Source organism: Acrocarpospora sp. B8E8 (assembly GCF_039871605.1).
GTDB classification, from domain to species: Bacteria; Actinomycetota; Actinomycetes; order Streptosporangiales; family Streptosporangiaceae; genus Acrocarpospora; species Acrocarpospora macrocephala.
The window spans coordinates 168,497-223,982 of sequence record NZ_JBDPLV010000006.1; the positions used below are offsets into that span (position 1 = coordinate 168,497).

Annotated in this window: 55 protein-coding genes (2 of these 55 cut by a window edge); 9 read left to right on the forward strand and 46 right to left on the reverse strand. The window is 70.5% G+C overall.

The genetic code is table 11. The features are described 5' to 3' along the window. Positions 1–216 carry the 3' end of a condensation domain-containing protein gene (locus tag ABGB08_RS08260; protein WP_347587966.1) on the forward strand. 1,587 nt of this gene lie to the left of the window's left edge, so the window shows 216 of its 1,803 coding nt (coding positions 1,588–1,803); the start codon falls outside the window, past its left edge; the stop codon is at positions 214–216. 171 nt (positions 217–387) lie between these two features. Here the strand turns inward: ABGB08_RS08260 and ABGB08_RS08265 are convergent, their stop codons facing one another. From ABGB08_RS08265 to ABGB08_RS08280, 4 genes are all read right to left on the reverse strand, one after another. Then, the gene (locus ABGB08_RS08265; protein ID WP_347587968.1) at positions 388–1,083 is read right to left on the reverse strand and encodes a CPBP family intramembrane glutamic endopeptidase; all 696 of its coding nucleotides are present in this window, start codon (positions 1,081–1,083) and stop codon (positions 388–390) included. Positions 1,084–1,142: 59 nt separating this feature from the next. After that, entirely contained in the window at positions 1,143–1,502 is a 360-nt protein-coding gene (locus ABGB08_RS08270) for a hypothetical protein (RefSeq protein WP_347587970.1), read from the reverse strand. Between the two features lie 78 nt (positions 1,503–1,580). Further along, positions 1,581–1,757: a hypothetical protein gene (locus tag ABGB08_RS08275; protein ID WP_347587972.1), complete on the reverse strand. Its 177-nt coding sequence runs from the start codon at positions 1,755–1,757 to the stop codon at positions 1,581–1,583. After that, positions 1,754–2,491, reverse strand: coding sequence for a hypothetical protein (locus ABGB08_RS08280; protein ID WP_347587974.1), 738 nt, complete (start codon positions 2,489–2,491; stop codon positions 1,754–1,756). Before ABGB08_RS08280 ends, ABGB08_RS08275 begins: the two co-directional genes overlap by 4 nt. A 54-nt stretch (positions 2,492–2,545) precedes the next feature. Here ABGB08_RS08280 and ABGB08_RS08285 point away from each other — a divergent pair, with 54 nt between their 5' ends. Further along, positions 2,546–3,028 carry a MarR family transcriptional regulator gene (locus tag ABGB08_RS08285; RefSeq protein ID WP_347587976.1) on the forward strand — a complete coding sequence of 161 codons (483 nt, stop codon included), beginning with the start codon at positions 2,546–2,548 and terminating at the stop codon, positions 3,026–3,028. A 116-nt stretch (positions 3,029–3,144) separates the two neighbouring features. Here ABGB08_RS08285 and ABGB08_RS08290 read toward each other — a convergent pair whose 3' ends face one another. The 23 genes from ABGB08_RS08290 to ABGB08_RS08400 all read right to left on the reverse strand — a co-directional run bounded on the left by ABGB08_RS08290 (position 3,145) and on the right by ABGB08_RS08400 (position 22,468). Further along, positions 3,145–3,225 (reverse strand): hypothetical protein, encoded by an 81-nt coding sequence (locus ABGB08_RS08290; RefSeq protein ID WP_347588097.1) that lies wholly within the window; start codon positions 3,223–3,225, stop codon positions 3,145–3,147. Between the two features lie 48 nt (positions 3,226–3,273). Next, the gene (locus ABGB08_RS08295; RefSeq protein WP_347587978.1) at positions 3,274–3,669 is read right to left on the reverse strand and encodes an aldehyde dehydrogenase family protein; all 396 of its coding nucleotides are present in this window, start codon (positions 3,667–3,669) and stop codon (positions 3,274–3,276) included. A gap of 45 nt (positions 3,670–3,714) precedes the next feature. After that, entirely contained in the window at positions 3,715–5,145 is a 1,431-nt protein-coding gene (locus ABGB08_RS08300) for an aldehyde dehydrogenase family protein (protein WP_347587980.1), read from the reverse strand. Beyond that, on the reverse strand, positions 5,142–6,029 hold the full coding sequence (locus ABGB08_RS08305) for an NAD(P)-dependent oxidoreductase (RefSeq protein WP_347587983.1): 888 nt from the start codon (positions 6,027–6,029) through the stop codon (positions 5,142–5,144). Before ABGB08_RS08305 ends, ABGB08_RS08300 begins: the two co-directional genes overlap by 4 nt. After that, positions 6,026–6,409, reverse strand: a complete 384-nt coding sequence (gene pcaC / locus ABGB08_RS08310) for a 4-carboxymuconolactone decarboxylase (protein WP_155342624.1) — start codon at positions 6,407–6,409, stop codon at positions 6,026–6,028. Before pcaC ends, ABGB08_RS08305 begins: the two co-directional genes overlap by 4 nt. A gap of 27 nt (positions 6,410–6,436) precedes the next feature. After that, positions 6,437–7,348, reverse strand: a complete 912-nt coding sequence (locus ABGB08_RS08315) for an MBL fold metallo-hydrolase (protein ID WP_347587986.1) — start codon at positions 7,346–7,348, stop codon at positions 6,437–6,439. Next, positions 7,342–8,502: an NAD(P)/FAD-dependent oxidoreductase gene (locus ABGB08_RS08320; RefSeq protein ID WP_347587988.1), complete on the reverse strand. Its 1,161-nt coding sequence runs from the start codon at positions 8,500–8,502 to the stop codon at positions 7,342–7,344. Before ABGB08_RS08320 ends, ABGB08_RS08315 begins: the two co-directional genes overlap by 7 nt. Before the next feature lie 26 nt (positions 8,503–8,528). Beyond that, on the reverse strand, positions 8,529–9,056 hold the full coding sequence (locus tag ABGB08_RS08325; RefSeq protein WP_347587991.1) for a YbhB/YbcL family Raf kinase inhibitor-like protein: 528 nt from the start codon (positions 9,054–9,056) through the stop codon (positions 8,529–8,531). Further along, entirely contained in the window at positions 9,053–9,799 is a 747-nt protein-coding gene (locus tag ABGB08_RS08330) for a cupin domain-containing protein (RefSeq protein ID WP_347587993.1), read from the reverse strand. Before ABGB08_RS08330 ends, ABGB08_RS08325 begins: the two co-directional genes overlap by 4 nt. Then, positions 9,796–10,695, reverse strand: coding sequence for an amidohydrolase family protein (locus tag ABGB08_RS08335; RefSeq protein ID WP_155352326.1), 900 nt, complete (start codon positions 10,693–10,695; stop codon positions 9,796–9,798). Before ABGB08_RS08335 ends, ABGB08_RS08330 begins: the two co-directional genes overlap by 4 nt. A gap of 5 nt (positions 10,696–10,700) precedes the next feature. Next, positions 10,701–11,801: an ABC transporter permease gene (locus tag ABGB08_RS08340; protein WP_347587996.1), complete on the reverse strand. Its 1,101-nt coding sequence runs from the start codon at positions 11,799–11,801 to the stop codon at positions 10,701–10,703. 1 nt (position 11,802) lies between these two features. Then, positions 11,803–12,897 carry an ABC transporter permease gene (locus ABGB08_RS08345; protein WP_347587998.1) on the reverse strand — a complete coding sequence of 365 codons (1,095 nt, stop codon included), beginning with the start codon at positions 12,895–12,897 and terminating at the stop codon, positions 11,803–11,805. After that, positions 12,894–14,438: an ABC transporter ATP-binding protein gene (locus ABGB08_RS08350; RefSeq protein WP_347588001.1), complete on the reverse strand. Its 1,545-nt coding sequence runs from the start codon at positions 14,436–14,438 to the stop codon at positions 12,894–12,896. Before ABGB08_RS08350 ends, ABGB08_RS08345 begins: the two co-directional genes overlap by 4 nt. Before the next feature lie 10 nt (positions 14,439–14,448). Beyond that, positions 14,449–15,492: a BMP family ABC transporter substrate-binding protein gene (locus tag ABGB08_RS08355; protein ID WP_347588003.1), complete on the reverse strand. Its 1,044-nt coding sequence runs from the start codon at positions 15,490–15,492 to the stop codon at positions 14,449–14,451. 454 nt (positions 15,493–15,946) lie between these two features. Then, positions 15,947–16,591 (reverse strand): GntR family transcriptional regulator, encoded by a 645-nt coding sequence (locus ABGB08_RS08360; RefSeq protein WP_347588005.1) that lies wholly within the window; start codon positions 16,589–16,591, stop codon positions 15,947–15,949. A 356-nt stretch (positions 16,592–16,947) separates the two neighbouring features. After that, complete coding sequence (locus ABGB08_RS08365) at positions 16,948–17,292, reverse strand: Ada metal-binding domain-containing protein (RefSeq protein WP_347588007.1); 345 nt, start codon at positions 17,290–17,292, stop codon at positions 16,948–16,950. After that, complete coding sequence (locus tag ABGB08_RS08370) at positions 17,289–18,023, reverse strand: 2OG-Fe(II) oxygenase (RefSeq protein WP_347588009.1); 735 nt, start codon at positions 18,021–18,023, stop codon at positions 17,289–17,291. The genes ABGB08_RS08365 and ABGB08_RS08370 overlap by 4 nt, the downstream gene beginning before the upstream one ends. Next, positions 18,020–18,637: a methylated-DNA--[protein]-cysteine S-methyltransferase gene (locus ABGB08_RS08375; RefSeq protein WP_347588011.1), complete on the reverse strand. Its 618-nt coding sequence runs from the start codon at positions 18,635–18,637 to the stop codon at positions 18,020–18,022. The genes ABGB08_RS08370 and ABGB08_RS08375 overlap by 4 nt, the downstream gene beginning before the upstream one ends. Continuing rightward, positions 18,634–19,125 carry a sigma-70 family RNA polymerase sigma factor gene (locus tag ABGB08_RS08380; protein ID WP_347588014.1) on the reverse strand — a complete coding sequence of 164 codons (492 nt, stop codon included), beginning with the start codon at positions 19,123–19,125 and terminating at the stop codon, positions 18,634–18,636. Before ABGB08_RS08380 ends, ABGB08_RS08375 begins: the two co-directional genes overlap by 4 nt. Positions 19,126–19,170: 45 nt before the next feature. Beyond that, the gene (locus tag ABGB08_RS08385) at positions 19,171–19,539 is read right to left on the reverse strand and encodes an MGMT family protein (protein WP_347588016.1); all 369 of its coding nucleotides are present in this window, start codon (positions 19,537–19,539) and stop codon (positions 19,171–19,173) included. A gap of 116 nt (positions 19,540–19,655) precedes the next feature. Next, on the reverse strand, positions 19,656–20,441 hold the full coding sequence (locus ABGB08_RS08390) for an integrase (protein ID WP_347588019.1): 786 nt from the start codon (positions 20,439–20,441) through the stop codon (positions 19,656–19,658). A gap of 301 nt (positions 20,442–20,742) precedes the next feature. After that, the gene (locus ABGB08_RS08395) at positions 20,743–21,543 is read right to left on the reverse strand and encodes a TIGR03084 family metal-binding protein (protein ID WP_347588022.1); all 801 of its coding nucleotides are present in this window, start codon (positions 21,541–21,543) and stop codon (positions 20,743–20,745) included. An 88-nt stretch (positions 21,544–21,631) separates the two neighbouring features. Continuing rightward, positions 21,632–22,468: a hypothetical protein gene (locus ABGB08_RS08400; protein WP_347588024.1), complete on the reverse strand. Its 837-nt coding sequence runs from the start codon at positions 22,466–22,468 to the stop codon at positions 21,632–21,634. 69 nt (positions 22,469–22,537) lie between these two features. On the opposite strand from ABGB08_RS08400, the gene ABGB08_RS08405 reads away from it, so the two are divergent. Continuing rightward, entirely contained in the window at positions 22,538–23,185 is a 648-nt protein-coding gene (locus ABGB08_RS08405) for a TetR/AcrR family transcriptional regulator (RefSeq protein WP_155352315.1), read from the forward strand. A gap of 91 nt (positions 23,186–23,276) precedes the next feature. Here ABGB08_RS08405 and ABGB08_RS08410 read toward each other — a convergent pair whose 3' ends face one another. Together ABGB08_RS08410 and ABGB08_RS08415 are read right to left on the reverse strand one after the other, a co-directional pair. Next, positions 23,277–24,815, reverse strand: a complete 1,539-nt coding sequence (locus ABGB08_RS08410) for an acyl-CoA carboxylase subunit beta (RefSeq protein WP_347588099.1) — start codon at positions 24,813–24,815, stop codon at positions 23,277–23,279. A gap of 155 nt (positions 24,816–24,970) precedes the next feature. Continuing rightward, positions 24,971–25,960 carry an NAD-dependent epimerase/dehydratase family protein gene (locus ABGB08_RS08415; protein WP_347588027.1) on the reverse strand — a complete coding sequence of 330 codons (990 nt, stop codon included), beginning with the start codon at positions 25,958–25,960 and terminating at the stop codon, positions 24,971–24,973. Positions 25,961–26,108: 148 nt separating this feature from the next. Between ABGB08_RS08415 and ABGB08_RS08420 the strand changes: the two genes are divergently transcribed. Beyond that, positions 26,109–26,672 (forward strand): hypothetical protein, encoded by a 564-nt coding sequence (locus ABGB08_RS08420; protein WP_347588029.1) that lies wholly within the window; start codon positions 26,109–26,111, stop codon positions 26,670–26,672. Beyond that, complete coding sequence (locus ABGB08_RS08425) at positions 26,669–27,106, forward strand: hypothetical protein (protein WP_347588031.1); 438 nt, start codon at positions 26,669–26,671, stop codon at positions 27,104–27,106. Before ABGB08_RS08420 ends, ABGB08_RS08425 begins: the two co-directional genes overlap by 4 nt. On the opposite strand, the gene ABGB08_RS08430 is transcribed toward ABGB08_RS08425, so the two are convergent. The 6 genes from ABGB08_RS08430 to ABGB08_RS08455 form a co-directional block, all read right to left on the reverse strand. Continuing rightward, positions 27,015–28,211: an MFS transporter gene (locus ABGB08_RS08430; protein ID WP_347588033.1), complete on the reverse strand. Its 1,197-nt coding sequence runs from the start codon at positions 28,209–28,211 to the stop codon at positions 27,015–27,017. The two genes, ABGB08_RS08425 and ABGB08_RS08430, sit on opposite strands and share 92 nt — an antisense overlap. 59 nt (positions 28,212–28,270) lie before the next feature. Next, a complete protein-coding gene (locus tag ABGB08_RS08435; protein WP_347588036.1) occupies positions 28,271–29,188 on the reverse strand; it encodes a carboxymuconolactone decarboxylase family protein in 918 nt (305 codons plus the stop codon). Between the two features lie 4 nt (positions 29,189–29,192). Further along, on the reverse strand, positions 29,193–30,494 hold the full coding sequence (locus ABGB08_RS08440; RefSeq protein WP_347588038.1) for an FAD-dependent oxidoreductase: 1,302 nt from the start codon (positions 30,492–30,494) through the stop codon (positions 29,193–29,195). A gap of 11 nt (positions 30,495–30,505) precedes the next feature. After that, positions 30,506–31,681, reverse strand: a complete 1,176-nt coding sequence (locus tag ABGB08_RS08445; protein WP_347588041.1) for an acyl-CoA dehydrogenase family protein — start codon at positions 31,679–31,681, stop codon at positions 30,506–30,508. A gap of 159 nt (positions 31,682–31,840) precedes the next feature. Beyond that, a complete protein-coding gene (locus tag ABGB08_RS08450) occupies positions 31,841–33,004 on the reverse strand; it encodes an epoxide hydrolase family protein (protein ID WP_347588043.1) in 1,164 nt (387 codons plus the stop codon). Between the two features lie 103 nt (positions 33,005–33,107). Then, positions 33,108–34,082, reverse strand: coding sequence for a sigma-70 family RNA polymerase sigma factor (locus ABGB08_RS08455; protein ID WP_347588045.1), 975 nt, complete (start codon positions 34,080–34,082; stop codon positions 33,108–33,110). A 149-nt stretch (positions 34,083–34,231) separates the two neighbouring features. On the opposite strand from ABGB08_RS08455, the gene ABGB08_RS08460 reads away from it, so the two are divergent. Both ABGB08_RS08460 and ABGB08_RS08465 read left to right on the forward strand, forming a co-directional pair. Further along, the gene (locus ABGB08_RS08460) at positions 34,232–36,082 is read left to right on the forward strand and encodes an ABC transporter ATP-binding protein (protein WP_347588047.1); all 1,851 of its coding nucleotides are present in this window, start codon (positions 34,232–34,234) and stop codon (positions 36,080–36,082) included. Continuing rightward, complete coding sequence (locus tag ABGB08_RS08465; RefSeq protein ID WP_347588049.1) at positions 36,079–37,863, forward strand: ABC transporter ATP-binding protein; 1,785 nt, start codon at positions 36,079–36,081, stop codon at positions 37,861–37,863. The genes ABGB08_RS08460 and ABGB08_RS08465 overlap by 4 nt, the downstream gene beginning before the upstream one ends. Positions 37,864–37,939: 76 nt before the next feature. Here the strand turns inward: ABGB08_RS08465 and ABGB08_RS08470 are convergent, their stop codons facing one another. The 5 genes from ABGB08_RS08470 to ABGB08_RS08490 form a co-directional block, all read right to left on the reverse strand. Beyond that, positions 37,940–39,124: an acyl-CoA dehydrogenase gene (locus ABGB08_RS08470; protein WP_347588051.1), complete on the reverse strand. Its 1,185-nt coding sequence runs from the start codon at positions 39,122–39,124 to the stop codon at positions 37,940–37,942. 26 nt (positions 39,125–39,150) lie between these two features. Continuing rightward, complete coding sequence (locus ABGB08_RS08475) at positions 39,151–40,395, reverse strand: cytochrome P450 (protein WP_347588053.1); 1,245 nt, start codon at positions 40,393–40,395, stop codon at positions 39,151–39,153. A gap of 19 nt (positions 40,396–40,414) precedes the next feature. Continuing rightward, positions 40,415–40,807, reverse strand: a complete 393-nt coding sequence (locus ABGB08_RS08480; RefSeq protein ID WP_155348649.1) for an SgcJ/EcaC family oxidoreductase — start codon at positions 40,805–40,807, stop codon at positions 40,415–40,417. A 95-nt stretch (positions 40,808–40,902) separates the two neighbouring features. Continuing rightward, positions 40,903–42,558 (reverse strand): GMC family oxidoreductase, encoded by a 1,656-nt coding sequence (locus tag ABGB08_RS08485; protein ID WP_347588056.1) that lies wholly within the window; start codon positions 42,556–42,558, stop codon positions 40,903–40,905. Beyond that, positions 42,555–43,085 (reverse strand): DUF5987 family protein, encoded by a 531-nt coding sequence (locus tag ABGB08_RS08490; protein WP_347588058.1) that lies wholly within the window; start codon positions 43,083–43,085, stop codon positions 42,555–42,557. The genes ABGB08_RS08485 and ABGB08_RS08490 overlap by 4 nt, the downstream gene beginning before the upstream one ends. Before the next feature lie 292 nt (positions 43,086–43,377). Here ABGB08_RS08490 and ABGB08_RS08495 point away from each other — a divergent pair, with 292 nt between their 5' ends. Together ABGB08_RS08495 and ABGB08_RS08500 are read left to right on the forward strand one after the other, a co-directional pair. Then, on the forward strand, positions 43,378–44,316 hold the full coding sequence (locus ABGB08_RS08495; protein ID WP_347588060.1) for a ParB/RepB/Spo0J family partition protein: 939 nt from the start codon (positions 43,378–43,380) through the stop codon (positions 44,314–44,316). Positions 44,317–44,730: 414 nt separating this feature from the next. Further along, the gene (locus tag ABGB08_RS08500) at positions 44,731–45,456 is read left to right on the forward strand and encodes a helix-turn-helix transcriptional regulator (RefSeq protein WP_347588062.1); all 726 of its coding nucleotides are present in this window, start codon (positions 44,731–44,733) and stop codon (positions 45,454–45,456) included. Positions 45,457–45,598: 142 nt separating this feature from the next. Here the strand turns inward: ABGB08_RS08500 and ABGB08_RS08505 are convergent, their stop codons facing one another. The 6 genes in view from ABGB08_RS08505 to ABGB08_RS08530 are tightly spaced (at most 17 nt apart) and all read right to left on the reverse strand, a layout consistent with a single transcriptional unit that may run on beyond the window. Beyond that, complete coding sequence (locus tag ABGB08_RS08505) at positions 45,599–46,969, reverse strand: cytochrome P450 (protein ID WP_347588064.1); 1,371 nt, start codon at positions 46,967–46,969, stop codon at positions 45,599–45,601. Between the two features lie 13 nt (positions 46,970–46,982). Beyond that, positions 46,983–47,477 carry a flavin reductase family protein gene (locus ABGB08_RS08510; protein WP_347588066.1) on the reverse strand — a complete coding sequence of 165 codons (495 nt, stop codon included), beginning with the start codon at positions 47,475–47,477 and terminating at the stop codon, positions 46,983–46,985. Positions 47,478–47,494: 17 nt separating this feature from the next. Then, positions 47,495–47,932 carry an acyl-CoA thioesterase gene (locus ABGB08_RS08515; RefSeq protein WP_155352294.1) on the reverse strand — a complete coding sequence of 146 codons (438 nt, stop codon included), beginning with the start codon at positions 47,930–47,932 and terminating at the stop codon, positions 47,495–47,497. Between the two features lie 2 nt (positions 47,933–47,934). Continuing rightward, on the reverse strand, positions 47,935–53,634 hold the full coding sequence (locus tag ABGB08_RS08520; protein ID WP_347588069.1) for a type I polyketide synthase: 5,700 nt from the start codon (positions 53,632–53,634) through the stop codon (positions 47,935–47,937). Continuing rightward, a complete protein-coding gene (locus tag ABGB08_RS08525; RefSeq protein ID WP_347588071.1) occupies positions 53,631–54,626 on the reverse strand; it encodes an enediyne biosynthesis protein in 996 nt (331 codons plus the stop codon). The genes ABGB08_RS08520 and ABGB08_RS08525 overlap by 4 nt, the downstream gene beginning before the upstream one ends. A 5-nt stretch (positions 54,627–54,631) precedes the next feature. After that, positions 54,632–55,486 carry the 3' end of a CRTAC1 family protein gene (locus ABGB08_RS08530; protein ID WP_347588073.1) on the reverse strand. The gene runs 1,083 nt beyond the window's last position, so only the last 855 of its 1,938 coding nucleotides appear in the window; its start codon lies off the right edge, out of view; it ends in the stop codon at positions 54,632–54,634.

A 55,486-nucleotide genomic window follows, 5' to 3' on the forward strand; every position in this document is an offset into this window, starting at 1 on the left:
CTGGTCGCAACCCTGATCGATCCGGATTCGACCGACCTGCAGAAGGTGCACGCCGCCTGCATGGACGCGCTGCCCGGCGTGCGGGTCGCCATGGCTCCCCATCGGTACGTCATTCGCGCCGATACCCACGGTCCTGCCGAGAACGTCCTGGCCGAGGGCACCGGGCGATTCGAAGATGATCCTTTGACCCGAAACTTCAGCCTGTGGGCTCAATAATGGGATTCGATGTCTGACCTGCCGGTTCTTGGTGGTGTCAGCTGGCGATCTGGTACTCGTTGGATCTTGTGGCCGAGGTGGTCAGTTCACCATGAATGCGCCGGTGGCCCCATCTCGGGTTCTCCGCGGCCATGCGCAAAATGAGGGCCTTGACCGCAGCCGCGTGGTCCGTCAGCGGTGGCTGAGCCAGAGGGTGAGGGCGATGGCGAAGAGGAGCCAGTCGGTGAGCCAGTGGAGGATCAATCCGGGGAGGATCGATCCGAGTCGTTCGCGGAGCCAGACGAAGAGGACTCCGAGGACGACGCCGACGGGGATGAGGACGGGGAAGTAGTGGATGCCAGCAAAAAGTGAGGCGGTGATGAGGGCGACGGCCCACCAGGGCAGTCCTCGGCGCAGCCAGCCGAAGAGGATGCCGCGGAACAGCAGTTCCTCGGCAATCCCGGCCAGGATGAGGGCGCGGATCACGATGAGGATCCAGTCACCGGGTCCTGCCTGAGCGAATCGGCTGTAGTCGGTCGAATCGCGAAGCACATCCAGTAACGGGGCAGCCGCGTCGCCGGTGACGAGGCCGAACACGGCGTAGGCGATGGCGAGTGCCGCCATGGTGGTGAGCCAGGCGAGGACGGCGAGGCCGATGGTGCGCCACGATGTACCCGTCATGGCCAGCCGGTCGCGGATGCCTGACGGCCGGTAGACGACGAGTGCGGCGAGGGGCAGGAGGAGGTAGACGAGCAGCACCGTGGTGAGGGTGGGTGCCTCGGCATCCGGGCCGGTGAATGTTGCGACCGTGAACCATGTGGCGGTGCCGAGCACGGCGGATGCGCCGAGCCAGAGCCCGAGCACTGCCAGCAAGCTGCGGCCTGACACAGGTGGATGAGCCGGGGCTTTGGGGAGGACGTTTTCGGTCACGTGTACGGCTTTCAGGGTCAGTGCCAGAAGATGGCGATGCCGGCGTTCAGGAGCGCGAGCGCACCGATGCTCCAGAACGCGGCGCGGGTCGGTTTGCCGGCCTTCTCGCGGGTGATGACGACGCCGAACATGCCGCCGATGGTCAGGGCGAGCGCGAGCTTGACGCCGAGCTTGAAGTAGTCGAGGTGTACGCCGGCGGGGAAGGGGATCGCGAGTAGGAGGCCTGAGCCGATCATCACGCCGAGGCCGATCCGGAACAGGAGGGTGGTGGCGTAGTTGCGGCGGATCGCCTGGGACGCCCAGCCGCCGAGCAACAGGGCGAAGCCGACGAGATGGATGAGCACCAGCACTTCGCGCAGGAGGGACAACAGGCCCATAGGAACTCCGATCGAATAAAGGCAGGGGGGAACGAGCCCTGTGGCGAGAACCGGGGCGGGAAGGAAATAGAGGAGGGGTCAGGCGGCGGCTGTCTTGCCTCCGTCGACGGGGAGTGCGACGCCGGTGCCGAACGAGGCCGAGGGGGAGGCGACGAACGTGCGACGAGGAGCATCCAATGCCCGGCAGAGGCCCAGGCGTCGGGCGACGGCCGCGCCGATCCCACCGTTCGCGCCGACCACGATCGCGATGCTCATGACGCGCGTTCCTCCATGCCTTCATCCGATCCGTCGACGGTCCGAGGTCCGCGCTTCGGGCGTGAGAGCGGTAGCAGGAACGCGGCGGCGATGAGCCAGGCTCCGCCGCCGAAGCGGACCACGGGCAGAATCGCCTGGAGCGGGTCAATGGCGAGGGAGAGGAACGACAGCTCGCCCGCGACGCCCAGGATGAGTCCGATCCCGGCGAGCCAGCGTGGGAGGAACCGGAGGATGAACGCGGGCACGGCGATGCCCGCGATGAGCAGGCCCAGACCGGTGGCATACCCCGCGCCGCCAAGCCCGAAGGCGAGCCGGGCGAGGATCGCGGTGACCTGCGGGCTGGCGTCGACACCGGGGAAGCTCAGTGACCAGGTCACCAAAGCCGAGCAGAGAAGCGCGAATGATGCCACGATCCCGCCGTAGAGGCCGATGACCGGCCCCGGCACACGCACGCCGAGGCGCAACTGCCGGGCGTACACCGATGACGCGAGGATGCCCAGCGGCACAGCGGCGCCGAACTGGAGCAGGGCGCCGATCCGTACCGCCATCGGATGTGCCGCATACCACCCCGCCACCTTGGTCGCATCGGCGAAGGGAGCCGGCGCCGATCCGGTTCCGGCCACCAGCACGACCACCCCGGCGATGGTCAGGGCGAGGGTCACGATCGCGAGCGGCCCCAGGGGCGGGCCGCCGGCACCACGCCACGGGCGGATGGAACGCATGGGTTCGGTCATGTCGTTAATCATGCATAGTGTGAATTATTCTGTCAACTGAGCTATGCTGGACGCGTGACTTCCGCACGCCGTCCCGCACGCACCGCCTTCCTGCTCTCGCAACTGGGCGCCTTCGCCTCCGCCCGGTTCGGCGAGCTGATCAAGCCAGTCGGACTCACCCCAGCGGCGGCGGGCGTGCTCCGGATCATCGCCCGCGAGCCTGGGCTGAGTCAGCGTGCGCTCGCGACGCGACTCGGCTCCGTCCCAAGCAGGGTCGTCGTGCTCGTGGACTCCCTCGAAGAGGCAGGCCTTGTCTCCCGCACCCGCGACCCCACCGACCGGAGACACCACCGCCTGGACGTGACAGAGGCCGGGCGACAGGTGCTCGGCGCGCTTCGCACTGCGGCCGAGACACAGAACGCCGACGTGCTCGCCCCCCTCGACGCCGCCGAACGCGAGACGTTCACCGCTCTCGTATCCAAGCTCGCCGCCGCCCACGGGCTCGACCCAGACGTGCATGCCGGCTACCGCGAGCGCCAGAGTCGACCCGAGAACTGAAGACGTGCAATCTGCCGGGTTCAGCGGTCGAGCTGGAGCCGATTCCAGCTCATGCGGGTGAGGTGCACAAGGTCTACGCCGCAGGTGCAAGAAGAGCGTTTACGCGCTGGCCGAGGTCACCCCCGCAGGAGATCGGAGGCCTTCTCCGCGATCATCACAGCCGCCGCGCTGGTATTGGTGGAGACGATCTCCGGCATGACGGAGGCGTCGGCCACCCTCAGGCCCGCAAGACCCTGAACGCGAAGTCACCTTGTCGACGTCGCGGTGGCCGACGAGGGCCGCGCCCGCGGTCTCTCCAAAGCCGGTGACGTAGTTGACCACGCCGGCGGGGATACCGGCCTCGATGGTGAGCTGGGCCAGCAGCGCGATGGAGATCGGCGTCTGCTCGGCGGGCTTGATGACGATGGTGCAGCCGGTCGCCAGGGCCCGCCCGGCGCGAACGCGGCGCGTGCCGCCGCCACCGCGTGATCGACGTCCGCCGCGTCGCCGGCCGGCACCTCGACGATCACCCGCCCGTCGGCCGGGTCGTACACCGGGAATGTCTTGCCGCTGATCGCGCCGACCCATTCGCCGCCGATGAGCATCTTCCGCGCCGGCTCGACGTCGTGGTGAACGGTGGGGGCGAACTGCCCGTCGGTCATGTCTGTGCCTTCCTCATGGAGCGCCGGGATGGGGGGACCGCGGGCCTATCGGCCCGTCAGGCGTATGCTGATGCTCTTGATGTGGGAGTAGTGGTTGAGGGCTTCGATGCCCTTCTCACGCCCGTAGCCGCTGTGCTTGTGGCCGCCGAAGGGCATCTGCACCGACTGGGTCGACCACGAGTTGATGTACACCTGTCCGGCTTCGATCGACTCCGCCACCCGGATGGCCCGGGACATGTCCGAGGTGAACACGCCGCCCACGAGACCGAAGTCCGAATCGTTGGCCAGGGCGACCGCCTCGTCCTCCGTCTCGAACGGGATGATGACGACGACCGGGCCGAAGATCTCCTCGCGGGCGATGCGCATGTCGTTGGTCACGCCGGAGTAGACGGTGGGCTCGACGTAGAACCCTGCGGCGAGCTCGGAGTCGAGGGGCACCCCGCCGCCGACCTCCGCGACGGCGCCCTCCTCGGCCGCGATCCGGAAGTACCTCCGCACGGTCTCCCACTGTCCGCGGGTGATCATTGGGCCCACCTCGTGGCCTGGGCGCAGCTTCCTGGTAGCGGCCACCACGGCCGCGGTGAGCCGCTCCTGGATCTCGCGCTGGACGAGCAGGCGTGTGCCCGAAGAGCAGACTTGACCGGCGTTGGTGGTGAACGCCCGTACCGCCTCGGACGCGGCGAACTCCAGGTCGGCGTCGGCGAAGACGATGTTCGCCGACTTGCCGCCGAGTTCCAGGGTCAGCGGGAGAATGCGATCGGCGGCGATACGGCCGATCTCCTGCCCGACCGGCACCGAACCCGTGAACGCGACCTTGCGCACCAGCGGGTGCCGCACGATCGCGGTGCCCACCTCGCTGCCCTGGCCGAGCACCACGTTGAACACTCCCGGCGGCAGCCCCTCTTCACTGCCGATCCGCGCCAGGGCGACGGTGGTGCGTGAGGTCGACTCCGCGGGTTTGGCCACGATGGTGTTGCTGGCGGCCAGCGCGGGTGCGCAGGCGCGGGCCGCCTGGTTGAGCGGCAGGTTCCAGGGGGTGATCACGCCCACCACGCCTAGCGGTTCCCGCAGCGTGTACACGTGCAGGTTCGGCTGGATGTCGAGGACCTCACCGACCGGCAGGTTGACCAGGGCGGCGTAGAACTCGAAATACTCGGCGGCGCCGCGGATCTCGGCCATCGACAGGGCGAGGGGCTTGCCGGTGTCGGCGCTCTCCATCGCGGCGAGTTCGTCGAGGTCGGCCAGCAGCCGGCGGCTGATGGCCGCGAGGACGCGGCCGCGGTCGAGCGAGTTCGTGTGCCGCCAGCCTTTGGCGGCACCGTGCGCGGCTCGTACGGCGAAGTCCACGTCGGCGGCGGTGCCCAGGCTCACCTCGGCTCCCGGGCCGCCGGTCGACGGGTTGGTGCCGGCACGCGTGGCGCCGCCGGCGGACGGCACCGCCTCGCCGTCGATCCAGTGCAGCAGCGGTGCGCTCATCGTGTAGACCCCGCCTCGCTCAGCAGCGTGTACATCTCGGTGTGGTCGGTCTGCGGTGGCGCGGTGCCCGCGATGCGCCGCCACTGGCGTGCCACCCCGTCGGCGATCTCGGCGGGCCGGCTCAGCGCCCGCGCCAGATCGACCGCGATGTCCACGTCCTTGGACATCAGCCGCAGCGAGAAGCCGGAGTCGAAGCTGCCGCTCGTCATGAACTGGGACACCTTGTTCTCGCTGGTGTTGCTCCGGCCCGACGAGCTGTTGAGTACGTGCGTCATCGTTTCCGGCGAGATGCCGAAGGACTCGCCCAGGGCCAGCGCCTCGACGGTGATCGAGATGGTGGCCGCCGAGACCAGGTTGTTCAGCGCCTTCGCCGCGTGGCCCGATCCGATCTCGCCGACGGGGACGATGGTGCGGGCCATGGCCCGCAGCAACGGGGTCGCCCGCGCCAATTCGGCCCGGGGCCCGCCAACGAGGGCGGAGAGCGTCCCCGCCTTGGCGCCTCGGACACCGCCGGACACCGGCGCGTCCAGCATGGAGAGACCTCTGGCGTGCAGGCGTGCGGCGAGTGCTCGGGTACGCAGCGGTTCGGAGGAGCTCATGTCGATGACGAGACACCCGGGCGGGAGGGCGTCGGCCACCCCGTCTCGCTCGAGCACTTCCTCCACGGTCGCCGAGTTCGGCAGCATGAGGATCAGGGCTTGAACCACCGCGAACGCCTCGGGCCCGGCCGCCGCCTCCGCCACCGGGTGTCCGGCGACGAAGGCGTCCACCGCGGCGGATGCCGCGTCCATGACCGTCAGCCGGTAGCCGCCGTCAGCGAGGTGCCCCGCCATCGGCGCTCCCATGTTCCCGAGGCCGATGAAGCCAACGCGGTCAATGCTCACCGCTCGGCGTCCATCGCCTCGAAGACCTCCGCGGCCAGGCGGAAAGCCTCCAGCGCCGCCGGTCCGCCGCAGTAGAAGGCGCTCTGCATCAGTACCTCCTTGATCTTCTCGCGTGACACGCCGTTGTTGAGGGCGCCGCGCACGTGCGCCTTGAACTCGTGGGAGCGGTTGAGCGCGGTGATCATGGCCAGGTTGATGAGGCTGCGTTCCTGCCGGCTGAGTCCCGGCCGGTTCCACAGGTCGCCCCAGCAGTACTGGGTGACGTATTCCTGGATGTCGCGGGTGAAGTCGGTCGCCGCCGCGAGGGAGGCGTCGACGTGGGCGTCGCCGAGCACCTGGCGTCGTACGGCGAGCCCGGCGTCGTAGAGGTCCTTGTTCATGGTGTGCTCCTGGTGGAGAGTTGACGATCAGATTCGGGCGAAGTCGGCCCAGTCGCGGATGACGAAGGCGTCGGTACCGCTGTGATCCACCCGGCAGGCCGAGCCGCCGCCGAAGTGCCCGGGGAAGACGAGCAGGTCTCGGTCCGCCGCCTCGGCGAGCAGCCGGCGGCGTGTGGCTCGCGCCATGGCCGGGTCCTCGCAGAAGCAGCTGTTGACGTCGGGAGAGATGATCTGCACCGGTGAGTGGAGAATGTCGCCCACGAAGAGTGCGCCCGCCCCTTTCGAGTCCAGCCGCAGGACGGCGGAGCCCGGCGTGTGACCCGGAGCCTCCTGCAGGACGAGCTCCGAGTTGATGCGGTGCTCGCCGTTCCACAGGTCGATCAGTCCGGCCCGGCGCACCGGCAGGACGCTGTCCTCGAAGACGTTCTGGTTGCCGTCGCCGGGCGGCCGGGGCATACGAATGGGATCCCAGTAGAGGAAATCCGGCTCAGGTATCAGGTACCGGGCGTTGGGAAACGTGGGCACCCAGTCGCGCCCGTCCAGCCGGGTGTTCCAGCCGACATGATCGACGTGCAGATGCGTGTTGATCACGATGTCGACGTCCTCCGGCGTCACTCCGGCCGCTCGGAGATTCTCCAGATACGCGGTGTTGTGATGCGCGTACACAGGCGCGTACGGACGTTCCTTGCCGTTGCCGGCACCGGTGTCGACGAGGATCACCGTCCCCTGGCTGCGGATGAGCCAGGTGTGCAGCACCGAACGCAGGGTGCCGCTCGCCGCGTCGTAGAAGCCGGGGTCGAGCCAGCTCGCGTTGCCGTCCCAGTAGCCGGGGTCGCTGTCGGGGAAGAGGAACGACGGCGTGGCCGGGCTGGGACCCGCGTACTCCTGGACGCGGGTGATCTCGACATCGCCGAGGACGACGGGCGGGCAGGTCACCATGACCGGTTCGCCTCGGGCACCGGGTAGAGCGCCTCCAGCTCCGGCGAGACGGCGGCCGAGACGAAATTCGCCGTCTCCAGCAGCTCCGGAGTGAAGCCGTTCCCCCTGGCCAGCGTGCGGGTCTCGGCCATGTAGCCGCTGCGCGACTGCGCGCCGTCGGTCATCGGGCGTTCGCGCCGCTCCCACTCGGCGAGGGCCTGGCCGATGTCGTCGTACTGATCGAGGGCGTGGGCCAGGTCGACGGCGTTGACGATCCCCACGCTGGCTCCCTGGCCCAGGGCGGGGCACATGGAGTGCGCCGAGTCGCCCACGAGCACCGCGCGCCCGCTCGACCACGGGGTGACGCGGGTGGTCTGGTAGCTGTCGTGCCGCCCGCCCTCGGCCTTGCCGGCGAGCTCGACGATCGGCGCCAGCTGCGGAAAGCGCTCCGACCACACCTCGACGTCGATCGGGATCCGCGAGGCGCGCTCGTTGCTCGTCTCCGCCATCATCCCGAGGTAGATCGTCTCCGGCCCGGTGGAGATGAACAGGATGCGCATCGCGTCCGGCCCCAGTGTCCAGAAGTCGACCACGCGGTCCCACTGCTCGCCGCGGAACTCCTCCGGGCGCGGTATCAGCACCCGGCACACGCCGTCGGAGTACTTCTTGCGCTCCTGAGCCAGGTCGCCGAGGGAGTTGCGGACCGCTGACCCGGCGCCGTCGGCGCCGATCACGAGATCCGCTTCCAGCCTGCCGCCGTCCTCCATGATCAGCACGCCGGCCGGGTCGGCGCCGACGGCCCGCGATCCGGTGACGATTTCGACGCCCGCGGCCCGGGCGGCGTCGGCCAGCAGGGTGTGCAGCTTCGGCCGGGTGATCGCCCAGTACGGGTAACCGGGCAGCTCGGCCGAGACCGAGACGCCGTCCAGGTTCGTCTCGTAGTACTGCGGCCGCACGCCGTTGTCGCGGATGGCCTCGGCGACGCCGATGACCTCGAGGGCGAGCATCGCGTTGCGCCACAGCAGGATGCCGGCTCCGAAGTCGCGAACCTCGTCGTTCTGCTCGTGCAGGCGAACGCTCCAGCCTCGCCGCGCCAGCGCGATGCTCACGGTCAGGCCGGCGAAACCGGCCCCGGCGACCTCGGCGTGACGGGTCGGCTTCCGTGGTGTTGTCATGTCAGTGCCTCCCGGGCTGAGAACGTTCAGTCGACTGCTTCTGCCCAGACGGTCAGGCTGCCGCGAGCCAGAGTATGAAAGTGCAGGTTGAAGCCGAGCACGACAGGAGTCAGGGCGGCGTCGATGTCCAGATGGGGTACGTCGACCGCGTGGACGATGAAGACGTAGCGGTGACGGCCGGACCCGGGCGGCGGATTGGGCCCAATGTACTGGCGCATTCGTAGATCGTTCGGAAGCGTCAGCGATCCGGCGGGCAGCGACCCGCCGAGGGCCCCCGCTCCGGTCGGCAACGACGTCACCTCGGCGGGGATGTCGGCCACCGCCCAGTGCATGAAACCGACTCCGGTCGGCGCGTCAGGGTCGTAGCAGTTGACCGCGAAGCTCTTCGTCTCCGCCGGGAACCCGCTCCAGGTCAGGTGGGGTGAGGTGTTGGCGCCGCCGATCTGCGGATCGCGGAAGATCAGCGGCATCTCCGCTCCGTGGCGAAGGTCATCGCTGCGTACGTCGAGCGCCGGTGCGGGAGTGACTGCGGCGTAGGGATCGTCGTTGATCATGCGGTGTCCTGTCGGGGTGTGCTGTGGACGTAAACCTTGCGAATGGTGCGGCGGATGTCCCAGGTGCCCGCCCAGCCGTGGGGAAGCGCGAGCACGCTGCCCGCGGTCAGCTCGTGCGACGTGCCGTCCTGGTCGGTGATCGTGGCCTCGCCGGAGGTGACGTACATGAACGATCCGCGCTTGTCCTTGACCTGCGGATACACGCCGGGCTCGCACTCCCAGACGGAGCAGCAGCCGTCCGGTCCGTCGAAGATCACGGCCTCCTTCGCCGTGCGCGCGCCGGTGGTCACCGGCTCCATCGGCACCTCGTCCGGCAGCGGCCCGTCGAGCACCTGGGCGGCGGGCATGAACGCGGACGGGACGACGTCCTCCGGCAGCGGAGGAGCCGGGCTGGTGTGGAGATAGACCTTGCGGATCGTCTCCCGGATGTGCCACGTGCCCACCCAGCCGAACGGCAGCACCAGCACGCTGCCCGCGGTCAGCTCGTGCGACGTGCCGTCCTGGTCGGTGATCGTGGCCTCGCCGGAGATGATGTACATGAACGATCCGCGCTTGTCCTTGACCCGGGGAAACACCCCCGCGTCGCAGGCCCAGACCGCGAAGAAGCCGTCAGGGCCGTCGAAAAGCGTCTTCTCGTACGCGAAGGGCACTCCGTCGATGATCGGCTCCATCGACACCTCTTCGGGAAGCGGTCCTGCCAGCACCTGCTCGGCATCGAGAAAGACGGACGGATTCACGGTCATGGTTGTGTTCCTCTGCGGGCGGAAGGGACGAGCTCGGGTTCGGCGGGGTCGGGAATCCCGAGCAGTTCGAAGGAGGGGCGGTGCATGATCGCGTGCAGCTCCTCCTCGGTGATGGGCGTGTGGGCGATGTGCTGCATGCGAGAGACGATGCGCGTCAGCGCGGCGGCAGCGCTCTCGGCTGAGACCATCGGCGAGTCGCTGCCGAAGAGGACCTTCTTGAGCACGCCGTACTCCTTGGCCGCAGACAGCGCGGTGGCCAGGACCGTCGGCCGGTTCGCGATCGCGGAGGTGTCGGCGTACACATTGGGGTTGCGCCGCATGACGATCGCCGTCTCGTGCACCCACGGGTGACCCATGTGAGCGATGACCATGCGCAGTTCGGGGAACGCGATCGCGACGTCGTCCAGCAGCAACGGGTTGGCGTCGACGAGCCGGCCGGCGTTGGCGAAGATCGCCCCCTGGTGGATCATCACGGGCAGGCCGAGCCGCTCGGCGGCCGAGAAGACCCGCATGGTCAGCGGGTTCAGCGGCGAAGTGCCCTGATAGATCGGGCCGAGTTTGATGCCGCACAATCCCAGGTCTGCGTGACACCGCTCGATCTCGTCCACCGCGTCGTGTCGCGTGGGGTCCACCGACATGAATCCCACGGTCTGGCCGCCGACTTCGCGCACGAAAGCGGCCACGGCGTCGTTCGGAACCATGATTCCCGACGCCTGCGCCTGCAGGCCGAACACGATGGTCCGCTCGGCGGGGGCAACCTGCCGCCAGTACGACTCGACGGTCACACGGTCAATGGAGTCCGCGGCCAGGCGGGTGGAGACGCGACCGAGGCCGTCGGTCCACGGTGATCGCTGATGGTCCGGGATCCAGAAGTGCGTGTGTACATCGGTGATCATGGCCGCTAGACCTCACTTCGCAGATATGGAACCGCCAGTGCCGTGGGGGCCTTGTGCCGCCGCTTCCCCTCGGTGCCGAGAGCGACCAGCGCCAGGAGGTAGGGCATCGCGAGCCACAGGGGCACCGGCAACGTGATGGACGGGGAAACGATGACGAGGGTGAGGAGGACGGCGACTGACGCGAGCCCCGCGACCTCGATGCCGGTGAGCCGCCCGGAGGCGAGCCGCGCGGCGCCCGCGCCGCGCCGCATCCGGCCGAGCACCATCACGAGCACGACGAGGATCACCACGGCCACCCACACCTCACGGGGGATGACACCGATGGCCTGCAGCCTGAGCTGGGTGGCGTCGGCGACCGCGAAGATCGTCACCGCGATCCCCAGCCCCGCCAGCCGCCAGCCGCCGAACAGCACCGCGGCGATGGCGAGGTAGCCCCGGCCGCCGGACATGCCCTCGCGGAACACCCCGACGTCGCCGATGGACAGATAGGCGCCGGCCGCCCCGGCGCAGAGGCCGGAGAAGAGCACGGCGGCCCATCGCATAGCGCGGATGCCGACTCCGGCCGCGTCGGCCGAAACCGGGCTTTCGCCCACCGCCTTGAGGTTGATGCCCCAGGTGGTACGGCCGAGAGCGAACGCGACCAGGATGATCAGGATCGCCGTGGCATAGATGAACGCGTCCTGGTCGAACATGGCCGGGCCGATCACCGGGATGTCGCTCAACACGGGGATCTCGAGCCGGGGCAGCGGATCGAAGGTCCGCGCCGGGACAAGGAACCGTTCGTTGAGGAACGCGGTGAGGCCGTAGCCGAGCAGGGTCAGCGCGATGCCCGACACGATCTGGTCGACCTTCGCCTCGATCGAGAGCAGGGCCATGACGGCGGCGAACAGCAGGCCGGCGATCATGCCTCCGACGAACCCGAGGACGAGCGAACCGGTCTCCCACATCACGAGGTAACCCCCGAACGCGCCGGTCAGCATGACGCCTTCCAGCCCCACGTTCAGCACGCCGGCGCGTTCGGAGACGAGCTCCCCGGTGGCGGCGAGCAGGATCGGCGCGGCGATCGTGACCGCCGAGACGAGAAACGCGACATCGAAGATCCCCATGTCACACCTCCTCGGTGCCCACGAGCGCAAGGCTCTTCGCAGCGGCGGCCGGTCGGGGCGCCGGCGCCTGTTCCCTGCGTCGTCTGGCCAGAACGGCGGCTAGCAGCACGAGCACGATCACCGCGCCCTGCAACACCTCGGCCAATGACGACGGGACGTCCAGGGTGGCCTGCAACGCCGTTCCTCCGACGTTCAACGCCGAGAAGACGACGGCCGTGAGGATCGCGAAGACCGGCGAGTTCCCCGCCAGCAGCGCGACGGCGATTCCGTTGAAGCCGACCCCGGCCTCGAAGCCGTCGCTCATCCAGGGAGCGGTCCCGGCGAAGAGCAGGGCCGCTCCGGCCAGGCCGGCGAAGCCTCCGGAGATGAGGATGGCCACCACTCCGCCGCGTTTGGGGTCGATGCCCAACCAGCGAGCCGCCTCTTCGTTGCCGCCGGACGCCCGCAGCCCGAACCCGAAGACGGTCCGCAACAGCAGCAGCACCACGATGACGGCGCAGATCGGCAGCAGCACGACGTCAAAGGACAGGGTCTGACCTGGGATGGCGGGAACGCTGGGCCAGATCGTGGACGGCGGGAAGTTCGCCGTCTGGGGCTCCTGGCTCGCCGTGCCCTGCAGGGGGCCGCGGACGAGCCAGGCGGCCACCTGGATGGCGACGAGGTTGAGCAGCAGCGAGGAAATGATCTCCAGCACTCCCCGCGACGCCCACAGCCAGGCCGTCAGCCCGGCCCACAGCACGCCGCCGGCGATTCCGGCGAGAGCGGTCACCGGAACGGCCAGGGCTCCGGGCAGGCCACCGCAGTTCAGGCCGATCGCCGTCGCCATCGCGCCGCCGGCGATCACCTGCCCCGGGTAGCCGACGTGCAGGCGCCCGGCGCGGGTGGCCACGATCCAGCCCAGCGCGACCAGCAGCAACGGTACGGCCTGGGTGAGCGTCGTCCCGGCGTTCGTCCCGTTGCCGAACGTGCCCTCCCAGAAGGCGGAGAGGGCGTCCACCGGCGCGACTCCGCTCGCGAGCAGGATCAGCGAGGCGATCAGCGCCGCGATGACGATCACTCCCACCGTGACCAGCACGCGCGGCAAGTGCTGTCTCATGAGCATGGGGCCTCCTCCGCGGCGGTCATGAGGGCGCCGATACGCGTTCTCGTCGCGTCCTCGGCCTCCACCACCCCCTGGATCCGCCCGTGGGCCAGGACGGCGATCCGGTCGGACAGGGCGAGGATCTCGTCGAGATCCATGGAGATGAGCAGGATCGCTCCGCCCCGGGCCCGGTGCTCGCTGAGCTGCCGGTAGACGAAGTCGGTGGCACGGACGTCGAGGCCGCGCACCGGCTGCACGGCGATGAGCAGCGCCGGGTGGCCGGAGAACTCTCGCGCCAGCACGGCCTTCTGCTGGTTCCCACCGGACAGGCGGCCGATCGGGATCTTCTCCGTGTCGGCCCGGATGTCGAACTCGGCCATCAGCCGCCGCGCCTCGCCGCGTGCCGCGGAGGGGTTCAGGATGCCCCGGCGGCTCAGTGGCGGCCGCCGCAGGGCTCGCATCGTGATGTTCTCCCAGAGGGTCATGCCGGAGACGATCGCGACGTGGTGCCGGTCTTCGGGAATGAGGGCGCCGCCGGACTGGTAGAACCGCCTCGGCGTACGTTCCTCGAACGGTTTGCCGTCGAGCTCGATCCGGCCGCGGAGCGCCGGCCGGATCCCCATCACCGCCTCGACCAATTCGTTCTGACCGCTGCCCGCCACGCCCGCGATGCCGAGGATCTCTCCGGCGCGGACCTGAAGGTCGATCCCGCTCAGGGCCGGCGGGCTCTTCGGGTCGAGTGGGTCACGCGCCACTCCCAGCCCGCGCACGGTGAGCACGGGCCGGCCCGGGTTGACGTGCGCCCTCGCCGGCCGCTCCGTGACCGGGCCGCCCACCATCATCGTCACGAGCTCGTCCGGGGTGACCTCCGTGACGAGCCCGGTGCCGACGACGGCTCCGGCCCGAAGGACGGTGTAGCGGTCGGCGACGGCGAACACTTCCGTGAGTTTGTGGGAGATGAGCACGATGGCGTGCCCTTCCGCGGCCAGCCGTCGCATGAGCGCGGCCAGCTCGTCCCATTCGCCGGGGCTCAACGCGGCGCTCGGCTCGTCGAAGATCAGGATCCGGGCGCCCCGGCAGAGCAGCTTGACGATCTCCAGACGCTGACGCTCTCCGATGGACGCGTCGGCCACCATGCGGTCGGGGTTGATCCGCAGGCCCGTCGTGGCCGCGATCTCTTCCGAGCGCCGGCGTACGTCCGCCGTCGCGTTGCTCCACGGGATGCGCGCCGGGCGCATCGCCAGGTTCTGCAGCTCGGTGAGCGTGGGCACGAGGGTGAAGTGCTGGTGCACCATGCCGATTCCGGCGCGCAGGGCGTGCTCGGGCTTCCTGAACCGGATCGTTTCTCCGTCCATTCGCACCTCGCCCTCGTCGGGCTGGTACAGGCCGGTGACGATGCGCATCAGGGTCGTTTTCCCGGCGCCGTTCTCGCCGAGCAGCGCATGGATCTCGCCGCGGTTGATGTCGAGGTCGACGCGCTCGTTCGCGGTGAAGGCGCCGAAGCGTTTGGTGACACCGCTGAGGCGAAGAGCCGGGGTTTGAGCTCGGTTGGCCATCGCGAGCGGCCTAGCGTTGCGCGTAGGCGTAGGACGGTTTCGGCAGCAGGACGTTGGCCGCCGGGGTGATCTCGTTGCTGATCAGCTGCTTCGTCACCCTGTCGGCGAGCTCCTCCGCCGCGGGCGTCGCCTTGCCCGGGCAGAACTCGAACTTGACCGTGCCCTTGGCCAGGCCATAGCTGATCGCCCCGGCGGGAAGTTTTCCGGCCGCCGCGTCGGTCACCGCGTCCTGCAGGATCGCCGACCAGCTGACCACGCCGGAGCCGACGATGTTCTTGCCCGCCTTACAGTCCAGGCCGAAGACCTGGTAGACGTCCACGGCCGAGGTCGCGGCGTCGGACGCCTGGTAGACGCCCTGGGAGCCGCTGTCCAGGTCGGACAGAATCGAGTCGACGCCGGTCGCGATCATCGCTTCGGCGGCCTGCTTCGCCTTGCCGACGTCGTTGTAGTCGCCCGTGAAGGTCTGCGTCACCTTGGCGCCCGACGTGTCGAGCCCGGCGCCTTGAACCATGCCGTAGTACCAGCTGGCGGAGGCCGGAACCTGCAGTCCCGCGATCATCCCGAGCTTCTTCGACCTCGACAGTGCCGACGCGACGGCGCCGACGACGATGGCGTCGTAGCCGACAGCGGCGTCGACCGAGGTCACGTTGTCGGCGAACGACTCGGTGTGCGCCGCGACCAGGATGAACCTGACTTTCGGGTATTTCGGCGCGACGACCTGCACGGCCTTGTTGAGCGACGCCCCGTCGGCCACGACGATCGCGTTGCTGGCGGCCAGCGTCTGCAGGCCCTTGATCTGCTCTTGGGAGTTGGAGACGTTGTCGACGATGGAGGAGAGCTTCAGGTTCTTCTGCGCGGCGATGGCCGCGTTCACTCCGGCCAGGCCGTACTGGGTGAATCCGCTGTCGTTGCGGGGAGCGTGGGAGATGAATCCGATCGACAGCGTCCCACTCTCCGGGTCGGCGCTGTTGCCGGCCGCTGTGGAATTACCGCAGGCGGCGAGTGTGAGGGTCAGGGCGGTGGCGGCTGAGGTGAGGGGGATCCTGGTGCGCATGGTGACCCTTTCCAACGCCCGGTACATCGGGCGAGACATGAGCTAGGTACGGGGGGCACGCTGGTAGAAACTGGTATGTCAGTTTGGGAGTTACCAGCACCATGTGGCCTGTATGGTGTCGCCAGATTTCCATCTACCATACTAGTTGTCAAGACCTCGGCCCTGCCGCGTTGTCCTAGAGTTATCGCGCGAGACACGACGTCGAGAAGCGCCTACAAGCCGCGCGCTTGTACCGATCTAACATGTCAGTTGCAGGTCGCGCTTGTAACATTCCAGATGTGCAAGAGCGGCGAGGTTGCGGGCGCGACCCGCTGGTCGGCTCAGCCCGGAACGGGACGGTTCTCGGGGTTCGGCCGCGCACGTGGTTGCCGACGGGACCGGCGAAAGTCAATGGAGGCGGCGCGGCTCGCGCCCCCCACTGGCGGGAGGTGCGAGCCGGGCCGCCTCCGGAAAATCAGAGGGCGAACTTGACGCTGACCTCATCGGCCAGCTCGAAACGTCCCTGCTGGACGTGCGCCCTCATGGCACTCTCCGCCGCATCGGCGTCATGGGCCCGGATAGCCAGGACTATCGCCCGGTGCTCCGCCAGCGACCTCTCCATCCGCCCTTCGCGGCGGGTGACGATCGACGACAACAGCCCTCGATGAAGCTGGTGGACAAGCAGACGGTAGTGATCCGTCAGGCGGTCGTTGCTCGCCCCCTTGACGATCAGTTGGTGTAAACGCTCGTCCGTCGCGCTGTAACCATCGGTGTCCCCCGCCTGCGCGGCCACCGCCATCTCCACCATCACCTCGTCGATCAGAGCGACGATCTCGTTGTTGGCGCGGTTGGCGCACAGTCTGGCCGCCATGCCTTCAACGGCCTCGCGGACCTCGAACAGGTCGAGTATCTCGTGGCGGCTAAGGCGCTTGACGAACGTGCCGCGCCGGTGCTCGATGGTGACGAAACCGGCGCTTTCAAGCTCTTTCAACGCCTCCCGCACCGGCATCCGGCTCACGCCGAACCGCTGAGCCAGACGCGCCTCGGAGAGCTTCTCCCCGTACGCGATCGTGCCAGAGGCTATGTCCTGCCGAAGCTGCCGGGCGATCGCGTCCTTCATCGACCCGCCGTCCGAACCATCGACGGACAACGAGTTCGCTGACGCGGCGGCTGCGCTTTGCGGCTTCTGGCGTGACCCGGCGCCGCCGCCACTCGACTGCGACCTCGCCATACACTGAGCCCCGTTCCCCATTGCGCCGACTAACGAACTTCTACCATACCAGTTGAGCCGCCATGATCGAGAACCTGCCGCAGCCGGTGGCGCGGTCCTGTCCCGCTCGAATATTGAGTTACGCGCCCTGAGCTGTGGTCAAGAGACGTGGTGGAATTCGCTGATCGTGCCGGCGACTACCGGTTTCCGGCGGATGGATCGCAGGTCGTGAGATCGGTCACGTCGCGCGCAGCGCGAGGGCGGCCTCATGGTGGAACGGCTGCGTCGCGTTGAGCCGGACGATAGTCATGCTGGCCAGATTCCCGAGCTTCCCCGGCGATGCCCCGGTCGTGCGCGGCCTTCCAGGCCGCGTATCGGTCTTTGCAGCAGGTGCCGCAGGGGCGGTAGCCGGCGGCGATCGCGGTGGCCTCGTCGGCGAAGAAGACCCGGTGTTTCACGTAGCCGCCGCGGGCGACGGCGCGCAGCGCCGCCGGGCAGTCAAGCCGACCGTAGATCCGGCTGCCGTGGTGGCCGGCCCACTCGCCCTTGACGGGGGACGAGAAGGTGCGGCCGTTCGGTCCGGTGAGCGTGTAGCTCTTCGCAGTGTTCACGCGGCGTCGTGGAAGACGAGGGCCAGGGTGTGGCGCTGACCGGAGCGGATGGCGGACACGCCGTGGCGGACCGGTGCGGCTGACCAGCCTCGGGCCGAACGGACGGGGCGGTCCCGGGTGGTGAAGAGGTAGCCGTGCCCGTGCGGCAAGAGCCTCGCCGTTCCGCGGGACTGGGCGCGGGGACGCTGTTCCAGGAGCAAGAACTCACCTCCCGTGTGGTCGACGCCGGGCTGGTTGAGATTGATCACGACCTGGAGGGGGAACACGAGGTCGCCGTAGAGGTCGCGGTGCAGCGCGTTCCAGTCCTTCGCGCCGTAGCGGAGCAAGATCGCCGACGACTTGGTCTGCCCGGCGTCGTGGCACATCGCGAGCCATTCGTCGAGCGTGTCAGGCCACGGTGCGGGGCGTCCGAGCTTGGTCCACCAGTCGCGAGCGATGGCCAGCAGGCGCGGGTAGAGCGCCTGCTTCAGCCGCTCGATCGGTTCCGGGTAGGGCGCGGCGAAGTACTTGTACTGTCCTTCGCCGAAGCGGTACCGGCCCATGTTGATCGTGCTGCGGAACAGCTCGTCGTGGTCGTACATCTCTCGGATCTGCTCGGTCTCGGTCGGAGTGAGGAGTTGCGGGAGCAGGGCGCCGCCGTACTCGTCGATCTCGGCGGTGACGGTGGCCCAGTCCGCGGCGTCGACGCGGTCGCGCCACGGATCGGTCCGGGGCTTGGTGGCGGGGGTCATGCTGCGGCCTCCAGGTTGAGCAGGGTGGTCTTGGCCTCGAGGCCGCCGATGTAGCCGCCGAGGGCGCCGTCGGCACGGAGCACGCGGTGGCAGGGAACGACGACGGGGAGGGGGTTGGTCGCGCAGGCGGTGCCGACGGCGCGGACGGCCTTCGGGTTGCCGACGAGCTCGGCGACCTGCCGGTAGCTGCGGGTCTGCCCGTAGCCGATCTCAGGCAGGTGCCGCTGTACGAGCTGCCGGAATCCCTGCGACAGCGACAGGTCGAGGGGCAGATCGAACGCCTTCCGGCGGCGGTCGAAGTACTCGTTGATCTCGCGGGCAGCGTCGTCGAGTCGGCGGGGTGCGCGCAGGACGCGGGGGCTGATCTTCTGCGCCAGAGTCTCCAGCACGCGGTCGTGGTCCTCGTTCGCGTACGCGACCCGGACCAGGCCCTTCGGGGTTGCCGCGAGAAGCAGCTTCCCGACCGGGGAGTCGATGGTGGTGTACGCGACGTCCACGAGCCCGTTGGCCTCGGCGTCACGTACGAGCCGGGCGTGGAGGCGGGCGAGAGTGTCAGGGTCGATGGGCGCCGACAGCACGCTGAGAGTGTCGTCATCGCGCCGGATGTCGCTCATGAGGAGGCTCCTTTCGAATGTGCGCCCGGATAGTTCTTTCTGAGGTTGTTCAGCCCGTCGGCTGCGGCTCTTCGGGCCGCGTCGACGGTGCCGCCGAGGATCGCCGCGATCTCCGCGTGCGACATCCCGGCGAGGTATCGGAAGGTGATGGCTTGGCGCTGCTTGTCGGGCAGCTTCGCCACCGCGTCCCAAAGGTTCGTGTCGTCCGCTCCGGGGATACCGAGGTTGGTCGGCGCCTCTGGGAGGGCTTCGATGGTCAGCGGGCTCCGTTTCGCGGCCCGGTGCACGTCGATCGCCTTGCGGCGGGCGATGGTCACGAGCCAAGCTTCCACGTTCGCCGTGTCCGGCAGGTCGGGGTAGGCGCGCATTGCTGACAGGAAGGTCTCCGACCAGGCGTCGTCGGCGTCATGCACGCCCAGGAGCGCGCGGCAGACGCGCAGCACGGTGGTGCCGTGCCGCGCGACCACCTTCTCGAACGCTTGTTTCATCTTCATCCCATTGAATCGCTGGACGCAGGTTCTCCATGAGACCCGTCAGAACAACCGTCCGGCGCGGACCTGGACGGGCTCCTCGAGCTCCAGCAGTGCCTGCTTGCGCTTCAGTCCGCCGGCGTAGCCGGTGAGGGACCCGTTCGCGCCGAGTACTCGGTGGCACGGCACGAAGATGCACAGCGGGTTCGCGCCGACCGCCTGACCGACGCGGTAGGCGAGGGTGCGGTCGCCGAGTCGTTCCGCACCGTGTGGCGAGTGCTCATGTCGGTTCCTTTCGCTCTCTCTGCTGTGAAGACGCGCGGGCCGCCCTGAACGTGAGATGCCGTGTGGTCGGACGTGTTGAATACGTCGCGGTCGAGGCGCCACGATGACATGGCGCTGTAGGAACGGATGGAAACCTGATCCGGGCATCCGGGGGTCTTGGCATCACTGACCGGCGGGAAATGTAGGTCCAGGTGGTCGTTGCTCCCGCAGCAACGCTCGTTTAGGGCTCATGAGACGTTCGGCCCAGGCTCGGCTGGCGACGGTCAGGCCTCGCCGAGGTCGGTGCAGTGGGCGATCGTCGCATCGTCGGCCGCCACCGCGTGGCGCGCCTCCGCCTGACGGACACGATGGATGATTTCGGCGGGTCCGCTCGTCGCTAGGACGGTCATGACCTCCGGCCAGCCGGCGAGCTGGAACCGGTCCACGATGCGGCTGGCTCCATTGCTGAGCAGGACGGCACCGGCTAGTTCGGAGATCGGGCAGCTTCCGGTGATCGCCTCCTCTGCCGCCCGCGGGTCGTCCTTGGCCACCCAGAAGCCGTCCGGCCGATTCCTGTTGGCGCGCAAGTCTCGCAGGAGCCGCTGGTATTCCTCGCTACCCGCGGCGGCGGCCTCGAGCGCGGGCTGGTACGACCGGCTGATGATCACCTCCCGCGGATCGGAGACGACGAGCGGCGCATCGTCTGCTCTGTCCAGGACGAGAACCGAGTCACCGAGCACCAGGTACTCGATGAGGCCGTCGGACAGGCGCAGGATGGCGACGGCCGCCGACGGACTGATGGGGTCGGCGACGTCGCAGGTGTCCCGATGATCGTCCGTCACCCGCTCGATGGCCTCGGCGAGCAGCTCCGAAAGACTGCGGTCCCGCACGAGTGACAACAGGCTCAGGAGGCTGCCTCCCAGGCGGCTGGCGTGCCAGGCCACCCCATGCCGGCAGATCGATTCACTGCCGGGGATGCCGGCGCCGTCGATCAGCACAGCTGCCGTCGGCACGGCGCCGGTGAAGTCCTCGTTAACGCGGCCGGCCCGTCCCGCGGCCACGCTCGTCATCGCCACCCGCATGCTCTGCCGCCGCCCTCCCGCCGATCAAGGCGTCGACCATACAACCGCCTACCCACGTTGGAAGCACACATCTGCCACAGCGCAGACGCGGCGGGCCCACAGTCTGGCCCTGGATCAGTATCCGGATCGCCGCGAGCCGCGCGATCCAGGATGAGCGACTCGTCACCATACGTGAGCCGCATGGCGGGGGCGACGACCAGGCGGAGACCGGCGTCCGCGGTGGCGCCGAAACAACCTCGGCCCGCAGACCCGCAGCCGCCAAAGTGCGGTCGCTTCTCGCGAACATCGATCAGGTCGTTGACCTGAACTGCCCCGGAGTACGGCCATCCCCTGCCGGGCCCCGATACGCCTGCGCGATGTCCATCCAGCGATCGGCCTCCGCACCCGCCGCCGCCAGGTCGAGATCGTCCCGATGCCGCCGCCGCGTCACCAGCAGGCAGAAGTCCGCCGCCGATCCCGTGATCCTGTTCGGCGAATCCTCGGGCCCGAACGTCCACAACGCCCCGGACGGCCCGCTGAGCTCGAACCGGAACTCCGTCTCCGGCGGGGTCAGCCCCCGGGCCAGATACCCGAACGTCCAGGTCCGGATGGCGAAGGCCACGATGAGCTGGATCCTGTCGGTGCGCTCCGGCTTGATGCCCAGCGCGTCGGCGATGTCCTGGCCGTGGCCGAACAGCTCCATCATGCCCGCCATCCCGAGCACGGCCGGAGGCAGCGGATTGACCAGCCACGGCACCATCTGGTCCGGCGGCGCGGCGGCCAGCGCCTTGATCGCGCCATCCCGCTCGGTCCGCCACCGGGTCAGCAGCACGTCCGGCGGCTCGGCGAGGTAGCCCGCCATCGCGTGCCGGACATTGGCGTCGAAGTCCGGCGAGAGCTTCGACGCCAGCGCGGCGAACGCCTCCGCGTTGGACGCGGCCAGGCCCGCCATCCGGAACGTCGCCGACAGGTGCGCGATCTGGTGCGCGATCGTCCAGCCCGGCGAGGGCGTCTCCAGCGCCCACTTCGCCGCGGGCAGGTCGGCCACCATGCGGTCCACGTCGTCGCCGTCCGCGGTGAGCGCGGCGATCACAAGGTTCAGGTCGGTCATGTCGGTGCCCTCTCGCCCGGATGTCGCAAGACCCGTCCGTTTCATCGTCACGAGAGGCGTCTGCCGCCGCACCTTTTGCCGTGCGCACCTACTCGGGCAGCCAGGCCGCGCGGTCGCTCACACCCACGCTGACCGGCAGCTGGACCACCGCGCACGGGTGGGCCAGGTCAGCAATCTGGAAGACGAACAGCGCCCCCCGCCGGGCGACCGGGTCGTGCCCGAAGACCAGCAGCCACTCCCCCACCGGCACCGGCCGCCCGGCCTGCCAGCCCGCGCCCACGTCCACCCGGCGGTGCCCGAGCGCGAGGATCGGCAGGCCGGCGGGCAGCCAGAACGGTTCCCTGGTTCCGCAGCGCGGGAGCAGCCCCACCCGGGTTCCCCGCCCGGGCTGCGCCATATACGGCAGCCGGGTCTTCAACAGGGCCGCCGCCCGGTGATAGGCCACCGGCGGATGGATCATCACCAGATACCGCTCCGTGAGCTCCACCGCGCTGATGAACGGCGCCGGGTCCGCAAGCGCGAACGGCACCGTGCGCACCACCGTGCCGTCCGGCTCGGCCGTGAGATGCTCGGCGCAGCCCAGATCCGGGTACGTGACGACGGTGTGCCAGCATCCCGTCCGCGCGTCCCGTGCCGGGCGGGCCACAGTGATGTCCGGCCCGCCGGAAGGACACATCCAGAGCGCGGGAGCAAGAGCGGGAATCGGCCCGAACGGCGGCCTGCCGCACAAGGGCGCCGGCGCGCGATACCAGCGAGCGACGCCGTCGCGGAGCCGTACCCCCGAGTGCACGAGCGGCCCCGCGAGCGGGTGGGCGGCGCGCGGGTTGGGCAGCGCGTGGACCAGTGAGCCGGTCAGCTCGGCCGGTAGACAGCCCTCCACCACCAGCTGATCCTCGACCAGTAGTGCGACGCCGCGCGAGGTCATGACCGACGCCTCCCGAAAACATAACAGTGTTGTGGTTAATAGATATCGCTGTTATGCAACAATGTCAAGGTGAGCCCTCGACGATCGGACCCCGCCACCAAGCCCGCCCTCGTGGACATCGCGGCCCGGCTGCTCGCCGAGAACGGCCCGCAGGCGCTCTCCACCCGCCGCATCGCCGCCGAGGCCGACAGCTCCACGATGACCGTCTACACCCACTTCGGGGGCATGAGCGGGCTCGTCCGCGAGATGGTCAGGGAGGGCTTCGCCCGGCTGCAGGAACGCCTCACCAGCGTGCGGGCGACTTCGGATCCGGTGGCCGACATGGCATTGCTCGGCCGCGCCTACCGCTTCAACGCCCTGGCCAACCCGCATCTCTACGCGGTGATGTTCGGCGGCTCCTCGCTGGCCGGGTTCTCGCTGTCGGAGGAGGATCGCCAGCACGGCCGTTACACGCTGGGCAACGTGGCCGAGTGCGCCGAGCGCTGCCTGGCGAGCGGGCGGTTCCGGCCGGGCGACGCGATCCTGGTGGCGCACCAGATGTGGATGGCCGTCCACGGTCTGGTCACGCTGGAGCTCGGCGGCTACCTCATCCCGCCGTACGACGCGGACGCCTGCGTGGAGGAGCAGCTGGTCGGGCTGATGGTGAGCGCGGGCGACGCCTGGGAGGCGGCCACCGAGTCGGTGGCGCGGTCACGGGAGCGGATCGACGAGATCTAGATGTGTTAACCAGAAAGTCGTGATCTGGACAGCCGCAGCGGTGAATCGCCTGGTCGGCGGCTGTCTATGGGACGGGTTTGAAGGTTAATAGCTACAGCGGCACGTTGCCGTGCTTGCGCTGGACGGGGTCCGCGCGTTTGCCGCGCAGCATCTCCAGGCCGCGGGCGATGGCCGCGCGGGTCTGCTCCGGGTCGATGACGTCGTCGATGAGGCCGCGCTCGGCCGCGTAGTAGGGATGCATGAGCTGCCCGGTGTATTCGTGGACCAGCTCGGCGCGCAGGCCCTCCGGGTCGGCGGCGGTGGCCAGTTCCTTGCGGAACAGCACGTTCACCGCCCCCTCCGCGCCCATGACCGCGATCTCGTTGGTGGGCCAGGCCAGCGCCAGATCGCAGCCGATGGACCGCGAGTCCATCACGATGTACGCCCCGCCGTAGGCCTTGCGGATGATCACCGAGATCCGGGGGACGGTGGCCTCGCAGTAGGCGTACAGCAGTTTGGCGCCGTGCCGGATCACGCCCGCCTGCTCCTGGTCGGTGCCGGGCAGGAATCCTGGCACGTCCACCAGGGTCACCAGCGGGATGCCGAAGGCATCGCAGAACCGTACGAACCGGGCGGCTTTCTGGGCGGCCTGCACGTCCAGCACGCCGGCCAGGGACATCGGCTGGTTGCCGACCACGCCGACGGTGCAGCCGTCGATCCGGGCCAGCAGGCAGACGACGTTGGGCGCCCAGTCCTCGTGCAGTTCGATGAATTCGCCGTCGTCGACCAGTTCGGCGACGACGGCGCGCATGTCGTAGGGCTTGTTCGGCTCGACCGGGACGATCCCGGCCAGGGCCGGGCGCAGCTCGGTGGTCGCGCCGCGCGCCGGGCCGCCAGGCGGCGGCTCCAGGTTGTTGCCGGGCAGCAGCGAGACCAGGTAGCGGACGTCGGCGAAGCAGCTGTCCTCGTCGTCGTGGACGAAGGTGGCCACGCCGGTCCCGGCGTGCACGTCCGCGCCGCCGAGCTGCTCGTGCGTGACCCGCTGGCCGCTCACCGCCGCGACCACGTCGGGGCCGGTCAGGTACATCTTGGCGATGTCGCGGACCATGAACGTGAAGTCCGACAGCGCGGGCGAGTAGGCCGCGCCCCCGGCGCACGGCCCGAGGATGACGCTGATCTGCGGGATCATCCCGGACGCCCGCACGTTGCGGTGGAAGATGCCGCCGTAGCCGTGCAGGGCCAGCACGCCCTCCTGGATCCGCGCGCCGCCGCTGTCGTTGAGCGCGATCAGCGGCGCGCCGGTGGCGATGGCCAGGTCCATCACCTTGTGGATCTTGGCGGCGTGCGCCTCGCCCAGCGAGCCGCCGAAGACGGTGAAGTCCTGGGCGTAGACGAAGACCCGGCGGCCGGCGATGGTGCCGGATCCGGCGATCACGCCGTCGGTGTGCGGCCGGTTCTCGCCGATCTTCAGGCCGTGTGCCTGAGTGCGGCGGTAGCGGTCGAGCTCGTCGAAGGAGCCCTCGTCCAGCAGCGCGGCGAGGCGTTCGCGGGCGGTGCGCTTGCCGAGGGCGCGCTGCCGCGCCGCCGCCGCGGCGTCGCCCGCCGCGATCCGGTCCCGCAGGGTGCCGTGCTCGCGCCGCAGGCCGGCCATGGTGCGCGGGTCCGGCGGTGGCGGGTCGGCGAAGACGTCCGGGACGGGCACGTCGACCACGGACCGGCCGTTGACCCTCCGCACCGAACTGCCCACGGCACGCACGCCCCTTCCTGGGGGTTCCGGGAGCGGTCTGAGGTCCTCCCGCGAGACCGTCATCGGACCGCCACCAGGTCGGTCCCCGCCTGGCGGGCGGTGATCCGCCCGGTGTCGCGCAGCCAGCGCACGGTGTCGCGCATGGTCTCGGCCAGCGGTCTGGCCTGGACGCCGAGCGTGGAGGCGTGCTCCTCGACGGGGGCGGCGACCGCGCAGGTGTAGACGGCGCCGTACTGGGCGGGGATGTGCCAGGGCCACCAGCGCTGGGCCAGGTCGGCGCAGCGGGCGGCCGGGAGCATCGCCCGGGCGGGCAGGAACGCGGTGCGCAGCGGGCGGCCGGTGACCTCGCGGAGCGCGCCGAGGAACTCCCGCGTCGCCACGTACCGCCCGGGTCCGAAATGTCGCCCGGTGAGGTCCGGGTCGGTGAGGGCGCGCACGTGCAGTTCGGCGGTGTCGCGGACGTCGCCCAGCGGGAATCCGCCGGTCGGCCACATCGGCATCAGGCCCCGCAGCACATCCCGGATGCGGGCGTTCTGGTCGCCGAGCCGGGGATCGCCGGGTCCGGCCAGCGCGGGCGGGTAGGTGATCACCACGGGCACGCCGTCCAGCTGGTGGCCGCGCGCGACCTCCTCGGCGCCCGCCTTGCTGGCCAGGTAGGTCTCCCGTGGCCGCCCGACCGGTGTGGCCGGGCCGATCACGCCCAGCGGCGCGGGGAACAGCGCTCCCACGGTGGACACGTGGACGATCCTGCCGACGCCCGCCCGCCGGGCCGCGCCCAGCACCACCTCGGCGCCGCGCGTGTTCACCCGGCGCATCTCCGCGTGCCGCCTGCTGTCGAAGGAATAGACGGCGGCCGCGTGCAGCACCGCGTCCACGCCGCGCACCGCCCGGCTCACGGCGGCCTCATCGGTGATGTCCCCGGCCACGGCCTCGTGCTCGACCCCGGACGGATCCCGGGCGAGCAGCCGGACCTGGTGACCCGCCCGGATGAGGGCCGCGACCGAATGGGAGCCGACGAATCCCGTGCCGCCGGTCACGCACACCAGCATCTGTAACCCCCCTCGTCGGCCACCAGCGTCCCCCGGGGCTGATCCAGGTGTCTTCTCTCAACGTGCGCTAACGCAGCATTTTGGAAGAAGAAACGCGCTCGCCTGCGCGAAACGATGAGGGCACACTCCAGAGAGTCGGAGGGCATCGATGGCAACCCATGCCGCGGCGGGCTCGTTCCCGGTGCAGAACGGCGCGCTCAACACGCGCTACCACAAGCTCGGTCTCAACATCTTCCTGTTCATCGTCATCGCCCACTGGGCCGAGCACGTCGCCCAGGCGATCCAGGTGTACGCGCTCGGCTGGCCGCTGCCGGAGGCGCGCGGCGTCCTGGGCGTGCCCTTCCCGTGGCTGGTCAAGTCCGAGTGGATGCACTACGGGTACGCCCTGTTCATGCTGGTCGGCCTAATCATCCTGCGCAAGGGCTTCACCGGCCGGGCCAGGACCTGGTGGAACATCTCGCTCGGCATCCAGGTCTGGCACCACCTGGAGCACCTGATCCTGCTGCTGCAGGCGCTGTTCGCCGCCAATCTGTTCGGCCGCGCGGCCCCGACCAGCATCCTGCAGCTGATCGTGCCCCGGGTGGAGCTGCACCTGTTCTACAACGCGGTGGTCTTCGCCCCGATGGTGGTGGCGATGATCCTGCACCGCCGCCCGAACCGGGTCGAGCGGGCCCAGATGAACTGCACCTGCGCCGTCCCCGTCCCGGTATGAGCCGCCGGCGGGGTCTGCCGTTCTCCTCGGTGGTGACGGCGCTCGCCGGGTTCGTCCTGCTCTGGTTCACGGTCCCCGGCATCGGCCCCGCGGTTCGCGCCGCGCGGGCCGACGGGGTCTCCGGCGTCTTCACCGCCACCGAACTGGTCTGCGTGCAGCATCCCGGGCACGAGAGCTGCACCTGGACGGGCGCGTTCGCCGCACCGTCCGGCGCGGTCCGCGACCGCGTCTCCCTGTACGGCAGCGACCGGGGGACCATGCTCGCCGGGCAGACCACCCGGGCGGTGGACATCGGCAGGACGTACTGGGTCTACGGGCCCGGCGGGTCGAACGAGTGGGTGTTCACGGGGCTGCTGCTCCTGTTGGGGGCGGGGCTGCTGGCGTACGCGGCGTACGCGGCCCGGGCGGTGGTGCGGCCTCGCGCGCGGACATGAACAGGGCCAGCACGACGCCGGCGCCGATCAGCGCGGCGACCAGGCCGAGTGCCGGTTTGGCGGCGTCCAATGCGCCGATCGTGAAGGCTCCCAGCGCGCCGCCGAGCTGGCGGGCGGTGTTCAGCGTGCCCGAGGCCACCCCGGCCAGGTGCGGCGGGATCGCGCGCAGCCCTTCGATGGTGGCGGGCGCGAAGGCCAGGCCCATGCCCGTGCCGATGACGGCGAGCGGGATCGGGTACGTGCTCTGGACGGCCAGGGCGAGGACGCCGAGCGCGTAGAGGGTGAGCCCGGCCGCCAAGGGGACGCGCCCGCCGACGCGGTCGGCCAGCTTGCCCGACAGGGGCGCCAGGGCGGTCAGCGCGAGTGTCATGGGGAGGGCGGTCACGCCGGACATCAGCGGGGTCATGCCCAGGACGGTCTGGGTGTCGATGACGTAGACCAGGAGCAGGCCGTACAGGGAGAAGGACGTGATCGCGGTGATCGCGACGGCCAGGGTGAAGTCGCGGTGGCGGAACAGGCCGGGGACGGCGGTGACGCGCTGCGGGCGGGGCGGGCGCAGGTCGGGGATGAGGCGCAGGGCCAGGGGCAGCGCGGCGAGGCCGACCGGCAGGTTGATGAGGAAGACCGACTGCCAGCCGTACCGGGTGACGAGCAGGCCGCCGAAGGTCGGGCCGCCGACCGAGGCGACCCCGGCCACGGCGGTGAAGACGCCGAGGGCGAGGCCGCGCCGGTCGGCCGGGAAGATCGCCGAGATGAGCGCGAGGGCCTGCGGGACGAGCGCCGCCGCGCCGACGCCCTGCACGACCCTGGCCGCGATGAGCAGGCCCGGGTCGGCCGACAGCGCGCACAGCAGGGACGCGCCGGTGAAGACGGCCAGGCCCGCCGCGAACACGTTGCGCGGGCCGAGCAGGTCGCCGACGCGGCCGAAGACGATCAGGAGCGAGGCGAAGGCGAGCAGGTAGCCGTTGAGGATCCAGACGATCTGCCCGACGCCCGCGCCGAGCGAGGTCATGATCGAGGGGGCGGCCGTGTTCACGATCGTGGTGTCGACCAGGATCAGGAAATTGGTCACGCACAACACCGCGAGAGCGCGCCAGGGGTTCATATCCCTCCAAAGCCGCCGCCTACAAACCGCCCACGAACCGCCAGGCCGCTCAAGACCGCCTAGGAACCGCCCGAGCGAGCGCGGGCCGCCACCATGCTCGCCCAGGCGGTGATTTCGAGGAGCCCGCGGTCGTCCGTCCGGACGTCGTCCACCGCCGTCCCGGCCTGGTAGGAGGCCATCGCGGTGAGCAGCGCCAGGCGGCCGGTGGGCCGGTGCGCGGGCGCGAGCGCGGCCACCGCGTCCTCGCACCACGCGCGGCTCAGGCCCGGCGGGGTCCCGTCCCATTTCGCCACCTCGGCGGTGACGAGCTCCCTGACCGGCTCGGGCACCGAACGCTCCCCGGCCTGGGAGACGGCCGCGGTCGCCCGGGCGACCGCGCCCGCCACGTAGGGGTTCCCTTCCGCCCAGCGCAGATCGTCTGGCAGCGGTGCGTCCGGCAGCAGCCCGAGCGAGTCGCCCGGCGGCCGCGACCGGCGCGCCGACGAACCCATCATCGAGCCGAGGACGCGCAGCGCGCCGCCGCGCACGGCCCCGGGCACGGCGGGCGGGAGCGGGGATTCGCCGAGGAACACGTTGACCATGCGATTGAGGTAGTGGAACGTCAACCGCGTCCCGGTGACCTCGGGGCCCGGCTCCGGCGCGGCCGGAGCGGGCCCGCCCAGGCCGCGCAGGGTCGCGCCGTGCACGTCCACGCAGTAGGGGCAGGCGTTGGCGCGGGACACCTCGGTGGCCACCAGCTCTTTGGCCGCGCGCGACACGAGCCCCTGGGCGAGCAGGGACTCGCGCAGCAGCATCCAGACCCCCGCCATCACCTCGGGCGCGGCCGAATGCAGCGCGACCGGCGGGGCCAGCATCCCGAAGTCGCGTTCCACCTGGGCGTACACGTCCGCCACCAGCCCCCTCGCCGCCCCTGGCGGAACCGGCGTGACATGCCGGACCTGGGCGAGGGACCTCCGCAACGCCTTCTTGACGACCACCGGACTACGCGTTCTGGGTCTCGGCGGCGCGGGAGACGCGCTCCGCCATTTCCGGGCTCATCAGGCTCTCCACCGGATCGATGAGCCCGGCCACCCGCAGGAACGCGGCCGTGATGGTCCCGTCGTGCTCGGCCGCCGCCCGCAGCCGGTCCATGTACGCGTTGGCCATCCGCACCTGCTCGTTCCGCTCGCCCTCCACGCCCGGGTAGCTGAGGTCGCCGCCGACCGAGACGCCCCAGGGCGCCTCGATGACCTTGGCCACGTCGGTGAAGAACGCCTTGGCGTCCGGCAGGCCGCCGCCCTTCAGGTGCTCGCGCAGGGTGAGCCCTTCCAGCGCGGCGACCGTCATGCCCTGGCCGTACACCGGGTTGAAGCTGCACACGCCGTCGCCCACCACCAGCAGCCCCTGCGGGAAGCGGGCCAGCCGCTCGTAGTGCTTCCACACGCTGGCCGGGTAGCGGAACGCCACCCGCTCGTCCAGCAGCGTCGCGTCGTGCACGGCGTCGTAGATGTCCGGCACGACCAGCGACTTGACGAAGGCCAGGTGGCCTTCCTGGTCGGTCGGGGCCTGGTCGCCCAGCATGCCGGTGAGCGAGAGCAGGTAGCGGTCGTTCAGCCGGGAGAAGAACGCGCCGCGCGGGTTCTCCGGGGTGGCCACGCACAGGATCGCCATGTCCTCGCCGAGCACGTTCTCGCGCAGCCGGAAATGGCAGGTGGTGTACGACAGGCCGATCTTGACGCGGTCCTCCTCGGGGCGCGGGTAGCCCAGCTCGGCCAGCCAGGCGGGAGTGCGCGAACCGCGCCCGGTGGCGTCCACCACCAGGTCGGCGGCGATCTCCTCGCCCTCGATCGTCACCCCGGTGACGCGGCTCCGGTCCGCCGTGACGGTGAGAGCGAGGATCGCGCGGTTCTCCAGGAACGTGACATTGGGCAGCGCCCGCACCCGGGCCCGCACCGCGCTCTCCAGCTCCGGCCGGGTGGCCGAGATCACCTTCAGCCCGGTCTCGTACGGCTGGAGCCGGCGGCCGTTGAAATACCAGCGCAGGTTGACGCCCATGTCGCCCATGGGGATGCCGGCGTCGGCCAGCTCCCCGGTCAGGCCGGGGAACATGCCCTCCAGCACCTCCTGGCCCTTGGCCAGCAGGCCGTGCGCGTGCGCCCCCTGCGGAACGCCCCGGCGCGGCTCGTCCACCCCGGCCAGCTGGTCACGGTCCACCAGCAGGACTTGCTCGAATTGCTCCGACAGCACCTTGGCGGCCACCAGGCCGGCCATCCCGCCGCCCAGCACCACCGCGCGGTTCCGCATGGTCAGCTCCTCTAGATGTAGAAGGTGTTAGGCGGCATCCCGCACAGGATGCGGCCGTAGAGCTCCCGATTGGTGTCCGGATGCATGAGCGCGTGCAGGTTGACCGCCTGCATGTCGCGCTGGATCCGCTGCATCGGCACGTCGCTGTAGATGGACGAGCCGCCGCTCGCCGTGGTGAGCAGGTCCACCGCCCGCTTGGCCAGGTCGCAGACCGCGCCCATGTCGGCGCGGGCGCGGGCCCGCTCCTCAGCCGACCACTCCGTGCCGGACTTCTCGTCCACCTGGCCGGCCAGGCGCAGGGCGTGGAACTCGGCCTCGTCGATCAGCAGCGCCGCCTCGGCCACCTGGAAGTGGGTGAGCGGGGCGTCCTTCTGGCTGGTGTAGGCGGTGTAGGTGATGTGCCGCTCGGGCAGCCGCCGGAAGAACGCGTCCCAGGCGCCCTTGGCCATGCCGACCACGGTGCCGACCGAGGAGGCCGAGGCCACCGGGAGCAGCGGGTTGCGGTAGATCGCGCTGTCGGTGTTGAGCTTGGAGGCGTACTGCTCGTGCAGGATGGCGCCCATCGAGAGGATGCGCTCCTCGGGGATGAACACGTCCTGGGCGATCGTGGTGATGCTGCCGGTGCCGCGCAGGCCCGAGGTGAACCAGTCGTCCACGATCTGCAGGTCGGACAGCGGGACCAGGGCCATGATGGGCTCGTGGCCGCCGTCGGCGGTGGGCGTGACCGCGACGATCACCTGCCACTGGCTGTGGCGGGCGCCGCTCATGAAGCCCCACTTGCCGTTCAGGACGGCGCCGCCGTTCTGCCGTACGGCCATGCCGGTCGGGCTGAGCGTGCCGCACAGGCGGGTGTCCGGGGAGTCGAAGACCTCGTCCTGGACCTCGTCGGGGAACATGGCGGCCATCCACGACGTGATCCACCAGACGGACGCGGTCCACGAGGTGGAGCCGTCGCCCCGGCCGAGCTCGGTGGCCACCCGGACCATCGTGCGGGCGTCGCTCTCGTAGCCGCCGTAGCGGGCGGGGACGCGCATCCGGAAGACGCCGGAGTCGCGGAGCGCGTCGAGCGAGTCGGGCGTCAGCAGCCGGCCGTCCTCGGTGGCGAGCGCGTTCGCCTGGAGCAGGGGAACCAGCTCCGCCGCGCGCCGTACGAGCTCTTCCTGGGCTGGCGCTTGGGCGTGTTTCACCCGGGCCTCCTAAATGGGTGCGAATAACGATGCGTGGCGTTTTCCGGGGCGCCCGGAAAACGCGCTCCGCGCTAATTGCGCGGCCTTGGAATTCGCGCCGGAATTCACCGCCGCGAGCCTGCCGGGCCGGGGGCGCCCCCGGGCCGGCGGATGAAACGTTCAGGCGCGCAGGGACCGGCCGAAGGCGCGGACGTCGCCCACGTACAGGTCGGGCTCCTCCATCGCGCCGAAGTGGCCGCCGCGCGGGAGCTCGCTCCAGTGGGTGATGGTGGGGACGATCCGGTCCGCCCAGGCCCTGATCGGGGCGGTGGCGTCACCGGCGAAGACGGCCACGCCGACCGGCATGGTGACCGGCCACGGGCCGCCGAACCCGGCGGCCACGTTCTGGGCGGTCCGGTCGGTGCTCTCGTAGTAGAGCGAGCTGGAGGAGATGGCGGTGCGGGTGAACCAGTAGAGGGAGACGTTGGTGAGCATCTGGTCCCGGTCCACGGCGTCCTCGGGGGCCTTCTCCGCGTCGGTCCAGTCCATGAATCTTTCAGCGATCCAGGCGAGCTGGCCGACCGGCGAGTCGGTCAGCGCGTACCCGAGCGTGTTCGGGCGGGTCGCCTGGAGCTTGAAGTAGGCCGACAGCTCCTGGTCGAAGTTGAGCAGCCGACCGAGCCCCGCCAGCTCCGTAGGAGTGAGCGCGGCCATGTCGGCCGGGTCGCCGGAGGGGAAGGTGACCAGCATGTTCACGTGCACGCCGATGACGTTCTCCGGAGCCACCTGGGCCAGCTGGAAGGAGATCATCATGCCCCAGTCGGAGCCCTGGGCGACATACCTCTGGTAACCGAGGCCGCGCATCAGCTCCGCCCAGGCGCGGGCGACCCGCCAGGAGTCCCAGCCGGTGTCGGGGATCGGGCCGGACAGGCTGAAGCCCGGCAGGGACGGGATGACCACGTGGAAGGCCTCGGACGGGTCGCCGCCGTGCGCGCGGGGGTCGGTGAGCGGGCCGATCACGTCCATGAACTCGGCGATCGAGCCCGGCCAGCCGTGCGTGATGATCAGCGGGATGGCGTCGGGTTCGGGCGAGCGCACGTGCACGAAGTGCACGTTGGCGCCGTCGATCTCGGTGACGAACTGAGGGTGCTGGTTCAGCGCCGCCTCGGCGGCGCGCCAGTCGAAGCCGGTCCGCCAGTACTCGGCCAGTTCCTTGAGGTAGGCGAGCGGGACGCCGCGGCTCCACCCCTCGCCGGGCGGCTCGGCGGGCCATCGGGTCCTGGCCAGCCGGTCGTGCAGGTCGTCCAGATCGGCCTGCGGGATTTCAATGCGAAAAGGACGCATTTCCTGCCACCTTCCAGAATAGGCCATGACATTTCGGGCATCGCCTATTCATCGTCGGCTGGACAGGGCCGCGACGCATCTTTTGAATTGCCGTCCGGGGGGCTCAGCCGGTCGCCGCGTACTCCATCGGCAGGCCAAAAGAGCCGAACAGCTCGGGAGAGAAGAAAACGGACACCCGGTGGACGTAACCCTTCCGCAGGCTCATCACGTGCATGGCGTAGGCGCGGTGCACCTGCGCGTCCTGGCGGAGGTAGAAGGCGAACGCGGGCTGCCCGTTGGCCCGGGTGGGCACCATGACCGTGTCGCCGGGACCGGCCGGGCACTGGGAGGCGATCAGCCGCCCGATTGCCTCGCGCCCGCTGAACCAGGCCGTGAACGGCGGCATCTCCCAGACCGCGTCCTCCTCGAGCAGCCGCATCAGCGCGGCCACGTCGGCGGTCTCCATCGCGGCGGCCCACCGGTCCAGCAGCTCCCGCTGGTCCCTCCTGGCCGGCTCGGCGTAGTCGTCGTCGGCCGAGACCTCGCCGAGCTGGGCCCTGGCCCGCTGCAGCATGCTGTTGACCGCGGCCGTGGTGGTGTTCAGCAGCTCGGCCACCTCGTTGGCCCGCCACTCGAAGACGTCGCGCAGCAGCAGCACCGCGCGCTGCCGGGGCGGCAGGTGCTGGAGCGCGGCGGCCATCGCCAGCCGCACCGTCTGGCGGGAGTTGACGATCGCGGCCGGGTCCTCGCTCTCAGGGCGCAGCAGCGCGTCCGGCAACGGCTGGAGCCAGGGGATCTCCGGCTGGGCCGGAGGCAGCCGCTCCGGGTCCTCACAGGGCCCGCCGAGCCCCGTGGGCATCGGCCGCCGGTTGCGCTGCTCCACCGCGGTCAGGCAGGCGTTGGTGGCGATCCGGTACAGCCAGGTACGGATCGACGAGCGTCCTTCGAACTGCTCGTAGGCCCGCCACGCCCGCAGATAGGTCTCCTGGACCAGGTCCTCGGCCTCGTCCACCGAGCCGAGGATGCCGTAACAGTGCGCCAGCAGCTCGCGCCGGAAGGGATCGGCCAGGCGGGTGAAGTCACCCTCACGATCTGCCATCTGACACTCCTTGCTCCGGCGGCCAAGACTGTCAGATCCCACCGTAATCATCCTTCCCGTGGTTGTCCCTACCTGATCTTCGAGTCGGTGCGATGAGTTTTAGACGTGTGCCTGGTCTGTATGTGTGACGTCGGAGATCTGGAGGTGGCATGCGCGTGGTGTCCAAGCCGCGTGAGCTGCTCGCGGCCCGGTGGCTCATCGCCCGGCAGGTGCCGCGCGGCGGCGGGCTCGTCCCGCTGCTGGCTCTGGTCAATCTGGTGCTCGGCCTGCTGCCCGTGGTGTTCGTGGTGGCCACCAGCGTGGTGCTGGGCCGGGTGCCGGCTGCCGTACAGGATGGGCTGGATTCGGCCGCGTGGGATTCGCTGGTCGCCGTGTTCGTGGTGGCCGCGGCGGCGTTCGTGGGGCAGCAGGTTGTCGCGCCGCTGCAGTCCACCCTGGGCGAGCTGCTGGCCCGCCGGATCGACGGGCAGATCTACGACGAGCTGATGGCCGCCGCGCTGCGCAGCGAGGGCATCGCGCCGCTGGAGGACCAGGAGTCGGTGGACGCCCTCCGCACGGCCGCCCGCGAGCTGGAGTTCGGCGTGCAGAGCCCCGGGCAGGCCTGCGCCGGGCTGCTCGCCCTGCTGGCCCGCTACACCCAGCTGACCGGCTACGCGGTCGTGGTCGGCGTCATGTTCTCCTGGCTCGCCGCCGCGGGCCTCGCCGTCGCCGTGCTCCTGTTCCGGTACGGCCAGCGCGGCGGCCTCCGCAAGTACGTCAAGGTCCGCTTCGCCCTGGGCCCGGCGGAACGTAAGGGCGACTACTTCCGCGACCTGGCCATCCAGCCCGCCGCGGGCAAGGAGATCCGCGTCTTCGGCCTGGCCGGCTGGCTGCGCGACCGCCTGCGGGAGTCCTACCTGGCCTGGCTGAAACCCATGTGGGCGGAACGCCGCCGCGTCTATCTGTGGCCGTTCGTCGGGTTCGCGCTGTGGACCCTCGCCGTGATGGCGGCCGTGTTCGGCGCGGCGGGAGCGGCCGGAACCCTCACCCTCACCCAGTTCATCCTGGTGATGCAGGCCTGCCTGGGCGCGCTCCGGCTGTCGGAGTACTACCCGGAGGCGGACCTCCAGACGGCGGTCGGCATGGAGGCCTACGAGCGGGTCCTGCGCTTCACCCGCAGGATCGAGACGCCGCCGGCACCGGCGTCGAAACCGTGGCCGCCGTCCCGCATCCCGGACCCGGTCTGGACGATCCAGTTCGACGACGTCACCTTCCGCTACCCGGGCCAGAGCCGCCCGATCTTCGAGAACCTGAACCTGACCTTCCCGGTCGGGCGTTGCACCGCGATCGTCGGCCTCAACGGCGCCGGCAAGACCACCCTGGTCAAGCTCCTGGCCCGCCTGTACGAGCCGACCTCGGGCACCATCCGCGCCGACGGCGTGGACATCGCCAGCTACCCGATCGAGGTGTGGCGCGCCAAACTGGGCGTGATCTTCCAGGACTACGCCAAGTACGAGGCCCCCGCCGCCGACAACATCGCCTTCGGCGCGGTGGCCGCCATGGACGACCGTGCCGGCATCAGGGCGGCGGCCGAGGCGGTCGGCCTCACCGAGACCCTGGACGCGCTCCCCCTCGGCCTGGACACCCCGCTGGCCCGCCACCTGACCGGCGGCACCGACCTGTCCGGCGGCCAGTGGCAGCGCGTCGCGCTGGCCCGGGCGCTGTTCGCGCTGCGCCACGGCTCCCCCATCGTGGTCCTGGACGAACCCACGGCAAGCCTCGACGTGCGCGCCGAAGCCCAGTTCTTCGACACCTTCGCCGACCTCACCCAGGGCGCGACCACGCTGCTCATCTCGCACCGCTTCTCCACCGTCCGCCAGGCCGACCTGATCGTCGTCCTGGAACACGGCCGGATCGTCGAGCAGGGCACCCACGAGCACCTGCTGGCGCGCGAGGGCCGCTACGCCACCCTGTTCCGGCTGCAGGCCGACCGGTTCACCGGCAGCGAGGTGCCGGCATGAGAGACCTGCGGATCGGCGCGGCGAAGATGATCACGACGGCCTGGCGGATGGACCGCCGCAAGACGGTCGTCTCGGTGATCCTGATGGTGTCCGGCGCGGTGGCCGCGCCTGCCCTCGCCGCCGCCCTGGCCTGGATGACCAGCGCGGTCATCGCGGGCGACACCGCCGCCGCGGCCTGGGCCGGGGTAAGCGTGGCCGCGCTGGCCGTCGCCGCCCTCACCTTCGGGCACTTCGCCCACCTGGCCTACTTCGAGCTCTCCGAGCTGGCCGAGCTCGACTTCGCCGAGCAGCTCATCACGCTCTCCAACGGCTCGGCCGGGATCGAGCACCACGAGCGGCCCGAGCACGCCGACACCCTCACCGTGCTGCAGCGCGAGGCCCGCCAGTTCCGGGTCGGCCTGGAGGCCCTGCTCAACAGCGCCGGCCTGCTGCTGGCCGTCGCGCTCACCGCCGTGCTGCTGGCCAAGGTCAACCCGTGGCTGCTGCTGCTCCCGCTGGCCGCCTTCCCGCCGCTGCTGACCGGCCGGATCGCCGAGCGGATCAGCGACCGGGCCAGAACCGGCACCGCAGAACCCACCCGGGTCGCGCTCAACCTGTTCCACCTGACCACCTCGGCCAGGCTCGCGGGCGAGCTGCGGGTGTTCCGGCTGGCCGACGAGCTGCGCGGGCGGCACCGCACGCTGTGGGCGACCGCCACGCGCGGCCTGGTCCGCGCGCATCTGGCCGCGACCTGGGTGCGCGCGGCCGGGCAGATCATCTTCGCGCTGGCCTACGTCGGCGCGGTCCTCCTGGTGGTCAGGGACGCGATCACCGGGCGGCGGGGCGTCGGCGACGTGGTGCTCGTCATCGCGCTCGCCGCGCAGGTGAACCAGCAGGTCACCACCGCCGTCACGCTGCTGCAGGACCTGCAGCGCATGGCCGCCGCGTACCGCAGGCTGGCCGGGCTCACCGAGGTCGTCACCGCGACCGGACCGAGCCGGCCCGATCAGTCGCCGCCCGACCGGCTGCGCGACGGGATCACCCTGCGGGACGTGTCGTTCACCTACCCCGGCACCGCGACCCCGGTGCTGGGTGAGGTGAACCTGCGGCTGCCCGCCGGGAGCACGGTCGCCATCGTCGGCGAGAACGGCGCGGGCAAGACCACGCTGGTCAAGCTGCTGTGCGGGTTCTACCAGCCGACCCGCGGCCAGGTCCTGGCCGACGGCGTCGACCTGAGCCGGGTCCCGATGCCCGCCTGGCGGGAACGGGTCGCGGCCGGATTCCAGGACTTCATCCGCTACGAGTTCCCCGCCGGGGAGACCGTCGGCGTGGGCGACCTGCCCCGGGCCGGTGACGAGGCCGCGATCCTGGCGGCGCTCTCCCGCGCCCAGGCCGACGACGTGCTGGAGCAGCTGGACGACGGGCTGCGAACGCAGCTGGGCAAGACCTACGCCGACGGCGCCGAGCTGTCCGGCGGCCAGTGGCAGAAGCTCGCGCTCGGCCGGGCGCTGATGCGGTCCGCGCCGTTGCTGCTGGTGCTCGACGAACCCACCTCGGCGCTGGACCCGCAGGCCGAGCACGCCCTGTTCGAGCAGTACGCCGAGCAGGCCAGGCGGGTCGGCGCGGCCACCGGCGCGATCACCCTGTTCGTGTCGCATCGTTTCTCCACCGTCCGGATGGCCGACCTGATCATCGTCGTGCGGGACGGCCGGGTCGTCGAGTCCGGGTCCCATGCCGACCTGGCCGCCTCCGGCGGCCTCTACTCCGAACTGTTCGCCCTGCAAGCGAGGGCGTACAGCTGAAGCCACGCCTGGAAATCCCCGAACGGCGAGAGTCCAGACCCACACCGGCGGGCCTGGACTCTCGTCGTTTTCGTTTCTACAGGTAGGGGCTGTCGGGCTCGAGGCCGCAGAGCACCCGGCCGTACAGCTCCATGTTGGTGTTCGGGTGGTTCAGGGCGTGCAGGTTGATCGCTTCCATGTCCCGGACGATCCGCTGGATCGGGACCGACTCGAAGATCGAGGAACCGCCGCTCGCCGTGTTGTAGATGCCGATGGCGTCGTGGGCCAGCTGGCAGACCCGGCCCATCGCGACCCGGGCCAGCGCCCGCTCGGTCACCGACCAGGTCTCGCCGCCGGCGCACTTGGCGTCGACCAGGTCGGCCAGCCGGTAGGCGTGGAACTCGGCCTCGTCGATCTTCATCGCGGCCTCGGCCACCTGGTGGTGGGTGCGCGGGGCCTCCCGCTGGTCGCCGTAGCCGGAGTAGGTGATGCCCCGGCCGGGCAGCCGCTCGAAGAACGCCTCCCTGGCGTTCATCATCAGCCCGGCCACCTTGCCGATCGTGGACGCGGACGCGGCCGGGATCATCGGGCACCGGTAGATCGGCCGGTCCGCGTTGAGCTTGGACGCGTACTGCTGCATCATCAGCGGCGCGATGGCGATCACCCGGTCCTGCGGGATGAACAGGTTGTCGGCCACCATCGACACGCTGCCGGTGGCGCGCAGCCCGGCCACGTGCCAGTCGTCCACGACCTGGATGTCCTTGATCGGCACCAGCGCCATGACCGGCTCGCCGCCGCCGTCCGGGGTGGTCAGCACCGCGGACAACATCTTCCACTGGCTGTGCGCGGCGCCGCTGTTGAACGCCCACCGGCCGTTGACCAGGATGCCGCCGTCCACGGCGGTCGCCATCCCGGTCGGGGCGAGGGTGCCGCAGACCAGGACGTCGGGGTCGCTGCCCCAGACCTCGTCCTGGACCGGGTCGGGGAACAGGCCGACGATCCAGGAGGTGATCCACCAGAGCGCGACGGTGAACCCGACCGCGCCGTCGCCCCGGCCGAGCTGGATGCCGACGTCGACCAGGCCGCGGGTGTCGGACTCGAAGCCGCCGTAGCGGACCGGGACCCGCATCTTCAGGATGCCGGTCTCGATCAGCGCGTTGACCACGTCGTCGTCCATCCGCCGCAGGTGCTCGGCGCCGGGGGCGCGGTCCCTGATCAGCGGGACCAGGTCGGTGGCCCGGCGGAGCATCTCCGCGCGCTGGGGTATCTCCGTTGTGTGCACGTTTGGACTCCCTAGACGTGGGCTCTTCAGACGGTGGCGGGCACGCGGCTGAGGCGGACCGGCAGCGAGCGGTGGCCGTTCATGATGAACGTGGGCAGGGGCTGGAGTTCGTCCGGCTCGACCGCGAGGGTCATGTCGGGGAACCTCTCCCACAGCCGGGTCAGGCCGATGGTCGCCAGCAGGCGGGCCAGCGAGGCGCCGAGGCAGTAGTGCACGCCGTACCCGAACGAGATGTGCTCCTTGTTCTCGCGGGTGAGGTCGAACGCCTCGGCCGAGTCGCCGTGCAGGGCCGGGTCGCGCCCGGCGCCGCTGTAGTTGATCAGGATCGGGTCGCCCTGCGGGATCACCACGCCGTCGCCGAGGTCGATGTCCTCGACCGCGTACCGGAGCGGCAGGTGGCCGAGGGGCGACTCCACCCGGAGGGTCTCCTCGATCATGTCGTTCCAGGTGACCTTGCCCGACATGAGCAGCTCGCGCTGCTCGGGGTGGGTGAGCAGGAGGGTGACCGCGTTGTCCATGAAGTTGATCGTGGTCTCCGAGCCCGCGCCCAGGATGGCGAAGATGGTGTCGGCCAGCTCGCCGTCGTTGAGGCGGGAGCCGTCCTCCTCCTGGGCGGCGATCAGGTCGCTGGTCATGTCCTCGCCGGGCGTCGCCCGCTTGGCCGCGATCAGGTCCTCCATCGCCATCCGCCAGCCCATCAGCGTGGCCTGCGCCTCCTCCGGCGTGACGGTGGTGTTCACCATCATGTCGATGACCTCGTTGGCCTTGCGGCGGGCCGCTTCCGGCAGGCCAATCAGGTCCGCCACCAGCCGGGCCGGCAGCGGGTAGGCGAACCGTTCCCGCAGGTCCACGACCTCGCCGGGGGCGGCGGCGGCCAGCCCGTCGAGCAGCTCGCCGACCAGCTCCTCGATCCTCGGCCGGATGGCCTCGGACCGGCGCGGGGTGAACGCCCTGGAGACCAGCTTGCGCAGGCGCTGGTGGTTCTTGCCGTACGCGGTGACCATGTTGTCCATCGCCACCCAGCTGATCAGCTCCCAGTCCTGGGGGACCTGCCCGGTGTAGAACGCCGGCCAGTGGTTGCGGGCGCTCTTGGTCACCCGCGGGTCGGCCAGCAGCTTCTTGGCCACGGCGTAGCTGTTGACGTCCCACACCACCACGCCGCCGGGCAGCTCGACCTGGGTCGCCGGGCCCTGCGCGCGCAGCCGCGCCGCCTCCCCGTGGAAGTCACGGCCGGTCGGGTCGAGGGCGACGGGGCACTTGTTCTCCTGCATCGTGATCTCCAGGATTCGGTCAGGCCGCGGTGGGGGTGTTCTGGTAGGCGGCGATCAGCCAGCCCTCGTCTTTCCTGGTCAGCACCCAGGTCGCCCGGATCTCCCGCTCGGGGGTGACCTTCTCGTCGCCCGGGTGCAGCACGCCGCCCTGGGTGACGATCACGGCGACGTCGTCGCTGAGGTAGCGCAGGCTGAGCGGGTCGCCGTGCACCCGGGTGCCCTTGAACGGGCCGGCGTAGGCGGCGGTCATGAAGTCGCGGATCTCCGCGCGGCTCTTCAGGTAGACGCCCGGCAGGATCAGGCTGGCATCCTCGGTGCAGGCGGCCGCGAAGGCGTCGCCGTCGTTCTTGGCCCACGCGGCGACGATCTTGCCGGGGGCCTGTTCCGCGCCACGGGATGGGGCAGTGGTCATTGTCGTGCCTTTCGGTGGGGTGGTCTCTTTTGACGTTGCCATCCGTGACCGGGGGCCGCATCTCTGTGAGTGCTGCCCCCGGTCTTCTGCTTTGCTCAGTCCCGGACGAGCAGCGGGAGCACCGCGTTGCGCGCCGAGGTGGCGCCGTCCGGAGCGGGGGCGCCGTAACTCACGTTCACGCCGCGGGCCCGGGCCGCCGCGACGATGCCGGGCATCGCCCGTTCCGCCAGGGCGGCGATGGTGAGCGCCGGGTTGACGGTCAGCGCGCCGGGCACCGCGGATCCGTCGGTGACGAAGATGCCCGGATGGCCGCGCAGTTCGTGGCGGTCGTCCAGGGCCGAGGTGGCCGGGTCGTCGCCGATCCGGCAGGACGCCAGCGGATGCACGGTGTACGCGCCGACCACGTCGTTGGTCCACGGCATCACCCGGGACAGGCCGTCCCGCTCCATGATGTCCTTCACGTCGGCGTCGGCCAGCGCCCAGCCCCGCAGGGTGTTCGGGGTCGGGTCGTACCGGATCGGACCGCGCCCCAGCATCTGCTGGGAGATCCGCATCGCGTTCCCGGTGGCCGGCGGCGGGCCGAAGACGCCCTCGTTGTCGTCCTCGGTCATCGCGAAGATGGTCAGCCAGGACTGCCAGCGCCGGACGATCTCCTTCTTCTCGGCCCCGAACCAGCTCGGCCCGGTCGCGTCCGGGACCTGCGCCAGGATGGTGCCGAACCCGGGCGGGAAGTAGAGCTGCTCCAGCGAGTACCGGGTGTACTCGGGCCGCGCGCCGTCCAGACGGTCCCAGCTGGCCACGCACGGACCCTTCCCGACCTGGGACGCCGCGTACGGCACGCCGTCGGCCTTGGCCAGGCCGAGCAGGTCGCGCACCCGATCCTCGTCGAGTATCGCGGTGTTCAGCCGCTCCCCGTTGCCGGAGAAGTACCGCCCGACCGCGTGCGGCATCTTCCCGAGCTCCGGCTCGGACCGCTGCAGGATCACCGGCGTGGCCCCGGCCCCGGCCGCCAGCACGACGATCTTGGCGTCGATGCTGCCGCTCCCGGCGGTGATCCGGTAGTCGGAGTCGTCGATGATGTTGTAGTGCACCCGGTAACCGCCGTCGGTGTTGCGGGTCAGCTTCTGCACCTCGTGCATCGGCCGGATCCGGGCGCCGTGCGCGAGCGCGGCGGGCAGGTAGTTGAAGAGCAGCGACCGTTTGGCGTCGAACCTGCAGCCCGCCATCATCCAGTTGCAGTTGGTGCACTTGCTCGCGTCGATGGCCACCGGCACCGGGTTGGCGGTGCGGCCGGCGTGCGCGCAGGCCGCGGCGAACAGGCCGCCGGAGTAGGTGACGTCGTTCCAGTCCTGGCGGGTGACCGGGAGGGATTCGGTGACGCGGTCGTACCAAGGGTCGAGGGTGTCCCTGGTCACCGAGGCCGGCCACATCCGGCGGCCGATCGAGCCCTGCCGGTCGAAGACGAACCGGGGGGCGCGCGGCATCGCGGCGAAGTAGACCACGCTGCCGCCGCCGACGCAGTTGCCGCCGAGCAGGCTCATGCCGTCGCCGACCACGAAGTCGAAGATCCTGGTGTAGGAGGAGCCGAGCTTGAAGTCGTGGTCGAAGTCCTCGCCCTCCAGCCAGGGCCCGCGTTCCAGGACCAGGACGCTCGCCCCGCCCGCCGCCAGGTGGTAGGCGGCGATCGCGCCGCCGAACCCGCTCCCGACGATGAGCACGTCGACACGTTCCGTGCCGTTACTTTCTGTCATGCGGGGCTCCCCGATGAGGTCGTGCCCGGATGGAGGTTTGCCAGCTCGCGGCCGTAGGAGTAGTCCGGGAACCGCCACAGCCCGTCGGCGTCCGGCTGGGAGAAGCCCATCGCGGCCAGGCCCGGGTGACCGGCCGCCATCGCGTCGACGGTGTGCAGGTGGGCCCCGGTGTCGAAGGCCATGTTGCTGAACAGGGCGACCAGGATCCAGATCTCGCGTTCCGGGTGGACGGGCGAGGTCAGGTGCCGGATCAGCGCGGTCCGGTCGGCGAAGGACAGGCCGACCAGCGGCGGCAGCTCCGGGTCGGGGGTCAGGCCGTGCTCGGCGGCGTACGCCCGGGCGTGCTCGTTGATCAGATCCGCGAACGCGCCGAGGTCGTCGGCGATGCCGGTGGCCGGGTCGGCCAGGAGTTCGAGCGCGCCGGCCGCGACCGCGCCGCCGCCGGAGGAGGCGCCGGCCACCGCGATGTCGTCCGGAAACCGCTTCTCACCGGGAACGATCGTGTCGGCGAACGCCTCTAGCGTCATGTTTTGGTGGGTTTGATGGGATAAGTCGGATCGCATGAGGTTACTCCCGTTTGTACCGTGGAGTCGGCATGTGGACGCGCGCGATCGAACTCCCACATCGTCGTTTCAGCACCGATTGCGATGCATCTTCCGAAATGCCGTCCTCACCGAGCGTTCAGACCGCTGCGGCTCCCGGGGTTCCGATGCGCGCGAGCCCGGGGTATTTTGCAAAGATCAGCCCCCCGTGGGGAGGGGCCGGGGACCCGTCCTACTCGGAACCGTCACGTGTGCCGCGTGCCGGTGGAGGTGGCCGATGATACGTGCGCCTGATTCTCCGGCAGGCGGGCTCGACGCACCCTGCCTGGTCCAGCTGGCTTCGCTCCGCCCCGCGGATTCGCCCCGGCTGGGGGGTGAGGACGCGGATCACCTGATCCGGCTCGCGGGCTTGGAGACCGCGCTCCCGCCGATCCTCGTGCACCGGCAGACGATGCGCGTGATCGACGGCATGCACCGGGTGCGAGCCGCCGCGATGCGCGGCCAGGACACCATCGAGGTGCGCTTCTTCGACGGCAGCGAGGCGGACGCGTTCGTCCGCGCCGTCCAGGAGAACGTGGCCCACGGGCTGCCGCTCTCGCTGGCCGACCGGAAGGCGGCCGCGGAGCGCATCATCGCCTCGCACCCGATGCTCTCCGATCGTGCCATCGCCGCCTGCGCCGGGCTGGCCGCCAAGACGGTCGGCGCGGTGCGCCGCCGTTCGAGTGCGGACTCGCCGCGGTCGAACGAGCGGCTCGGCGTGGACGGGCGGTTGCGCCCGCTGGACGGCGGGGCGGGCCGGCGCCGGGCCTCCGAGGTGATCGCGGCCAATCCCGACGCGTCCATCCGCGAGATCGCCAGGGCTGCGGGCGTGTCCCTCGGCACCGCCCACGACGTGCGCCATCGCCTGCTCAGGGGCAGCGACCCGGCCCTGACCCGGCCGGCCAGGATACCGCCGGCGCCGGTTCGCCCGGAGCCGAAGGACTCCCCGAGCATCCTGCAGACGCTGCGGAAAGACCCGTCCCTGCGGCTGACCGACCCGGGCCGCGAGCTGCTGCGGCTGCTGCACTCCCGGTCGATCGCCGTCGGGGACTGGCAGGACCTGGTCGACGCGGTGCCCCCGCACTGCGCCGACTCGGTGGCGAGGCTGGCCCGCGACTGCGCCGAGGCGTGGGGCCAGTTCGCGGCCGAGCTCCAGCGCCGGGAGAATCCCGGCTGATCGACGGCCCTGCGCCGGTCGTCATACGCCCATGGCCTGGTGCGATTACGTCTCGCACCGGCTCGGGCACCCCCCGCGAATGTTCACGGCAAGGCCCCCCGGAAACTTTCATGTTCAGAATCTGAAAGGTTGACAGGACCGGGCAACCCATTGTCTCTTAACGCTGTGCGGTGATTCTCAGAAGGCACCGCCCAACCTCTCTCATATCGACGCGTGAATGGAGGCTGCCCCGAAGAAGGAAACCGAATTCACCGAGGACGCGCGCGAATTCGAGCTCTATTCATGTGGGGAATAATTGGACCTGTGACATCTTCAAACGTCCGACTACGTGTTAGTCGCATAAGACGTTTTGGCCAAGGGGAAGCAACAATGGAAGAGGCCATCGAAAGAGCCGTCGGACGAGTTATTCAGACCATGCATGAGAATCTCAGCGAGCAGTTGACTGTCGATGACATGGCTCGCACCGCGATGTTCAGCAAGTTCCACTTCTCCCGCGTCTTCCGCCAGGCCACCGGGATCTCCCCCGGGCGGTTCCTGTCCGCCCTCCGCCTGCAGGAGGCCAAACGGCTCCTCATCTCCACCTCGCTGAGCGTGGCCGACATCAGCAACCGGGTCGGCTACACGAGCGTGGGAACCTTCAGCTCGCGCTTCAAGAGCAGCGTGGGCATCGCCCCCACCACCTACCGGCAGTACGGCGGCTTCGCCACCCGCATCGTGCCCGACAGCCGTTCGATCGGCACGGAGATCAGGTCAGCCACCATCCAGGGCGAGGTCTGGGCGCCCTCGACGGCCAGGCTGGGGCTTATCTTCGTCGGGCTCTTCCCCACCTGTGTGCCCCAGGGCAGGCCGGTGCGGTGCACGGTGTTGCACAACCCCGGCCCGTACCTGCTGGAGGACGTGCCCGCGGGCGCCTGGCATCTGCTCTCGCACGCGGTCTCCCCTGGGGAAGAGGAGATCATCGGTGACCCCTTCAGCCGAGCGCACGCGCCGTCGGTCGCCGGGGTCGGCCCGATCACCATCGGTCCCGACACCCGGATCACGACCGCCGACCTGCACCTCAGGCCGGCGCATCCCCTTGACCCACCCGTTCTGATGGCACTGCTCGACGTACGCAAGGTCGCGCTCAGATCAGCCGGGTGACAGCAGGGGACGCACGACGAGGCCACGGTCAAGGACGACCGTGGCCCCTCACATCTCCGGTTAACCAGAAACCCGTCCCATAGACACCCGCATAGCCGCCGACCAGGCGACTCACCGCTGCGGCTGTCTAGATCACGACTTTCTAGTTAAAGCGCGGTGTGACGGTCATAGGCAGGCCGTCCTTCATCCGCAGCGACAACATCGGCTCAGGAACGGCCTCGTAGCCGGGCACCCGGGTCAGCCGCAGATCCCTGGCCACCAAGGCGGTCACGAACGCGGCCTCCATCATCCCCAGGTTGTTGCCCACGCAGAACCGCGGCCCGGCCCCGAACGGGATGTAGGCGTAGCGCGGCCGGCCGGACTGCACGCCGGGATCGAACCGTTCCGGATCGAACTTCTCGGGCTCGTTCCAGAACTCGGGATGCCGATGCAGCGTGTACGGGCACACGAGCACGTCCGACCCCGCTGGAACGTGATACCCGCCCACCTCGTCGTCGGCGAGCGCCTGCCGGGTCAGGATCCACACCGGCGGGTAGAGCCGCATCGCCTCCTCGATCACCATGGACGTGTACCGCAGCCGGTGCAGGTCCTCGTAGACGGGCGGCCGGTCGCCGAGCACCTCCACCGCCTCCGCGTGCAGCCGCTCGGCCACCTCGGGATCGCGGTCCAGCAGGTAGAACGTCCAGCCCAGGGTGCTGGCCGTGGTCTCGTGCCCGGCCAGCAGGAGCGTGATCAGCTCGTCGGTCATGCGCTGCCGCCCGACCTTCGGGTCGGGCTCCTCGGCGGTGGACTGGATCAGTTTGGACAGCACGTCGTCGCCCCAGTCGCCGGTGCGCGTCCTGCGCTCCGCGACGAGGCGGTCCACGACGTGCTGGAGTTCCTTGCGCGCCTGCCGGAACCGCAGCTGCTTGGGCAGCGGCACCCACATCGGGACCGCGCCCAGCGACACCATCTCGAACATGGCCTGGTCCTGGACCGCTTCGAAGGCGTGCCCGACCCCGCTGAAGACGCCCAGGTCGGCGTCGAGCAGGGTCCGGCCGAGGACGCCCAGGGTGAGCGCGGTCAGCTCGTCCACCACGTTCACGGGACCGGTCCCGGCCGCGGCCCGCAGCCGCCCGACCAGCGCGGCGGCCTCCTCGGCGACCACGCCCGCCTGGGCGGCGATGCGCTTGGCCTGGAAGGCCGGCTGGATCAGCTTGCGCTGCTTGCGCCACAGGTCGCCCTCGCTGGTCAGCAGGCCGTCCCCGAGGGCGCGTCTGGCCTGCACCAGGCCGATGCCCTTGTGGTAGTTGCCGCTGTTGTCGGCGAGCACGTGTTTGGCGTGGTCGGGGTGGTTGAAGAAGTAGAGGGTCTTGGGACCCATGGAGATCTTCACGGCGTCGCCGTACTGGTCGGCGGCGGCTCGCATCAGGGCGAGCCGGTCGGTGGCCAGTTTGACGAACAGGCCGGGGGCGGCCCGCCGGGGCGGCCCGGGCGGAACCGCCCGGGACCGCCCGCCGGTTGTCGCGGTCATGTCTTCACCTCATTCATGTCGCTGCGCTCAATTCGATCTGCCGGAACCCGCCGTTGAAGAACAGCAGGGCTTCCTCGGCCTCCTCGTCGTGGGAGAGCACCTTGCCGATGAAGATGGAGTGGTCGCCGCCGTCGTACGTCCGCCAGACCTCGCACTCGAACCTGGCGATGCTGGCGTTGAGCATGGGCGCGCCGGTGAGCGTGCCGGGGAACCAGTCCACGTCCGCGAACTGGGCCTGGCCCGGCACCCGCCAGCGGTCGGCGAAGTGCCTGGCCAGCGCCTCCTGGTCGGCCGCGAGCACGTTCACCCCGAAGGAACCCGCGGCCGGCAGCATGCCGTGCATGATCGCGCTGCGGTCCACGCAGATCAGCACGAGCGGCGGGTCCAGCGAGACGGAGGTGAAGGAGTTGGCGGTCATGCCGTGCGGAGCGTTCCCGCCGACGGTCACCACGGTGACGCCGGTCGCGAACCTCCCGAAGGCGCGGCGAAGTATCTTCTGGTCTGCCATGGTCAATCCCCCGGGGGTTACGGCACGTAAGGTTGGAGCGCTCGAACCAGCGACTCGGGCACGCGGGCGGGCACGGTTCGGGTGTTGGGCCCCCGCATGCACGCCACCCGCTGCCGGCCGCGGGCGATCAGCGTCTCGCCGACGCCCAGGTTCCGGGCGTCGAGCTTGACGTAGTCGAAGCTGAATTCGAGCTGGGTCTGGGCCAGGTCGACGAGGCGCATCCGGATGGACAGCTCGTCGAAGGCGGTGATCTCGGCGTAGAACTCGCAGTCGACCTTGAGCGTGAACAGCTTGAGGTCGTCCTGCAGCTCGCCGAGCACGTCCGGCGCGTGGGTCTTGAGGAACATCTCCCGGCAACGCCCCTGCCAGCGCAGGTAGTTGACGTAGTAGACGTTGCCGACGATGTTGGTCTCCTCGAAGCCGACCGTGTGCAGGTGTTCGAAGTAGTTGCCCACGGTCAGCGCCCTTCGGCCAGCACGGCCAGCACCACGGGCTCGTGCTGGCCGCGCACGCTGGTGACGAGGGTGGCGATCCTGAGCGATCCGGACGCGAACACGACCCACGGATCCCGGCCCGCGCGGGCCAGGGTGAGCGGGGCGGCCGGGGTGAGCCCGGCCTTCTGCAGGCATTCGAGGGCGGACCAGACCCGGGTTCCGGCCGCGTCCGCGCTGTCGCCGGTCTCGGCCGCGACCAGGCCGGCGAGCGGGGCGTGCCCGCCGAGCAGCCCGGCCCAGGTCTCGGCGGAACGTTCCGCGACCGATTCCACGTCGCAGCCGAGCGGGCCGTCGGCGCGGACGGCGAGCGTGAGCCCGGCGCCGTGCGCGGCGGAGATCGTGCCGCCGTCGATCTCGGGGCGCCCGTCGGGGCGATACCTGATCTCGACGGGCCCGCCGGACGCGCGCCCGACGGCCACGGCCGTCGCCGCGCGGCGCTCGCCGCCGGGTTCGACCGCCACGGCCACGTTCGCGCCGATCAGGTCGTCCAGCATGCGCTCGACGTACGGCCCGAGCAGCGCGGGCGCCCACGGACCGCGGCCATCGCTCTTGCGGACGGCACGCAGCCGCAGCCCTTCCCAGCGTTCGACCGGGCGCCCGGACGTGTCCCGGACGACGATGTCGTATATATACGTGTCGCCGTCACGTTCCCGCTCGACCGCGCTGTAGCGCATCGGCCCGGACGCCGGGGTGGCGTGCACGCGGTCGATGCCCTGGGGCAGCAGGGTGGCGTGCGGGACGCAGACCTGGTTGCCGTGCATCAGGGCGTCGCGCATGCCCGGGTCGCCGAGCAGCAGCTCGCCGGACAGGTAGGCGGCGAACCAGTCGGACGCGTCGATCGCGGCCACGTCGGCGTCCACGTGCCGGGCGGCGGCCCGGTGGTAGCCGGTCAGGCGCTGGAATCGTTCGCCCTGGAAGAGGATGCCGCCGTACAGGTCGGTGACCGGGTCGAGCGGGACGGCGGGCAGGCCGCCTGCGACCTGGGCGGGCGGCCCGTCCTGGACGGCGGCGCCGGTGAAGCGCAGCCGGGCCCGGAAGTGGTCGGCCGCGAAGCCCGTCTCGGAGCTGCGGATGGCCACCTCCACCAGGTCGTCGCCGGTGACGGCGGCGGCCACCCGGATGGTGGTGGCGCCGTCGGGCGGGACCACGATCGGCCGCAGGAACTCGGCGTTCTCGATGACCGGGGTCGCCGTCCAGCCGGTGGCGGCGGTGGCCACCTGCGCCATCGCCTCCATCCCGAACACGGCGGGAAACAGCAGGTTGCCGTCGAGCAGGTGGTCGGCCAGGTAGAGGTCGCTGCCGGCGGTGAGCTCGGTCTCGGTGACCAGCTCGACGCCGTGGTAGCGGATCAGCGGCCGGTCCACGAACCGCAGCAGCGGCAGCTCGGGCCGGTCGTAGCGGACGGTCTCGATGCCCTCGGTACGGCCGCTGATCACGGTGACCACCGGCGCGTCCGGGTCGCACACCAGCCGCCGCATGATCTCGACGCCCTGGTCCGGGGTGACGGGGGTGATGCCGTCCCTGGTCAGCGACTCGACGACGGCCAGCCGTTCGCCCATGCCGACGCCGGACCAGACCGACCACTCCATGCAGAGCGTGCGGCAGTCCGGATGCGCGGCGGCGAACTGCTCGGTCAGGGCGCGGAGCCACTCGTTGGCGGTGGAGTAGTGCGCCTCGCCGCGCAGCCCGGCCCGGCCGATGATGCTGCCGAAGGTGATCAGCAGTTTCAGCCGGTCGGGGTCGACGGCGGCCAGCACGGCGCGCAGGCCGTCGATCTTCGGGGCGAAGGTACGCCGGAACGCGTCCGCGTCCAGCGAGGTCAGCCCGGCCGGTTCGTTGCGGCCCGCGCCGTGCAGGATCGCGGTGATCGGGCCGAGCTCGGCCAGGGCGGCCGCGACCTGCCCGGGATCGGTGACGTCCGCCCTCACATAGCGCACGGAAAGTCCCAGGTCGCTCATCCGCCGAAGGTTTCCGGCCAGCTCCGCGTCCCCCTCCGGCGCGGACCTGCCCATGATGACCAGCTTCGCGCCGCTGTCGGCGGCGACCGCGATCGCGCACTCGGCGGTGATGCCCTTGCCGCCGCCGGTGACCAGCAGCACGTCCTCGCCGGTCAGCGGGTGTCGCGTAACCGCCGGGGTGACGGGCATCGCGCGCAGCGTGGGCACCCTGCGGACGCCGTCGAGGTGGACTTCGGCGTAGCGGTCGGTGGCGGCCACCTCGGCGACCACCTTCGCGACCGCGTCCGGCCCGTACGGGATGTGGACGATCGTCACCCGCAGGTGCGGCGCCTCCAGGGAGAGGGTCTTGGCCAGCCCGGCGGCGCCGTACGGATCCGACTGGACCAGCACGAATCGCGTGCCGGGGGCCGAGACGGCGGCGGCCTTGGCGCCGGTCAGGGCCGCCGCCAGGTCGGACTCCTGGCACGATTCCGGCAGGCACACCAGGATGCCGCCGCCGACTCCGGCCTGTTCCAGCTGTTCGCGCAGGTGCTCCGCGAACGGGTGGCCCTGCGGCGCGAACGCTCGCCAGGGCCCGTTGCCCCCGGGGACCCTGGGTGTAATCGGGGGCAACGGGGTCTCGTCGAGGTCGAGGGCGAACGGCCGCGCCCAGGCGGCCGCGCCCGCGATCTCGCGTGGCGCCGCCGGGGCGCCGGTTTCCGCGAGGCTGCCGAGGGCTTCGGCGAGTTCGCTCACGGTCGAGGTGGCGAAGTTCATCGGCGCCGTGGCCGGGGGCACCCCGAGCGCCTGGGCGGCCTGGTTGACGATCTGGCCGACGGTGATGGAGCTGAGGTGCAGGTCGTCGAGGAGGTGGCTGCCGGGGGCAACCATCTCCACGGGCAGTTCGGCCCGTTCGGCGGCCAGCCTCCTGAGCAGGTCCACGACGGACTCGCCCGCCTCGGCCGCCACTGTCGCCGTGGCGACGGCGAGCACCGGGGCGGCGGCGATGTCCACGTCGGGGACCTGCTCGCACGGGCTGGCGAAGAACGAGAACTCCTGCCCGATCTCCAGCGGCCGGACCAGCCGCCCGTGGAAGAGCGCCTCGGGCGTGACCGGAACCCCGGTCACGTAGGCGGCGGCCACCACGCGCAGCAGCCCTGCCAGCGACTCGTCGTCGGTGTCCATGGACACGGCGGGCACGCCGGTGACGCCGGTGGCCAGGCCGCTGAGCACCCGGCCAGGCCCGACCTCCACGAACAGGTCGATGTCCTTGGCCGCCAGCTCCACGGCCTGCGCGAACTGCACCGGCTCGGTGATCTGCAGCCGGAGCAGCGCGGGGATGTCGGTGTCGGCGGCCAGCGCGTCGCCGGTGACCGTGGACACGATCCTGGCGCCGATCTGGCCGAACGCGCCCCGGTCCAGCTTCGCCGCGAACGCGGCCGCGGCGGGCGCGACCAGCGGCGAGTGGAACGCGTGCGAGACCCGCAGCGGCGTCCAGGTCACCCCGGCCGCGGCGGCCCTGCGGCCGACCGCCTCGACCGCTTCGGCGGTTCCGGCGACGACCGTCTGCTCGGGGCCGTTGTATCCGGCTATCACCACCGGGTCGGTCCCGATCAGGTCGAGGGCGGCGTCGGGGGACGCGGCCAGACCGGCCATCGTGCCGGACGAGCTGTGCTCGGTCATCGTCTGGCCGCGCACGGCGGCCACGCTGAGCAGCGTCTCCTCGTCCATCGCCCCGGCCCAGTGCAGGGCGGAGATCTCGCCCAGGCTGTGCCCGACGGCGACGGTGGCCTCCATGCCGAGCGTGGTCAGCGCCCGCAGGCCCGCCATCGAACCGGTGACGATCCTGGGCTGGGCCACCGCGGTGGCGACCACGTCTCCGGTGGCGGGCAGGGCCGCCTTGGCGTACACCTCGTCGACCTCGGCGAACCGGCGGCGCAGCGCGCCGCCGCTGAGGCCCCGGCCGGAACCCTGGCCGGGGAACAGGTAGCCGACCCTGCCGATGCCGGTCACGTGGCCGAGGAAGGCCCGCCCGTCGAGGAGGCTGGTCTCGCCCGCGTCCAGCGCCTCCAGGATGCGCCGCAGCCGTGTCTCGGCGTCCTCGGGCGAGGAGACGATCACCGCCGCCCGGTACGGCAGTTCGCGCAGGTCGCGCTGGAGGACCGCGGCCAGGTCGCCCAGCTGCGCGTACGACAAGGCGGGCACGAAGCCCACCAACTCGGCCACCCGCTCCCGCAGCTCCGCCAGCGATCCGGCGTCCACCAGCAGCAGCTCGGCGTCCTGCGCGGACGCCGCCAGCGCCTTGGTGCGCGGATCGAAGGGGGCCCGCTTGCGCGCCCCCGACCGCTCCAGCACCAGGTGGGTGTTGATCCCGCCGAACCCCATCGCGGTGACCCCGGCCCTGACCGGCTGGCCGCTCGGCCACGCCTCGGCCTTGCGGAGCACCCGCAGCGCGACCGGCTCCTCGGCCAGCACCGGGTGCGGGTCCACGCACCCGATGGTCGGCGGCAGCACCTGCTGGTGCACCGCCATCGCCGCCTTGATCAGCCCGGCCACCCCGGCCGCGCCCTTGGTGTGCCCGATCATGCCCTTGATGGAGCTGATCGCCGCGGGCGCGGCGTCCGGGTCGGCCGACCTGCGGGCCAGCGACAGCGCGGTGAGCTCGGTCTTGTCACCCACCTGGGTGCCGGTGCCGTGCCCCTCGAACAGGGGCACGGTCTCGATCCCGAACCCGGCCCGCTCGTACGCCCGGCGCAGCGCCAGCTGGTATCCGGCCACCTCGGGCCGGGTGATGCCGCCCTTGCCGTCGGAGGAGATGCCCCAGCCCGCGATCGTCGCGTAGATCCGGCGGCCCGCCTCCTCGGCGTCGGCCGCCCGCATCAGCACGATGATCCCGCAGCCCTCGCCGGGCCAGAAGCCGTTGGAGCCCTTGTCGTACAGCCGCATCTCACCCCTGGCCAGCGCCCCGGTCTTGGCGAAGCCGATCACCTCGAACGGGTCGATGGACAGGTCCACGCCGCCCGCGATGGCCACGTCCACGTCCTGGTCGACCAGCGACCGGCACGCCGTCGCCACCGAGAGCAGCGAGGAGGAGCAGGCGCCGTCGACGGTGTAGCCGCCGCCCTTCAGGTCGAAGTGGTTGCAGATCCGCCCGGCGATGGTGTTGGCCAGGCCGCCGGCCAGGCTGTCCTCGTCGATGCCGGGGAACGGCGCCTTGTAGACGGTCTCGTAGTCGCGCAGGAACGCGGCTGCCTTCGCGTCGTCCCAGCCGTGCTCCTTCAGCGTCGCCGCGGCGGTCCGCCGCACGTACGGCCAGCGCAGCCGCATCACGTTGGCCCTTGCGAACTCCCCGGTCAGCGTGTTGCCGACGATCACGCCGGTGCGCTCCCTGGGCAGGCCCTCGGCGCCGGGGAACCCCGCGTCGGCGAGGGCCCTGGCGGCGGTGTCGAGGGCCAGCCAGTGGGTGAGGTCGGTGGAGCGGTAGGTGCTGCCGGCGATCTTGTACGCCATCCGGTCGAATTCGTACCCCTCGATGACCGCGGCGTTGCGGGCGTAGAACCGGTCCGGGGCGGCCGGGTCGGCGTCCCAGTAGTCGGCCTGCCGCATCCGCTGGTCGGGCAGCCGCCGGAAGGCCCGGCGCCCGGCGAGGGCGTTCTCCCACAGCTCGCGCGGGGAGTCCGCGTCCGGGTAACGGCAGGCCATCCCGACGATGGCGATCCTGGTCATACGGGCGCGACCTCCCTGCCCGGCTGGGCCAGCGCGGCCTGGGCGGCCGACAGCGTGGCGGCCTCCCGCTCGGCCCTGGCCTTCTCGGTGAAGTGCAGCGACCACAGGAATCCGCCGCGGGCCAGGCAGACGATCGCGGTCGCGAAGAAGATGCCGTAGGGGATGCTCATGCCGGTCAGCACGCCGTAGGTGAGCGCCACCCCGCCGCCGAACGCGACCTGCGCGCCCGGCTTGGACGGGCTGGTCCCCGGGTCGGTGATCATGTAGTTGGTGAACAGCACGAACGCCACCCCGGTCATGGTCGCCAGACCGCCCAGGATGTTGGTGTCGAGAATGACCCCGCGCACCACGGCCTGCAGCGCGAACCCGCCGACCCAGGCCATGATCAGCCACATCCGCCCGGTCAGCTTGGCGTTGATCATCGTCCCGGCCATGACGATGCCCAGCGGGATCAGCCAGTCCAGCGGCCCGTCGATGTGCTCGGTGAAGTGGTACGGCGGCGCGATGCTGGCCCACGGGAACAGCAGCAGGATCACGGTGATGCCGAAGTTGGAGGGGTTCATGAAGTGGCGCAGCCGCCCGCGCACGGGCGCCCGCAGGATCCACTTCGCGCCGACCGCGACCATCACGCCGAAGATCAGCACGAGCACCCGGTCGTTGACGTAGATGAGCATGTTCATCGCCAGGCTGGTGATGTGCGCGGGGAGCAGGAACTCCATCAGCCCCTTGGCCCCGCCGCCCTTGTAGCGCGGGGCCCGGTGCTCCACCCGCGCGCCGATCATCTCCAGCACGATCTCCACCGTGTAGCCGGTGGCCAGCGCGATGAACGGCCAGACGTAGGGCTGCTCGAAGCCCAGCACCGTGTAGCCGAGGATGTTGAAGATCGTGATGGACATGGCGAACCGGCGCAGGGCGGTGATCACCTTGGTGTCGTGCCGCGGCGGCTCGGCCACCGGATGTGCGCCGTTCGCGGATCCGTTCTGTGCAGCCATGGGAGTCACCTCTCCGTTGCCTGAGCGCCCAGCTGGATGTTGTGCCAGCCCGGGGTCAGCTGAAGGTTCTGTTCGTGGATTTCGCCGGTGCGGTCGCGCCAGCAGAGGTTCACCTGGACCGGCCCGGTCACGTTCTCGCCGAGGCCGAAATGCACCTCGCTGCTGCGCTTGCCGGAGTGGCCGCTGCCGCCGTCCACCCTGCCGATCTGCTTGCCGCCGTCGGGCATGGTCAGCGTGACCTGCGCGCCCACCACCGGCGAGCCGGGTCCTGCGGTGCCCTCGTGGGTGAGGCGCAGGCCGAGGAAGCCGCCCTTGGTCGTGCTGGCGTTGGCGTAGAAGACCGGCTCGTCCCACTGCCGGGCGATCGCCATGTCGAGGCGGCCGTCGCCGTCCGCGTCACCGGTGGCGACGCCGCGGGTGGGCACCGGGATGGCCAGGCCGAGCTCGCCGGCCACGTTGCTGTAGGTGCCGTCGGCGCGCTTGGCGTAGAAGGCGAAGGTCTGGCTGCCGCCCACGTCGTCGCCCGCCCGCACGTTCGGCCACCAGACCGGGTACTGCAGCACCTGGTCGTTGGCGGTGGCCAGCTCCTGCAGCAGCGGCCAGCGGTTGACCTCGCCCTTGACGAAGCCGGTGGTCTGCGCGATGGCCAGGTCGCCGCTGTTGTTGAAGTCGGCGATCTTCAGGTCCCAGCCCCAGCCGGACCAGGCCAGGCCGAGCGGCGCGCTCAGGTCCTCCCAGGGGGCGTGGCCGGCGTTCAGGTCGGCGCGGAGCTGGCTCTTGTCCTTCGCGTCGCTCATGAAGGCGAAGTTGCTCTCCTGGATGCCGAACGTGGTGGTGATGTTGCTGACGAACAGGTCGTA

Bases quoted from the DNA above. Each gene is read 5' to 3' on its own strand.
- ABGB08_RS08360 (WP_347588005.1), bottom strand. From the start codon at position 16,591: ATGAAGGACGCGATCGCCCGGCAGCTTCGGCAGGACATAGCCTCTGGC.
- ABGB08_RS08295 (WP_347587978.1), bottom strand. From the start codon at position 3,669: ATGACCGACGGGCAGTTCGCCCCCACCGTTCACCACGACGTCGAGCCG.
- ABGB08_RS08500 (WP_347588062.1), top strand. From the start codon at position 44,731: ATGCATGAGAATCTCAGCGAGCAGTTGACTGTCGATGACATGGCTCGC.
- ABGB08_RS08465 (WP_347588049.1), top strand. From the start codon at position 36,079: ATGAGAGACCTGCGGATCGGCGCGGCGAAGATGATCACGACGGCCTGG.
- ABGB08_RS08380 (WP_347588014.1), bottom strand. From the start codon at position 19,125: ATGAAACAAGCGTTCGAGAAGGTGGTCGCGCGGCACGGCACCACCGTG.
- ABGB08_RS08270 (WP_347587970.1), bottom strand. From the start codon at position 1,502: ATGGGCCTGTTGTCCCTCCTGCGCGAAGTGCTGGTGCTCATCCATCTC.
- ABGB08_RS08475 (WP_347588053.1), bottom strand. From the start codon at position 40,395: ATGCAGGAGAACAAGTGCCCCGTCGCCCTCGACCCGACCGGCCGTGAC.
- ABGB08_RS08525 (WP_347588071.1), bottom strand. From the start codon at position 54,626: ATGGCTGCACAGAACGGATCCGCGAACGGCGCACATCCGGTGGCCGAG.
- ABGB08_RS08455 (WP_347588045.1), bottom strand. From the start codon at position 34,082: ATGGCAGATCGTGAGGGTGACTTCACCCGCCTGGCCGATCCCTTCCGG.
- ABGB08_RS08520 (WP_347588069.1), bottom strand. From the start codon at position 53,634: ATGACCAGGATCGCCATCGTCGGGATGGCCTGCCGTTACCCGGACGCG.
- ABGB08_RS08480 (WP_155348649.1), bottom strand. From the start codon at position 40,807: ATGACCACTGCCCCATCCCGTGGCGCGGAACAGGCCCCCGGCAAGATC.
- ABGB08_RS08385 (WP_347588016.1), bottom strand. From the start codon at position 19,539: ATGCCCGGATCAGGTTTCCATCCGTTCCTACAGCGCCATGTCATCGTG.
- ABGB08_RS08395 (WP_347588022.1), bottom strand. From the start codon at position 21,543: ATGACCGACCTGAACCTTGTGATCGCCGCGCTCACCGCGGACGGCGAC.
- ABGB08_RS08370 (WP_347588009.1), bottom strand. From the start codon at position 18,023: ATGACCCCCGCCACCAAGCCCCGGACCGATCCGTGGCGCGACCGCGTC.
- ABGB08_RS08420 (WP_347588029.1), top strand. From the start codon at position 26,109: ATGGCAACCCATGCCGCGGCGGGCTCGTTCCCGGTGCAGAACGGCGCG.
- ABGB08_RS08320 (WP_347587988.1), bottom strand. From the start codon at position 8,502: ATGACAACACCACGGAAGCCGACCCGTCACGCCGAGGTCGCCGGGGCC.
- ABGB08_RS08410 (WP_347588099.1), bottom strand. From the start codon at position 24,815: ATGGCCGGCCTGCGGCGCGAGCACGGCACCCTGCGGGACCGGATCGCG.
- ABGB08_RS08440 (WP_347588038.1), bottom strand. From the start codon at position 30,494: ATGCGGAACCGCGCGGTGGTGCTGGGCGGCGGGATGGCCGGCCTGGTG.
- ABGB08_RS08430 (WP_347588033.1), bottom strand. From the start codon at position 28,211: ATGAACCCCTGGCGCGCTCTCGCGGTGTTGTGCGTGACCAATTTCCTG.
- ABGB08_RS08490 (WP_347588058.1), bottom strand. From the start codon at position 43,085: ATGACGCTAGAGGCGTTCGCCGACACGATCGTTCCCGGTGAGAAGCGG.
- ABGB08_RS08390 (WP_347588019.1), bottom strand. From the start codon at position 20,441: ATGACGAGCGTGGCCGCGGGACGGGCCGGCCGCGTTAACGAGGACTTC.
- ABGB08_RS08355 (WP_347588003.1), bottom strand. From the start codon at position 15,492: ATGCGCACCAGGATCCCCCTCACCTCAGCCGCCACCGCCCTGACCCTC.
- ABGB08_RS08300 (WP_347587980.1), bottom strand. From the start codon at position 5,145: ATGAGCGCACCGCTGCTGCACTGGATCGACGGCGAGGCGGTGCCGTCC.
- ABGB08_RS08485 (WP_347588056.1), bottom strand. From the start codon at position 42,558: ATGACAGAAAGTAACGGCACGGAACGTGTCGACGTGCTCATCGTCGGG.
- ABGB08_RS08375 (WP_347588011.1), bottom strand. From the start codon at position 18,637: ATGAGCGACATCCGGCGCGATGACGACACTCTCAGCGTGCTGTCGGCG.
- ABGB08_RS08450 (WP_347588043.1), bottom strand. From the start codon at position 33,004: ATGCGTCCTTTTCGCATTGAAATCCCGCAGGCCGATCTGGACGACCTG.
- ABGB08_RS08340 (WP_347587996.1), bottom strand. From the start codon at position 11,801: ATGGGGATCTTCGATGTCGCGTTTCTCGTCTCGGCGGTCACGATCGCC.
- ABGB08_RS08505 (WP_347588064.1), bottom strand. From the start codon at position 46,969: ATGACCGCGACAACCGGCGGGCGGTCCCGGGCGGTTCCGCCCGGGCCG.
- ABGB08_RS08460 (WP_347588047.1), top strand. From the start codon at position 34,232: ATGCGCGTGGTGTCCAAGCCGCGTGAGCTGCTCGCGGCCCGGTGGCTC.
- ABGB08_RS08350 (WP_347588001.1), bottom strand. From the start codon at position 14,438: ATGGCCAACCGAGCTCAAACCCCGGCTCTTCGCCTCAGCGGTGTCACC.
- ABGB08_RS08325 (WP_347587991.1), bottom strand. From the start codon at position 9,056: ATGATCAACGACGATCCCTACGCCGCAGTCACTCCCGCACCGGCGCTC.
- ABGB08_RS08315 (WP_347587986.1), bottom strand. From the start codon at position 7,348: ATGGTGACCTGCCCGCCCGTCGTCCTCGGCGATGTCGAGATCACCCGC.
- ABGB08_RS08425 (WP_347588031.1), top strand. From the start codon at position 26,669: ATGAGCCGCCGGCGGGGTCTGCCGTTCTCCTCGGTGGTGACGGCGCTC.
- pcaC (WP_155342624.1), bottom strand. From the start codon at position 6,409: ATGAACAAGGACCTCTACGACGCCGGGCTCGCCGTACGACGCCAGGTG.
- ABGB08_RS08330 (WP_347587993.1), bottom strand. From the start codon at position 9,799: ATGACCGTGAATCCGTCCGTCTTTCTCGATGCCGAGCAGGTGCTGGCA.
- ABGB08_RS08495 (WP_347588060.1), top strand. From the start codon at position 43,378: ATGATACGTGCGCCTGATTCTCCGGCAGGCGGGCTCGACGCACCCTGC.
- ABGB08_RS08415 (WP_347588027.1), bottom strand. From the start codon at position 25,960: ATGCTGGTGTGCGTGACCGGCGGCACGGGATTCGTCGGCTCCCATTCG.
- ABGB08_RS08345 (WP_347587998.1), bottom strand. From the start codon at position 12,897: ATGAGACAGCACTTGCCGCGCGTGCTGGTCACGGTGGGAGTGATCGTC.
- ABGB08_RS08290 (WP_347588097.1), bottom strand. From the start codon at position 3,225: ATGCCGGAGATCGTCTCCACCAATACCAGCGCGGCGGCTGTGATGATC.
- ABGB08_RS08280 (WP_347587974.1), bottom strand. From the start codon at position 2,491: ATGACCGAACCCATGCGTTCCATCCGCCCGTGGCGTGGTGCCGGCGGC.
- ABGB08_RS08275 (WP_347587972.1), bottom strand. From the start codon at position 1,757: ATGAGCATCGCGATCGTGGTCGGCGCGAACGGTGGGATCGGCGCGGCC.
- ABGB08_RS08400 (WP_347588024.1), bottom strand. From the start codon at position 22,468: ATGACCTCGCGCGGCGTCGCACTACTGGTCGAGGATCAGCTGGTGGTG.
- ABGB08_RS08335 (WP_155352326.1), bottom strand. From the start codon at position 10,695: ATGATCACCGATGTACACACGCACTTCTGGATCCCGGACCATCAGCGA.
- ABGB08_RS08510 (WP_347588066.1), bottom strand. From the start codon at position 47,477: ATGGCAGACCAGAAGATACTTCGCCGCGCCTTCGGGAGGTTCGCGACC.